This is a genomic window from Paenibacillus sp. J22FR5 (genome assembly GCF_059691975.1).
The window spans coordinates 1-57,671 of record NZ_JCAUAN010000026.1 but is presented as its reverse complement, the minus strand read 5'-3'; the positions used below and the strand labels follow the sequence as shown (position 1 = coordinate 57,671).

49 protein-coding genes and 1 riboswitch (1 of these 50 running past the window's edge) are annotated in these 57,671 nt (G+C 48.3%); of the genes, 3 read left to right on the top strand and 46 right to left on the bottom strand.

The features are described from left to right. A protein-coding gene (locus tag AC58P7_RS25450) for a DODA-type extradiol aromatic ring-opening family dioxygenase (RefSeq protein WP_497347943.1) crosses the window boundary here: on the bottom strand, window positions 1-411 show its 5' portion. Its footprint begins 387 nt before the window's first position; only the first 411 of its 798 coding nucleotides appear in the window; it begins with the start codon at window positions 409-411; the stop codon falls past the left edge of the window. Between the two features lie 117 nt (window positions 412-528). Then, window positions 529-1,461: an N-acetylmuramoyl-L-alanine amidase family protein gene (locus tag AC58P7_RS25445; protein ID WP_497347941.1), complete on the bottom strand. Its 933-nt coding sequence runs from the start codon at window positions 1,459-1,461 to the stop codon at window positions 529-531. An 82-nt stretch (window positions 1,462-1,543) separates the two neighbouring features. Between AC58P7_RS25445 and AC58P7_RS25440 the strand changes: the two genes are divergently transcribed. Continuing rightward, entirely contained in the window at window positions 1,544-1,675 is a 132-nt protein-coding gene (locus tag AC58P7_RS25440; RefSeq protein ID WP_497347939.1) for a hypothetical protein, read from the top strand. An 18-nt stretch (window positions 1,676-1,693) separates the two neighbouring features. Here the strand turns inward: AC58P7_RS25440 and AC58P7_RS25435 are convergent, their stop codons facing one another. From AC58P7_RS25435 to AC58P7_RS25355, 17 genes are all read right to left on the bottom strand, one after another. Continuing rightward, the gene (locus tag AC58P7_RS25435) at window positions 1,694-3,742 is read right to left on the bottom strand and encodes a methyl-accepting chemotaxis protein (protein WP_497347937.1); all 2,049 of its coding nucleotides are present in this window, start codon (window positions 3,740-3,742) and stop codon (window positions 1,694-1,696) included. A gap of 203 nt (window positions 3,743-3,945) precedes the next feature. Further along, the gene (purD, locus tag AC58P7_RS25430) at window positions 3,946-5,208 is read right to left on the bottom strand and encodes a phosphoribosylamine--glycine ligase (protein WP_497347935.1); all 1,263 of its coding nucleotides are present in this window, start codon (window positions 5,206-5,208) and stop codon (window positions 3,946-3,948) included. Between the two features lie 68 nt (window positions 5,209-5,276). Beyond that, window positions 5,277-6,824 carry a bifunctional phosphoribosylaminoimidazolecarboxamide formyltransferase/IMP cyclohydrolase gene (purH, locus tag AC58P7_RS25425; RefSeq protein WP_497347933.1) on the bottom strand — a complete coding sequence of 516 codons (1,548 nt, stop codon included), beginning with the start codon at window positions 6,822-6,824 and terminating at the stop codon, window positions 5,277-5,279. A 278-nt stretch (window positions 6,825-7,102) separates the two neighbouring features. After that, window positions 7,103-7,714, bottom strand: coding sequence for a phosphoribosylglycinamide formyltransferase (gene purN, locus AC58P7_RS25420; RefSeq protein ID WP_497347931.1), 612 nt, complete (start codon window positions 7,712-7,714; stop codon window positions 7,103-7,105). Then, window positions 7,714-8,754, bottom strand: coding sequence for a phosphoribosylformylglycinamidine cyclo-ligase (gene purM, locus AC58P7_RS25415; RefSeq protein ID WP_497347929.1), 1,041 nt, complete (start codon window positions 8,752-8,754; stop codon window positions 7,714-7,716). The genes purN and purM overlap by 1 nt, the downstream gene beginning before the upstream one ends. Before the next feature lie 104 nt (window positions 8,755-8,858). Further along, entirely contained in the window at window positions 8,859-10,391 is a 1,533-nt protein-coding gene (gene purF, locus AC58P7_RS25410) for an amidophosphoribosyltransferase (protein WP_497347927.1), read from the bottom strand. Next, on the bottom strand, window positions 10,376-12,619 hold the full coding sequence (purL, locus tag AC58P7_RS25405; RefSeq protein WP_497347925.1) for a phosphoribosylformylglycinamidine synthase subunit PurL: 2,244 nt from the start codon (window positions 12,617-12,619) through the stop codon (window positions 10,376-10,378). The genes purF and purL overlap by 16 nt, the downstream gene beginning before the upstream one ends. Further along, window positions 12,597-13,292 carry a phosphoribosylformylglycinamidine synthase subunit PurQ gene (gene purQ / locus AC58P7_RS25400; RefSeq protein ID WP_497347923.1) on the bottom strand — a complete coding sequence of 232 codons (696 nt, stop codon included), beginning with the start codon at window positions 13,290-13,292 and terminating at the stop codon, window positions 12,597-12,599. Before purQ ends, purL begins: the two co-directional genes overlap by 23 nt. 74 nt (window positions 13,293-13,366) lie before the next feature. After that, on the bottom strand, window positions 13,367-13,606 hold the full coding sequence (gene purS / locus AC58P7_RS25395; protein ID WP_028556672.1) for a phosphoribosylformylglycinamidine synthase subunit PurS: 240 nt from the start codon (window positions 13,604-13,606) through the stop codon (window positions 13,367-13,369). A gap of 25 nt (window positions 13,607-13,631) precedes the next feature. Further along, on the bottom strand, window positions 13,632-14,513 hold the full coding sequence (locus AC58P7_RS25390; RefSeq protein ID WP_497348009.1) for a phosphoribosylaminoimidazolesuccinocarboxamide synthase: 882 nt from the start codon (window positions 14,511-14,513) through the stop codon (window positions 13,632-13,634). 43 nt (window positions 14,514-14,556) lie between these two features. Next, the gene (gene purB, locus AC58P7_RS25385; protein ID WP_497246377.1) at window positions 14,557-15,852 is read right to left on the bottom strand and encodes an adenylosuccinate lyase; all 1,296 of its coding nucleotides are present in this window, start codon (window positions 15,850-15,852) and stop codon (window positions 14,557-14,559) included. Window positions 15,853-15,878: 26 nt separating this feature from the next. Next, complete coding sequence (gene purK, locus AC58P7_RS25380) at window positions 15,879-17,063, bottom strand: 5-(carboxyamino)imidazole ribonucleotide synthase (protein ID WP_497347921.1); 1,185 nt, start codon at window positions 17,061-17,063, stop codon at window positions 15,879-15,881. Further along, entirely contained in the window at window positions 17,060-17,545 is a 486-nt protein-coding gene (gene purE / locus AC58P7_RS25375) for a 5-(carboxyamino)imidazole ribonucleotide mutase (protein ID WP_497347919.1), read from the bottom strand. Before purE ends, purK begins: the two co-directional genes overlap by 4 nt. A 135-nt stretch (window positions 17,546-17,680) precedes the next feature. After that, window positions 17,681-17,782, bottom strand: a riboswitch (purine riboswitch). A gap of 306 nt (window positions 17,783-18,088) precedes the next feature. After that, the gene (locus AC58P7_RS25370) at window positions 18,089-19,375 is read right to left on the bottom strand and encodes a dicarboxylate/amino acid:cation symporter (RefSeq protein WP_497347917.1); all 1,287 of its coding nucleotides are present in this window, start codon (window positions 19,373-19,375) and stop codon (window positions 18,089-18,091) included. Between the two features lie 28 nt (window positions 19,376-19,403). Continuing rightward, a complete protein-coding gene (locus AC58P7_RS25365) occupies window positions 19,404-20,828 on the bottom strand; it encodes an NAD-dependent malic enzyme (RefSeq protein WP_497348008.1) in 1,425 nt (474 codons plus the stop codon). A gap of 127 nt (window positions 20,829-20,955) precedes the next feature. After that, a complete protein-coding gene (locus AC58P7_RS25360; protein WP_497347915.1) occupies window positions 20,956-21,669 on the bottom strand; it encodes a response regulator in 714 nt (237 codons plus the stop codon). Continuing rightward, window positions 21,647-23,245 carry an ATP-binding protein gene (locus AC58P7_RS25355; protein ID WP_497347913.1) on the bottom strand — a complete coding sequence of 533 codons (1,599 nt, stop codon included), beginning with the start codon at window positions 23,243-23,245 and terminating at the stop codon, window positions 21,647-21,649. The genes AC58P7_RS25360 and AC58P7_RS25355 overlap by 23 nt, the downstream gene beginning before the upstream one ends. 115 nt (window positions 23,246-23,360) lie before the next feature. Here AC58P7_RS25355 and AC58P7_RS25350 point away from each other — a divergent pair, with 115 nt between their 5' ends. Beyond that, window positions 23,361-24,437 carry a DctP family TRAP transporter solute-binding subunit gene (locus AC58P7_RS25350; RefSeq protein ID WP_497347911.1) on the top strand — a complete coding sequence of 359 codons (1,077 nt, stop codon included), beginning with the start codon at window positions 23,361-23,363 and terminating at the stop codon, window positions 24,435-24,437. Window positions 24,438-24,512: 75 nt separating this feature from the next. Here the strand turns inward: AC58P7_RS25350 and AC58P7_RS25345 are convergent, their stop codons facing one another. The 14 genes from AC58P7_RS25345 to AC58P7_RS25280 all read right to left on the bottom strand — a co-directional run bounded on the left by AC58P7_RS25345 (window position 24,513) and on the right by AC58P7_RS25280 (window position 41,201). Beyond that, window positions 24,513-24,785 (bottom strand): transcriptional repressor, encoded by a 273-nt coding sequence (locus tag AC58P7_RS25345; protein WP_497347909.1) that lies wholly within the window; start codon window positions 24,783-24,785, stop codon window positions 24,513-24,515. 50 nt (window positions 24,786-24,835) lie between these two features. Further along, complete coding sequence (locus tag AC58P7_RS25340) at window positions 24,836-26,299, bottom strand: catalase (RefSeq protein WP_497347907.1); 1,464 nt, start codon at window positions 26,297-26,299, stop codon at window positions 24,836-24,838. Between the two features lie 200 nt (window positions 26,300-26,499). Continuing rightward, on the bottom strand, window positions 26,500-27,456 hold the full coding sequence (locus AC58P7_RS25335) for a pectinesterase family protein (protein WP_497347905.1): 957 nt from the start codon (window positions 27,454-27,456) through the stop codon (window positions 26,500-26,502). Then, the gene (locus tag AC58P7_RS25330) at window positions 27,453-29,063 is read right to left on the bottom strand and encodes an ABC transporter substrate-binding protein (RefSeq protein WP_497347904.1); all 1,611 of its coding nucleotides are present in this window, start codon (window positions 29,061-29,063) and stop codon (window positions 27,453-27,455) included. The genes AC58P7_RS25335 and AC58P7_RS25330 overlap by 4 nt, the downstream gene beginning before the upstream one ends. Window positions 29,064-29,080: 17 nt before the next feature. Continuing rightward, window positions 29,081-30,706, bottom strand: coding sequence for an extracellular solute-binding protein (locus AC58P7_RS25325; protein ID WP_497347903.1), 1,626 nt, complete (start codon window positions 30,704-30,706; stop codon window positions 29,081-29,083). 56 nt (window positions 30,707-30,762) lie between these two features. Then, entirely contained in the window at window positions 30,763-31,644 is an 882-nt protein-coding gene (locus tag AC58P7_RS25320) for a carbohydrate ABC transporter permease (protein WP_497347901.1), read from the bottom strand. Window positions 31,645-31,669: 25 nt separating this feature from the next. Next, window positions 31,670-32,587: an ABC transporter permease gene (locus AC58P7_RS25315; RefSeq protein ID WP_497347899.1), complete on the bottom strand. Its 918-nt coding sequence runs from the start codon at window positions 32,585-32,587 to the stop codon at window positions 31,670-31,672. A 15-nt stretch (window positions 32,588-32,602) separates the two neighbouring features. Beyond that, window positions 32,603-32,734: a hypothetical protein gene (locus tag AC58P7_RS25310; protein ID WP_497347897.1), complete on the bottom strand. Its 132-nt coding sequence runs from the start codon at window positions 32,732-32,734 to the stop codon at window positions 32,603-32,605. A gap of 69 nt (window positions 32,735-32,803) precedes the next feature. Continuing rightward, the gene (locus AC58P7_RS25305; protein ID WP_497347895.1) at window positions 32,804-34,543 is read right to left on the bottom strand and encodes a sensor histidine kinase; all 1,740 of its coding nucleotides are present in this window, start codon (window positions 34,541-34,543) and stop codon (window positions 32,804-32,806) included. Window position 34,544: 1 nt separating this feature from the next. After that, window positions 34,545-36,041: a response regulator transcription factor gene (locus AC58P7_RS25300; protein WP_497347893.1), complete on the bottom strand. Its 1,497-nt coding sequence runs from the start codon at window positions 36,039-36,041 to the stop codon at window positions 34,545-34,547. Next, on the bottom strand, window positions 36,019-37,149 hold the full coding sequence (locus AC58P7_RS25295; RefSeq protein WP_497347891.1) for a glycoside hydrolase family 88/105 protein: 1,131 nt from the start codon (window positions 37,147-37,149) through the stop codon (window positions 36,019-36,021). The genes AC58P7_RS25300 and AC58P7_RS25295 overlap by 23 nt, the downstream gene beginning before the upstream one ends. 162 nt (window positions 37,150-37,311) lie before the next feature. After that, window positions 37,312-38,250 carry a polyprenyl synthetase family protein gene (locus tag AC58P7_RS25290; protein WP_497347889.1) on the bottom strand — a complete coding sequence of 313 codons (939 nt, stop codon included), beginning with the start codon at window positions 38,248-38,250 and terminating at the stop codon, window positions 37,312-37,314. A 15-nt stretch (window positions 38,251-38,265) separates the two neighbouring features. Continuing rightward, window positions 38,266-38,898 carry a response regulator gene (locus AC58P7_RS25285; RefSeq protein WP_497347887.1) on the bottom strand — a complete coding sequence of 211 codons (633 nt, stop codon included), beginning with the start codon at window positions 38,896-38,898 and terminating at the stop codon, window positions 38,266-38,268. Then, on the bottom strand, window positions 38,895-41,201 hold the full coding sequence (locus tag AC58P7_RS25280; RefSeq protein ID WP_497347885.1) for a sensor histidine kinase: 2,307 nt from the start codon (window positions 41,199-41,201) through the stop codon (window positions 38,895-38,897). The genes AC58P7_RS25285 and AC58P7_RS25280 overlap by 4 nt, the downstream gene beginning before the upstream one ends. A 76-nt stretch (window positions 41,202-41,277) precedes the next feature. Between AC58P7_RS25280 and AC58P7_RS25275 the strand changes: the two genes are divergently transcribed. After that, window positions 41,278-41,478 (top strand): hypothetical protein, encoded by a 201-nt coding sequence (locus AC58P7_RS25275; RefSeq protein WP_497347883.1) that lies wholly within the window; start codon window positions 41,278-41,280, stop codon window positions 41,476-41,478. A gap of 243 nt (window positions 41,479-41,721) precedes the next feature. Here AC58P7_RS25275 and AC58P7_RS25270 read toward each other — a convergent pair whose 3' ends face one another. The 13 genes from AC58P7_RS25270 to pucL form a co-directional block, all read right to left on the bottom strand. After that, complete coding sequence (locus AC58P7_RS25270) at window positions 41,722-42,699, bottom strand: aromatic ring-hydroxylating dioxygenase subunit alpha (RefSeq protein WP_497347882.1); 978 nt, start codon at window positions 42,697-42,699, stop codon at window positions 41,722-41,724. 22 nt (window positions 42,700-42,721) lie between these two features. Continuing rightward, window positions 42,722-43,852, bottom strand: a complete 1,131-nt coding sequence (locus AC58P7_RS25265; protein ID WP_497347880.1) for a BMP family ABC transporter substrate-binding protein — start codon at window positions 43,850-43,852, stop codon at window positions 42,722-42,724. Window positions 43,853-43,859: 7 nt separating this feature from the next. Further along, window positions 43,860-44,345, bottom strand: a complete 486-nt coding sequence (locus AC58P7_RS25260) for a (2Fe-2S)-binding protein (protein WP_497347878.1) — start codon at window positions 44,343-44,345, stop codon at window positions 43,860-43,862. Further along, window positions 44,338-46,623: a xanthine dehydrogenase subunit D gene (pucD, locus tag AC58P7_RS25255; RefSeq protein WP_497347876.1), complete on the bottom strand. Its 2,286-nt coding sequence runs from the start codon at window positions 46,621-46,623 to the stop codon at window positions 44,338-44,340. Before pucD ends, AC58P7_RS25260 begins: the two co-directional genes overlap by 8 nt. Next, on the bottom strand, window positions 46,607-47,557 hold the full coding sequence (locus AC58P7_RS25250) for an FAD binding domain-containing protein (protein WP_497347874.1): 951 nt from the start codon (window positions 47,555-47,557) through the stop codon (window positions 46,607-46,609). Before AC58P7_RS25250 ends, pucD begins: the two co-directional genes overlap by 17 nt. Window positions 47,558-47,911: 354 nt before the next feature. Continuing rightward, complete coding sequence (locus AC58P7_RS25245) at window positions 47,912-48,550, bottom strand: nucleotidyltransferase family protein (protein WP_497347872.1); 639 nt, start codon at window positions 48,548-48,550, stop codon at window positions 47,912-47,914. Window positions 48,551-48,555: 5 nt separating this feature from the next. Further along, complete coding sequence (locus AC58P7_RS25240; RefSeq protein ID WP_497347870.1) at window positions 48,556-49,572, bottom strand: XdhC family protein; 1,017 nt, start codon at window positions 49,570-49,572, stop codon at window positions 48,556-48,558. Window positions 49,573-49,650: 78 nt separating this feature from the next. Then, window positions 49,651-51,246 carry a gamma-glutamyltransferase gene (ggt, locus tag AC58P7_RS25235; protein WP_497347868.1) on the bottom strand — a complete coding sequence of 532 codons (1,596 nt, stop codon included), beginning with the start codon at window positions 51,244-51,246 and terminating at the stop codon, window positions 49,651-49,653. A 2-nt stretch (window positions 51,247-51,248) separates the two neighbouring features. Further along, window positions 51,249-52,484 (bottom strand): pyridoxal-phosphate-dependent aminotransferase family protein, encoded by a 1,236-nt coding sequence (locus tag AC58P7_RS25230; protein WP_497347866.1) that lies wholly within the window; start codon window positions 52,482-52,484, stop codon window positions 51,249-51,251. Then, window positions 52,471-53,760: a Zn-dependent hydrolase gene (locus AC58P7_RS25225; RefSeq protein ID WP_497347864.1), complete on the bottom strand. Its 1,290-nt coding sequence runs from the start codon at window positions 53,758-53,760 to the stop codon at window positions 52,471-52,473. The genes AC58P7_RS25230 and AC58P7_RS25225 overlap by 14 nt, the downstream gene beginning before the upstream one ends. Continuing rightward, on the bottom strand, window positions 53,753-55,144 hold the full coding sequence (locus AC58P7_RS25220; protein ID WP_497347862.1) for an allantoinase: 1,392 nt from the start codon (window positions 55,142-55,144) through the stop codon (window positions 53,753-53,755). The genes AC58P7_RS25225 and AC58P7_RS25220 overlap by 8 nt, the downstream gene beginning before the upstream one ends. Before the next feature lie 57 nt (window positions 55,145-55,201). Further along, window positions 55,202-55,558, bottom strand: a complete 357-nt coding sequence (gene uraH / locus AC58P7_RS25215) for a hydroxyisourate hydrolase (RefSeq protein WP_497347860.1) — start codon at window positions 55,556-55,558, stop codon at window positions 55,202-55,204. After that, the gene (pucL, locus tag AC58P7_RS25210) at window positions 55,555-57,024 is read right to left on the bottom strand and encodes a factor-independent urate hydroxylase (protein WP_497347859.1); all 1,470 of its coding nucleotides are present in this window, start codon (window positions 57,022-57,024) and stop codon (window positions 55,555-55,557) included. The genes uraH and pucL overlap by 4 nt, the downstream gene beginning before the upstream one ends. Between the last annotated feature and the right edge of the window lie 647 nt (window positions 57,025-57,671).

Here is a 57,671-nt window from a genome sequence, read left to right as displayed (position 1 = left end):
TGGTGTTAGCCTCGGATTAACCGACATCGTCACCACTGGGATCTGCGCATCCGGATACATAATGGAGAGCGGCGCCCAAGCCCCGTGATCCAAGCCACGCTTGTCATTGAGCTCACAGCGTATGCCCTCTTGCTGAAATAGCTGCTGGATATGGAGACTAAGCGTGAGATCCCCTTTGGCCGGATAGTTAATGTCATAAAGTTCATCTGGAAAACCCGAGAAATCATAGATCATCTCCGGCTCGACCGCCGAACTGATCTTCTGCACCGAGCTTTCCCAATGCGCAGTGAACAAGACGATAGCTTTGGGAGTTGGAATCGACATCGCTAGCCTTTGCAGAAATTCCGTGTATGCATGCTGCTCAATTGCCAAGTTCGGTGATCCATGCGCAATAAAAAATGCCGGTAACATCACAGTTCCCCCTCCCCACTCCGCAAATCAATGCCAATTATCTACATTATTCTCGAATCTGTGAAAATAAAACCATGCTGTTCTCGCTCCGGATGAATGTCCAGTGCTATGTACTTATCACTTACCGTTCAAAAATTGCTCAATCCCATCCGCTATGCCTATCGCTAGCTTCTGTTGATACGCCGCCTCCGACATAAGCTCGTCCTCCTCAGGATTCGTCATGAACCCGATCTCCACGAGTGCGACGGGAACCTTCGACCAGTTGAAGCCGCTCAGGTCGTCGCGTGCCGACAGGCCGCGTCCTTTTTGGCCTGTCGCTTGCTGCAAGCCTGAGATAAGATACCCAGCAGCTTGCTTGCTTTCTGCGGCGATGGGCTTAACAGCCGATTGTGCAGCTGACGGGTACAGCACGGAAAACCCTTTCGTACTCGCGGAGCTATCGCCATCGGCATGAATACGAACAGCAAGTGCCGCACCCGCCTCGTTCGCCATATCCGCGCGCTGCTTGTTGCTGATATCCACGTCATGCGTCTCGCGTGTCATTGCAACATTGATGCCTCGCCGAACCAGCTCGTCCTTGATCAAAAGTGAAACTTCCAGGTTGAGCACATATTCTGGCTTTTTCGTTCGAACACCGACTGTGCCTGAGCTAACCTTTGGCTTTGTTTCCCGCGAATCGGGGCTGATCTCCTCGAGGGCATTATTGCCGTAACGCTGATGACCGGGGTCCAGCATGACGAGATTTCCCTTGTGAGGCGCAGCCGTGGTTTTAGGAGAAGCAAGCTCTGGTGTAGCGCTTTGTAGTGGTTGCTTGGTGGTTGGACTTTCCTCTATGATCGGCTGTGCGGCTGGCGTGCTAGTGACTGGTCTCGCATCCATAGCTGTCGGCTGATCGTCCTTGGTCGACGCCGGAGTTTCTATGGCGCTCATCGGTAACTCCGGCGGCTTATTACCCACAAAATAATAACCAGCCGCGGCCAGCATGCAGACCAGCCCAACACTCATGCTGATAATCACCCGCCGCTGCTTCCAATTATTTAGTATTTTCACACGAATCTCCCCTCAATGCATGAAAAAAACATCCCCTGCCAAAACTACCCTTAAGAGAAACAAAATAGAAGGAGGTACTCACATGAATACGCTCTGGAACTATCTTTCTCACCATTGGTTATCGGTTGCTTTAATCGTAGGTGTACTCGTTGCCCTATGGTACGTTTACAAGAATAAAGATAAGTATATCAGGGGCACCAATGACGAGTCGTAAGATCAGCTCGAAACGGGCCTATACCTTAAATACGTTAACAACCTCTTGAAGTTCGTCCGCCATCTTGGATAGCGATTGGGAAGCTGCGCTAACTTCTTCCATGGAAGCAAGCTGCTGCTCAGCAGCCGCGGCGATGCTGTGTGTGCTCTCCAGCGATTTACTGGAAATGGCACATATGTGCTCGACAACCTCAACCATATGTTTTGAGTCGGTCCGAATGAGGACAGCGGATTGAGATACTTCTTTCACATGCCCGAAAACATCCTCCACCGCTTGGAGAATGGCCAGAAATGCCGCCTTCGCGCTTTCGCTCATTAAGGTTCCATCATTGACCGCTTGGGTGCCCTTATTCATGGAATCTACTGCACTATTGATCTCCGATTGGATATCACCTATTAAACTGCGAATACGATCCGCCGCTTGTGCGGATTGTTCAGCCAGCTTGCGAACTTCGGTCGCAACTACCGCGAAGCCCTTGCCATGCTCGCCAGCTCGAGCTGCTTCAATCGAAGCGTTCAGCGCCAACAAGTTCGTCTGGCTGGATAACGATGTGATCAAGGTAATCATTTCACCGATTTGAACCGATTTCCCGCACAGCTCATCTACAATCATCGACGAGTGTTCCATATTGCGATGAATGAGCCTCATTTGTTCCGTTACCTCGCCTACCGCTCTGTTCCCTTTTTCGGCGGTCTCAGCCGTTTTCTCGGTCGAATCATTCACCTTCTGGACACCGTTCACAATCGATTCAAGCTGCTTTGCGATCTCCGTAACCGTCTTTTTCGAGATATCATTCATATTACTTTGTTCATCGGCGCTTGAGGCCACTTGCTGGATCGAATCTGCAATTTGCTCGGTCGCTCTCGAAGTCTCCTCTGCGCTTGCCGATAGCTGTTCGGACATAGCCGCAACTGTATGCGTGTGCATCGAAATAGATCCAAGCATCGTACGAAGCCTGTCCATCATTTCATTAAAGGAATGCCCCATTTGTCCGAGCTCATCCCTCGTTTTTACTTCCATATGATGCGTAAGATCACCTTCCGCAATGCGACCCGCCATGACATTGGTTCTGCGTATTTGGCCAACCAGGTATCGACTGAACAAAATAATCACAAGCACCATAATCAAAATAGCGATCAGACCGCCTGCCCCCAAAGATATAACAAGCCTATGTACAGGATCTTCCAGCTCTTTCTCTGGCATAACCAGTGCGAGCGTCCAGCCGGTTTCCGGTACTTTTTGATAATAGATGCGGCTAGTTCCCTTGTCATCTGTGATGGTGGACTCGCCCTTTTGCTGTGAAAGAAGGGTTTGCGCTAGCGCGCTTAAAGAGGAGTTCGGGTCCTTTTCCATACTGACCTTCATCACCTTGGATTTATCCGGCATAGCTAGATAGTTCCCTTTGGAATCAACCAAGAACGCCCATCCGGTGCGACCTACTTTCGTTTCATCAATAAGCTTTTGCAATCTAGCCAAGTTAAAGTCCGAAGTAATCAGAGCAAGAAATTGCTTCTGCTGATCAAAAACAGGAATACTCGTCGTCACCATCGTGACCTTGGTCGTATCGTCAAAGTAAGGATCAGTATATGTATACGATTGTTTCGTGTTCTGACCCGCTTTATACCAATCCCAGTGCGGATAATCGTAATCGGCAGCGTTATAGTCCTGCGTTAAGCTGATTTTGTCCCCTTCTCGGAACGCGTACGTCGAAAAATACTTCGTTTTCGTATTATACTTGAACGGTTCAAAGAAAATACCGAGACCGAATGTGTCTTCACTCGTGGTCAAATCATTGCTCATCATTTTATTATAATTATCTAAATTCAGTTGGGTAGGTGCGAACTCAACCGTCCTTGCCAGCACTTCGCCCACTTTTCGATGCGCAACAAGCTTCCCATTCATCGTACTGGTCACACTTTCAAGCTGCTGATGCATTTTGAGCCCAATCTCGTTATTAATCAATCCTTTGCTATAAACGTATGCGAAAACAACGATAGCAAACAGTGTAACAACAATGAGGGGAACAAGCAAAAGCATAAATTTACTTTGAATACTTCTTAGCTTCATTATGTTCATCTCCTCTACCTATCTCTAACATTTTAAATCTATTATTCATTTCACATTCGACAAATACCTCTTAATTTCGACATTATTTGTGTAAATGTTTCATTAAGGTCTTTCCATGATCATCGACCAAAATAAAAAAACACAGCCTTTTTAAATGCAAAAGGCTGTGTTTCTGACTTAAGAAGATTTAAGACGAGTTCAAACTATTTCAAAGCTTTCATCGCGATATCAGTTCGGTAATGCTTCCCGTCAAAATGGATACGATCCGCATCCGCATAAGCCTTCTGACGAGCTTCGATGATATCCTTGCCGAGGCCAGTAATACCGAGCACGCGTCCACCGTTGGTGACGATTTGCCCGTTTTGGGCTGCGGTACCCGCGTGGAACACGAGTGAATCCTGCACTTGGTCAAGACCCGTAATCGGCAATCCTTTCGGATATGGACCTGGATAGCCTGGCGAAGCAACGATCACGCATACTGCGGCTTGTTCGCTCCACTCAATCGGCTGCTCAGCCAACGTTCCGTTGTTGATCGCTAGGAAAATATCGAGCAAATCCGTTTTCAATCGCGGCAAAATCACCTGCGTCTCCGGATCGCCGAAGCGCGCATTGAACTCAATCGTTTTCACACCGTTCGGGGTCAAAATCAGACCCGCATACAGCACGCCTTTGAACGGACGGCCTTCTGCCACCATCGCATCTGCGGTTGGTTGGACGATGTTCACAAGTGCTTCCTGCACGATGGACGCTGGAATATGTGGAAGTGGGGAGTATGTCCCCATCCCGCCTGTATTCGGCCCTTTATCGTTATCAAAAACAGGCTTATGATCCTGCGAAGGTACCATCAAACGCACGGTTGAACCATCAACGAAGGCCAACAACGACATTTCTTGTCCTGTTAGGAACTCCTCGATCACGACGCTTGCGCCAGCGGATTTACCAAACACTTGATCCACCATGATGTCTTTCAGCGCTGCTTCCGCTTCTTCCATGGTTTGGGCAACCGTAACACCTTTACCAGCGGCTAAGCCGTCTGCTTTGATCACGATAGGCGCTGTTTGCGAGCGCAAGTAAGCAAGTGCCGGCTCATACGCGTCAAAAGACTCATAAGCAGCGGTAGGAATGCTGTATTTTTTGAGCAGCTGCTTCATAAATACCTTGCTGCCTTCAATGATCGCAGCGTTGGCGCGAGGGCCGAATGCCTCGATGCCTTTCGACTCCAAATGATCGACCAAACCTGCCGCTAACGGATCATCAGGCGCGACCATAACCAAGTCAATCGCCTGCTCCTTCGCAAAAGTACTGATCTCTTCGAATTGAAGCTCCGTGATCGGCACGCATTCCGCTAAGCCGGCAATTCCGCCGTTTCCTGGTGCGCAGAACAGCTTGCTGATTTTTGGGCTTTTGCTCAGTGCCCATACAATCGCATGCTCACGTCCGCCACGTCCAATAACTAATACACGCATTTGTTGGAATCCCCTCTCATGGGGAATGCCCACGGTCCACTTACGAATCGTGAGCATTCTCAATTGTTTTAGTGTTTAAAGTGACGAACGCCTGTCATGACCATCGCAATGCCATTTTCGTTCGCAACGCGAATGGATTCTTCGTCTTTGATGGAGCCGCCTGGCTGAATCACTGCTGTGATGCCTGCTTTTGCTGCCATTTCGAGCGTATCGCCCATTGGGAAGAATGCATCGGACGAAAGGACAGAGCCTTTCGCTTTGTCGCCTGCTTGCTCGATCGCGATTTTCGCTGCGCCGACACGGTTCATTTGACCAGCGCCTACGCCAACTGTCATATCGTCAGCCACAAGTACGATTGCATTAGATTTAACGTGCTTAACGACTTTCCATGCGAAAAGCAATTGCTTCATCTCTTCCGCTGTCGGTTGACGTTCGGAAACGACTTTCAAGTCGGCTTCTGTCAGTTGGTAAGCGTCGCTAGCTTGTACCAACATGCCGCCTTCAACAGTTGTAATGACTGGCGAGGATGTGCGGCCAGCAATTGTATCCAAACCGGCTACTTTGAGTAGGCGGATGTTTTTCTTTTTAGCCAGAATCTTAAGCGCTTCTGGTGTAAAATCTGGCGCGATGACGATTTCCAAGAAAATCTCATGCAGCAATTGCGCTGTCGCTTCGTCGATCGCACGGTTCGCAGCAACGATTCCCCCGAAGATGGACGTTGGGTCTGCATTGTACGCTTTCGTGTAAGCTTCCAGTACGTTCGTACCGATACCCACGCCGCAAGGGTTCATATGCTTAACGGCAACAACCGCAGGCTCGCTGAACTCTTTTACGATCTGTAGTGCTGTGTTCGCGTCATTAATATTGTTGTACGATAATTCCTTACCGTGTAATTGTTCTGCCGTTGTGATGTTGCCAGCAGTTGCATTCGGCTTGCGGTAGAACGCTGCGCTTTGGTGCGGGTTTTCGCCGTAGCGAAGCTCTTGCATTTTCTCGTATGTTACGGTGTAACGCTCTGGGTAAGGCTCGCCCTGAAGGCCAGTCAAATAGTCACCAATCAAAGCATCGTAAGCACCTGTGTGACGGAACACTTTCGCCGCTAGACGTTTACGTGTTGCCAGCGTCGTATCACCAGTCTCTTGTACTTCTTCCAACACTTTCGCATAGTCAGTCGTGTCTACGATAACGGAAACGAACGCATGGTTTTTCGCTGCGGAACGAAGCATTGTCGGCCCACCGATATCGATGTTCTCGATCGCATCTTCGTACGTCACATCAGGCTTCGCAATCGTTTCTGCAAAAGGATACAAATTCACGACAACTAGATCAATGTACTGGAGGCCAAGCTCTTTCATGCTTGCTTGGTGCTCTTCGTTGTCACGAACTGCCAGAAGTCCGCCATGCACGTTCGGGTGAAGTGTCTTCACGCGGCCATCCATGATTTCTGGGAACCCTGTAACCTCGGAAATACCGATAACCGGTACCCCTTTATCCTTCAACAAACTAAGCGTACCGCCTGTGGAAATGATCTCAACGCCCAGCTTCGACAGCTCGCTCGCGAATTCAACGATGCCCGTTTTATCGAAAACGCTGATCAGTGCTCTTTTGATTGCCACTATGCTTCCTCCTTAGGGAATGGAATTGTATGTGAATGGGTAAATGCATGGATAAGAATGAAAAGATGAATGCAAAGATGAGTTCAAAATTGAATCCTCAGTGAGAGAATTCAGGTTACTCAGCTACTCCAAGTTCCTTGACGAACAACGTTTATCCTAATGAGCACAGTTGAAGGAACGCTACAAATTGAAACAGTCGGGGATTCAACCATCCCTCGCGATCGGTTCAGCTCTTCACGACGCTGTAAGCGTGTTTTCCACCGTTACAGCGTAAACCCCTACAGCCGCACGCTAACCCTGCGGCCGTCCAAGCTCACGCGGCCCTCGCGCAGCCACCGCACAACCTGCGGCAGCAGCACGTGCTCAGCCGCATGGATTCGCTCCGTGAGCGAATCAGCCGTCTCGTGCTCGTGGATTTCCACGGCACGCTGAGCGATAATCGGGCCGGAGTCCAGCCCGCCATCGACGAAATGCACCGTGACGCCTGTCTGCTTCACGCCATACTCGACGGCTTGCTCCACAGCGCGCACGCCGGGGAAAGAAGGCAGCAGCGATGGATGAATGTTAATCATGCGCCCGAAGAACGGCTCAACCAACACATTCGTAATGATCCGCATGTAGCCTGCCATCACAACCAGATCGATCTGGCGATCCTGCAGCTCTTTCAGCACAAGCGTCTCATACGCCTCACGGCTTTCGTATTCCTTCGGGTTGAAGGCAAACACAGGCACCTTCGCTTCCTTGGCACGCTCAACAACGAACGCCTGTGGGCGATCACAGACAAGAAGCTCGATGCTAACATCAAGCTTCCCCTTCTGTACTTGATCTACGATGGCCTGGAAATTCGAGCCGCTGCCCGAAGCCATAACCGCAATGCGATAAGGCTGCATTACACGTCAGCTCCTTGGAACGTAACCACGCTCTCACCTTGTGTTACAACGCCCAAACGATATGCTTTTTCGCCTTGTGCTTCTGCTGCAGCAATGGCTTTTTCTGCATCGTCAGCTGCCACGATCACAACCATCCCGATTCCCATGTTGAAGGTACGGAACATATCATTGTTCGTGATATTACCTACACGCTGCATCAAGGAGAAAATCGGCAGGATCGGCCATGATCCATATTGGATCTCGACGTTCACGCCATCCGGCAGAACGCGCGGAATATTTTCGATGAAACCGCCGCCTGTAATGTGCGCCATGCCTTTGATCGCAACATCTTCCAGCATCGCAAGAACTGGCTTCACATATAGCTTCGTTGGCTCCAGCAGCACGTTACCAAGCTTATCGCCAAGCTCTTCCACATGCCCTTGAAGGGTATACCCGTTATCTTCTAGCAAAAGCTTGCGCACAAGCGAGAACCCGTTACTATGCACACCGCTTGAAGCTAGTCCTAGCACGACATCTCCAGGACGGATCGTTGTACCATCGATGATCTTTTTCTTGTCGACGATTCCAACCGTAAAGCCGGCAATATCATACTCCCCTTGTGCATACATGCCGGGCATTTCCGCCGTTTCACCACCGATTAGTGAGCAACCAGATTGCGCACAACCGTCGGCGATCCCTTTAATAATCGCTTCAATTTTCTCTGGAATGACTTTGTCACAAGCGAGATAGTCAAGGAAGAAAAGCGGCTCCGCGCCTTGAACGATAATATCATTCACGCACATCGCTACAGCGTCGATCCCAATCGTATCATGCTTATCCATGGCAAAAGCGATCTTCAGCTTCGTGCCCACGCCGTCCGTACCCGATACGAGTACAGGCTCCTCATACTTGTCTTTGTTCAAGCTGAACAGCCCGCCGAAGCCTCCGAGATCCGTTAACACTTCAGGACGGAATGTCCGTTTCACGTGCTTTTTCATACGTTCTACTGCTTCGTTCCCCGCCGCGATATCGACGCCAGCCTTTTTGTAAGCATCCGACACTGACCAACACTCCTTAGTTTATCTATGTATGGGGAGGTCGCTAGACCCCCTCTTTCTCCCTAATCACATGAATCCGTGTATCAAAGCTATCACGGATTCAGCTATTAATCACAAGCACAGCCAACCTTCGTCACATCAACGATTTCGGTTGGATAGCTGTTATCGAAGCAAGCTGTACAATATCCGCTCTCTTTGCCAGCGGAACCTTGACCAATTGAATCTAACAGTCCATCCTTCGTCAGAAAATGAAGTGAGTCCGCATTGATGGCCTTGCGAATTTCTTCAATCGAATTCATTGCAGCGATAAGCTCTTTGCGGTCCGGTGTATCAATCCCGTAGTAACATGGGTTCATGAATGGCGGTGAAGAAATCCGTACATGAACTTCCGTTGCCCCTGCTTCACGAAGCAGGTTGACGATGCGTAAGGATGTGGTCCCACGAACGATGGAGTCATCGATCATCACGACACGCTTGCCTTCGACCACTTTGCGAACGGCGCTCAGCTTCATTTTGACCCCTTGCTCACGAAGCTCTTGGCTTGGAATGATGAACGTACGGCCCGTGTAGCGGTTCTTGATCAGACCCAGCTCATAAGGAATCCCCGTTTGTTCAGCGAAGCCAATTGCCGCCGAAATACTTGAATCCGGCACACCCGTTACCACATCCGCATCCACGAAAGCTTCCATCGCCAGACGTTTACCCATCCGTTTACGAGCGGAATGAATATTCACCGTGTCGATGTCGCTGTCAGGACGAGCAAAGTAGATATATTCCATGGCACAAATCGCGCGCTTACTGCCCTCTGCGAACTGCTCTGAACGGAAGCCATCACGATCAATCACAATGATCTCACCCGGTTGTACATCACGGAAATAGGTTGCCCCCACAGCATCGAACGCACAGCTCTCTGACGCGAACAGGTAGGCATCACCGAGACGGCCGATCATGAAAGGACGCAAGCCGTTCGGGTCAAGCGCTGCAATCAACTTATCCTTCGTCGTAATGAGGAAAGCGAAGCCGCCGATGACTTGTTTCATCGCATCCTTAACCGCTTCAACGATATCATCATGCTCTGAACGAGCAATCAGATGCGCCATAACCTCGGTATCACTCGTCGTTTGGAAAATGGAGCCCTTACGCTCCAACTCACGCTTGATAATATTAGCATTATCCAGGTTTCCATTCGTCGCAATGGCGAGATCTCCCTCACGGTATTTGAAAACGAGCGGCTGTGCATTCGCCAGCTTGCTCTCACCTGCTGTTGAATAACGAACATGAGCGACAGCCGTTGACCCCGTAAGAGGATGCAAATTATCATTCGTAAATACTTCTTTAGCAAGTCCCATACCACGATAATAATTAAACTTGCCTTCATCGACCGTACAAATGCCGGCACTTTCCTGTCCACGATGCTGAAGGGCATGCAGCCCGTAATAGCACAGTGAGGACGCGTCGGGATGACCATACACCCCGAACACCCCGCACTCCTCATTCAGCTTGTCGAACAATCCGCCTTGGCCGCCAATACCTTCGTTGTAATATTCTCCTGTCCAAAGCTCATGCTGACCTTCTCCAAGCTTAACAAGTGGAGCTGCAGGAAGCTTTAGGGCCTTGGATTGTTTCACGCCATTAGACATGGAATCGCATCCTTCCAGACTTTCGCCAGCTCACTTACCGGAGACTGGAGACGCTGTTCGTCATTGATTTTGACAGTAAGGTAAGAACCTGTTACTTTTCCGATTTCTTGATAGGGTACGCCTTGGGAAGCGATCCAATGCTTAAGGGCATCCGCTTTCGCTGGCGTAGCACTCAGCACGATACGGGATTGGGATTCACTGAACAATGCGAAATCAGGACGTAGATCAGAAGCTACGTTAACCTCTGCGCCTACGTTTCCGCTGATACAGCTTTCTGCCAGCGCTACAGCCAATCCGCCTTCAGACAAGTCATGCGCAGAAGCAACAAGACCTTCTTGAATTGCTTTTAAAACCGCGTTTTGCAGGCGTTTCTCTGTTGCCAAGTCCAACTCAGGTGGACGGCCTTCGGTTACACCGTGAATCACATATTGGAATTCACTGCCGCCGAGCTCAGCTTTCGTCTCGCCTAGCAGGATAATGATGTCGCCTTCGTTTTTGAAGCCTTGTGTCGTGATATGATCGATATCATGGATAAGACCAACCATCCCGATAACTGGCGTAGGGTAGATCGCGCCTTTGGCATTCTCGTTATAAAGCGAGACGTTTCCGCCGATAACCGGTGTATCCAAGAAGCGGCAAGCTTCTGCCATACCGTCTGTGGATTTTTCCAGCTGCCAGAAGATTTCCGGCTTGTCTGGGGAACCGAAGTTCAGGTTATCCGTCACAGCCAGTGGCTCAGCACCGGAACAAACAACGTTACGTGCAGCTTCCGAAACCGCGATACGTCCGCCCACTTCCGGATCCAGGTACACGTAGCGTCCGTTACAATCCGTTGTCATCGCAAGACCTTTGCGCGTACCACGGATCGTGACTACCGCTGCGTCGGAACCTGGACGCACAGCTGTTTCCGTACGAACCATGTAGTCATACTGGTTGTAAACCCACTCTTTGCTCGCTACCGTTGGGGACGCGAGGACGGATTTCAGCGCTTCCGTCAACTTCGTTACCTCTGGGTAACGTGTTGTATCGATCGCTGCGCTCTCTTCGTAATAAGCCGGCACTTTGCTTGGCTTATTGTAAACCGGGCACTCGTCAACGAGTGCGCCAACCGGCATGTTCCCCACGACTTCACCGTGGTGGATCAACTTCAGGTAACCATCGTCGGTTACCTTACCGACTTTCGCGCAGTGCAAGCCCCAGCGCTCGAAAATGCCCTTAGCTTGCGCCTCATGCTTCGGCTCAACGACGAAAAGCATACGCTCTTGGGACTCAGACAGCATCATTTCATAGGCTGTCATGCCTTCTTCACGTTGTGGTACTTCATCCAGGTACAGCTCCATACCGTTACCTGCTTTACTTGCCATCTCAGCGCTGGAACACGTAAGTCCCGCTGCGCCCATATCTTGAATTCCTAGCACGATGCCGGAATCGATTAACTCTAAGCAAGCTTCTAGAACTAGCTTCTCCATGAACGGATCGCCAACTTGAACAGCTGGGCGCTTCGCTTCGGATTCAGCAGTCAGCTCCTCGGATGCGAATGTCGCACCGTGGATACCGTCGCGGCCTGTTGCTGGGCCTACGTAGAAGACTGGGTTGCCAACACCTTTGGCAACACCGCGTTGAATCATGTCATGGTCGATGAGACCCACGCACATTGCGTTAACGAGCGGGTTCCCCTCGTAGCTCTCGTCGAACATCACTTCGCCGCCAACGGTCGGAATCCCGATACAGTTACCGTATCCAGCGATACCGGAGACAACGTGCTCGAACAAGTACTTCACGCGGTCATTTTCCAATTTACCGAAACGCAAGGAATTCAGCAGCGCCACTGGGCGTGCGCCCATGGAGAAAATATCACGAATAATACCGCCCACACCTGTCGCCGCGCCTTGGTAAGGCTCGATAGCGGAAGGGTGGTTATGACTTTCAATTTTGAAAACAACCGCTTGGTTGTCCCCGATATCTACAATCCCTGCACCTTCACCAGGTCCCATTAGAACGCGAGGTCCAGTGACTGGGAATTTGCGAAGTACAGGTTTGGAATTTTTGTAAGAGCAATGCTCGGACCACATTACGCTGAATACGCCGATCTCTACGTAGTTCGGAGTACGTCCAAGGAAGCCGCAAATCTTAGCAAACTCTTCGTCGGTTACACCCATTTGCTTGTAAATCTTCTGTTCCGCGATTTGTTCCGGAGATGGTTCCTTAGCGGATAGCTGCTGCGTCATGTTTTTCCCTCCAAGCACTTAGAATTGATGTAAACATTTTCTTGCCGTCTGCAGAGCCTAGAATCTCATGAATGGCACGCTCTGGATGGGGCATCATACCCACTACATTCCCTGCTTTATTGCTGATTCCCGCGATATCATCAAGTGATCCGTTCGGGTTGTTACCCGCTTCATATCGGAACACGATTTGGTTGTTTTCTTGCAATTCTTTCAGTGTTGCTTCATCACAGTAGTAGTTACCTTCACCGTGCGCAATCGGAATGTTGATCAATTCACCTTCAGCATAGTCACGTGTGAACGCCGTTGTGTTGTTCTCAACCTTCAGAAGCGCTTGGTGACAGCGGAATTTCATGCTGTTATTGCGCAGCAAAGCGCCTGGCAGCAAACGAGCTTCTGTCAACACTTGGAATCCGTTACAAATACCTAGAATGTATTTGCCTTCCTCCGCAGCCTTCACAACAGCCTTCATCACGTTCGTAAACTGAGCAATCGCTCCGCAACGCAGGTAATCCCCATAAGAGAATCCTCCTGGCACTAGGATACAATCGTATTTGGACAAATCGCCGTCCGTATGCCATACATAGTCAACTGGTTGACCAATCGTGTCTTCAATCGCTTTGTACAAGTCGATATCGCAATTCGATCCCGGGAACACAAGAACCGCAAAATTCATGACGTTTTCCTCCTTAAAGTCTTGCTTTAGCAAGACTATCTTCGTAAGCATTTGCTTTGATTTACTTGTGTCTATTACACCAATTCGTAACGGTAGTCTTCGATAACAGTGTTTGCAAGCAGCTTCTCGCACATTGCTTTAACGCGTGCTTCCGCTTCTGCTCTGTCAGTTGTACCTAACTCAAGCTCCAAATACTTACCGATGCGCACTTTGCCAACTTCTTCGAAGCCCATGGAGTGAAGTGCTCCTTGTACTGCTGTTCCTTGCACGTCTAATACGTTTTGTTTAATCGTTACATAGACCGTTGCTTTCATTTGATATCTCTCCTCAGCGTTATTATTAATCAACCAAGCGGTGCAAAATTTCTTTATATCGGTTCGAAGTCTCTTCCACAACTGCTGCTGGAAGCTCATCCGGTTCACTATTTTTATCCCAACCTGATCCCGCTAAGTACGTGCGAACAGGCTCTTTGTCCATGGAATCGATCTCGATATCCAGGGCGTATTTATCTTCAGACCAGTATCGGGAAGAATCCGGTGTAAAAATCTCATCAATAATAATAAGTTCGCCCGCATAAAAACCGAATTCAAACTTCGTATCTGCTAAAATGATGCCCTTTTGCTCGCAAATGCTATGCGCCAGCGTGTACAGCATGATGCTGCGCTCTTGCAATGTGTAAGTCAGCTCTTCGCCGACAAGCTCGATCATTTGTTCAATGGAGATGTCCTCATCGTGACCAACATCATTTTTCGCTGCAGGTGTGAAAATCGGATCGTTCAAACGCTCGTTTTTACGCAAGCCTTCGGGCAATTTACGGCCGTTAATCTCGCCGGTTTTCTCGTACTGTCTCCAGCCATTCCCTGTGATGTAGCCACGAACCACGCACTCGATGGAGATGCGCTCTGCTTTTTTCGCTACAATAATTCGTTCCTTCAGCAGTTCGCGATCTTCAGCACTTGGAATAATCGCTTGAAGCTTCTCAACGTCCGTATGGATGATGTGATTATTCATATAACCGCTAGTAATCCCGAACCAGTACTTACTCAAAGCATTTAGTACATACCCTTTATCCGGAACACCCGGCTTCAGGATGTAATCAAACGCCGAAATCCGATCTGTTACCACGATCAAAAAGCTATCGCCCAGATCATACAGTTCACGCACTTTGCCTTTGTGCACTAGAGGCGCATTAATCATTTCTTCTGCTGTATCCACAATCACGTTTGACACGAACCACACACCCCTTCTTGCTCGAATGGACCTTCTATTTCAAACCTAAACGGTCAAATATCGTGCTTACATGCTTCAAATGCCAGCTTGGATCGAAGCAATCTGCGATTTCTTCTGGGCTTAATACCTCAGTGATCACCGATGTGTTCTCTACGATGTCACGGAAGGAACGTTGCTCTTCCCATGCTTGCATCGCTCTCGGCTGTACCGTATCGTACGCTTGCTCACGCGCAAAGCCTTTGTCGATCAGCTTCGTCATGACGCGGCCGGAGAAAGGAACATCATACGTGCTGCGCATGTTGCGTTTCATGTTCTCAGGGAACACCGTAAGGTTCTTGATGATGTTACCAAGGCGGTTCAACATGTAGTTCAACAATTGCGTTGCATCTGGCAAAATAATACGCTCAACGGAGGAGTGCGAAATGTCGCGCTCATGCCAAAGTGTTACGTTCTCGTAAGCGGACACCATGTGTCCACGAATTACACGGGATAGACCGGAAATGCTCTCGCAACCGATTGGGTTACGTTTATGCGGCATTGCAGAGGAGCCTTTTTGACCTTTTGCAAACGGCTCTTCGACTTCGCGGAACTCACTCTTTTGAAGGGCGCGAATTTCCGTTGCAAATTTGTCTAGGGATGTTGCTACCAATGCTAATGTAGCCATGTATTCTGCGTGACGGTCACGTTGCAATGTTTGTGTGGAGATTGGCGCTGCTTTCGTGCCAAGCTTGCCGCACACATATTCTTCAACGAACGGATCGATGTTCGCGTACGTACCAACTGCTCCAGAGATTTTACCGAATTGCACACCATCAGCGGCAAAGCGGAAACGCTCCAGGTTACGCTTCATTTCCTCGTACCATAGCGCCATTTTCAAACCAAACGTCGTTGGCTCTGCGTGAACACCATGCGTTCTGCCCATCATCGCTGTATCTCTATGTTCAATCGCTTTATTGCGAAGGATTTCGATGAAGTTCTGAATGTCTTTGTCCAAAATTTCGTTCGCTTGGCGAAGCAAGTAACCAAGTGCTGTATCGACAACGTCTGTGGACGTTAAGCCGTAATGAACCCATTTGCGCTCAGGTCCTAGCGTCTCGGAAACCGCTCTTGTGAAGGCGATCACGTCATGGCGCGTCTCTTGCTCGATTTCATAAATACGGTCGATGTTGAAGCTTGCTTTCTCGCGCAATACTTTCACATCTTCTTTCGGGATCACACCAAGCTCTGACCAAGCTTCGCAAGAAAGAATTTCAACTTCCAGCCAAGCGTTAAACTTGTTTTCTTCTGTCCAAATGCGTGCCATCTCCGGGCGTGTATAACGTTCAATCATAATTCCGTTCCTCCAATAAGTTTCATTTACTTACTTTCCCAAATGCCTGTCTGTTCTATCCAAGTCAGTGCTTTCGCAACATCGTTTGTTAAAAGATTGATGTGACCCATTTTGCGTTTTTCTTTCGCTTCCTTTTTGCCGTACAAGTGAACCTTTGCGGAGACGCCTAGCTCTTCATTTTCTAAAAAGCCCGGTTGATCTAGTTGATCATGCAAAGGCGCAATGTGCTCACCCAGCAGATTAACCATCACAACTGGTGTCAACAATTCGGTCGAACCCAGCGGCAGATTGCAAATCGCGCGAACGTGCTGCTCGAACTGTGAAGTCCGGCAAGCTTCCATCGTGTAATGCCCGGAATTGTGCGGGCGTGGCGCAAGCTCATTGACGTATAGCTGACCATCCTTGGTTAGGAATAGCTCAACCGCGATGAGCCCGATCACACCGAGAGACTCAGCAATACGAATCGCCAGTTCTTCGGCTGCCTTCTGCACGGGCACTGGAATACGTGCCGGCACGATGGATTCGTGCAGAATATTATGTACATGTATATTTTCAGCAGCAGGAAATGCTTTGACCTCGCCGCGTGGACTTCTAGCTGCAATAACGGATAATTCCTTGTCAAAATGAATGAATTGTTCGAGAACCAGCTCAGTTTTGGCACGACTTAAGGTTTCATAGGCTTCTGCCACTTCGTCTAACGAATGAAGCACCCACTGCCCTTTGCCGTCATAACCGCCAGTCGCGGTTTTGAGTACGCATGGCGTACCGAAGCGCTCTGCCGCTTCTCTTAGGTCCGCCTCGCTAGTGATTTCCGCATACGGTGCTACGGGAACGCCTGCCGCTTCAATCGCTCTCTTCTCACGAAGACGGTGCTGTGTCGTGTATAAAAGATGACTGCCCTGTGGAACATAGGACTCTTCCATTAAGATGTTCGTCACGTTCGCGTCGACGTTTTCGAATTCGTACGTGATCACGTCCGATAGCGCGGCAAGCTTTCTAGCTGCCTCAACGTCGTCGAAATCCGCTTGAATTTGCTCGTCAGCGACTTGACCGCATGGCGCATCGTCCGTTGGGTCAAGCGTTACGAAGCGATATCCCATGTTGCGTCCGGCTAGCGTGAGCATTCGTCCTAATTGCCCACCGCCAAGGATGCCAATCGTGCCTCCTGGCTGGATGACCTTATCGCTGGATACGGATGACGCTTCGCTCATAGGAGGTCACTGCTTTCTAGTACCGTTTGTGTGATACGCGCCCTGCGTGCCTTCACTTTCGCTTGGATCTCGGGATCAAAAGCGCCCAGAATTTGCGCAGCGAGCAAGCCTGCATTCGTTGCACCTGCATGGCCAATCGCAACCGTTGCAACCGGAATGCCACCCGGCATTTGAACAATAGAGAGCAAAGAGTCCATCCCGTTCAACGTAGACGTTTTGATTGGAACACCAATAACCGGAAGCTCTGTTTTGGCCGCTACCATTCCTGGTAAATGCGCCGCCCCACCTGCTCCGGCAATAATGACTTGTAGGCCTCGTTCGATGGCCGATGCTGCATAGTCGAACATCAGATCCGGCGTTCTATGCGCGGAAACGACCTTCTTCTCATACGAAACGCCCAGTTCGTCCAACATATCACAAGCGTGCTTCATCGTTTCCCAATCCGACTGGCTTCCCATAATTACACCAACACGTACCGTCATCACAAACCTCTTTCTAAAAGCCGATTTATAAAAACTTCCTGCTATAAATAAAATATGCCCAGAGCTAGAATTCACGATTCTATTCACTGGACAGCAAAAGAACCGAATGCAAAAAGACCATCATCTTCCTATGGTTCCCCTCATTCGCTTCCTCGTAGTCCAAAAATTCATGGTTTTTGGGTAGAAACTTTCAGGCCTTATCCCTGATTTTATACGAGTTGATTCGACATTTTCAATTAGTGCGGCTTCATTTCCCGCTTCCCTAGTTTACTACCAACTAACGTGCGATGTCAATTTCAAAAAACGAACAATTTTCCGCTAATTCTTTTGGATAGTTCGCTTTTTGGTGCAATTTCTGTCTCTTAAACGGTTTGCGACCTAAGATGAGATTCTCATCTTCTTCTGAGACCCGATCTGTCTGTAGTACGCTGTTCACAAGCTGACTTGCATTGTCCTAATATTTTTCGACAAAACCTCATTTTTCCCAGTTTATGAAAAAGAGGGTACCCCATTAAATGGAATACCCTCTTTAACCAATTCACATTAGACAACAGACACTTCTTTCACAGATCCCGTTTGCAGAGACATATCTGATTCTTCTGGATTTGGATTAAACTGATTTTCACTTTTCGCAATGACAATTGTCGCTACGCTATTACCAATGATGTTCGTAATCGCTCTCGCTTCCGACATGAATCGGTCTACCCCAATCAGAAGCGCCATGCCTTCAATTGGAATGACATTGTTCGGAATTGCGACCAGTGTAGCCGCCAGTGTAACGAAGCCTGATCCGGTAACGCCCGCAGCACCTTTCGAAGTTAGCATCAGTACGCCCATGAAGGTCAGTACCTGTATCAAGCTTAGTTCTACACCATAGGCTTGTGCAATGAATAACCCTGCCATAGATAGGTAAATCGATGTACCATCAAGGTTGAACGAATAACCAGTGGGAACGACAAGGCCTACGACGGATTTGGATGCACCGAACTTTTCCAACTTTTCCATAACACGCGGCAAAGCAGATTCGGATGATGATGTCCCTAGTACAAGCAGCAGCTCTTCTTTAATGAATCGCAAGAGCTTAATTAGGCTAAACCCATACATTCTACAAATGGATCCGAGCACAATGAAGATAAACAGTGCCATGGTTATATAGACGGACCCCATCATTTTACCGAGAGAAAACAATGAATGAACGCCGAATTTGCCGATCGTATATGACATTGCACCAAAAGCAGCAATTGGAGAGAACTTCATGATGATTCCTACAATTCGGAAGAAAACATCATTTATTTTCTCTAAGAGATTCGAAACAGGTTTAGCGCTTTCGCCAAGACCAGCCAAAGCCAAGCCGAACAAGACTGAGAAGAAAAGAACTGGCAGCATATCACCTTTGGCGAATGCAGCCATCACATTATCCGGCACAATACCTGTGATGAAATCAATGAAGCCGTGACTGGCTGCTGCCGCGTCTTTCGTATACTTCGCAACATCTGCGGCTTTCACACCAGCCGTACTCATTCCTGCGCCAGGGCGAATGATGTACATGACAGCTACCCCGATCACCATTGCAAACGTAGTAATAATTTCAAAGTACAGCAGCGCCTTGCCACCGATTCGCCCTACTTTTTTCATATCCCCCATACCAGAGATCCCGATTACAATCGTAAAGAACACAATGGGAGCAATCACCATCTTGATCATTTTCACGAACACATCGGAAAGTACTTTTAAGCTTTCAGCCTGATGAGGGAAAAACTGACCGACCGCAATCCCGAGCACAATCGCTATCAATACCTGTAGAGTTAAGTTTTTTCTGAGCTTCATCATCTTACATCCTCCTTCATCTCTACCTAAGCTAGGCTTGGACTTTCTCTTTGCGTCTTCTTGCGACCCCGTCTTCATAAGCCGCTTCTATAACCGCATCTCTCACTCGTTCCGCGACTGATTGATTAAACACACTTGGAATAATGTAATACTCATTCAACTCATCCTCTTGAACAACCGACGCGATCGCCTTGGCTGCGGCAAGCTTCATATTCTCAGTCACTCTGGATGCCCTGCAATCCAGCAGCCCCCGGAACAAGCCTGGGAAGCACAGCACATTGTTGATTTGGTTCGGGTAGTCCGAACGGCCGGTTGCCATAACCCGCACATAAGGCTCTGCCTCTTCGGGGAGAATTTCCGGCGTTGGGTTTGCCATCGCAAAGACAATAGGATCTTTCGCCATTTTGGCGACGTCTTCTCTTTTAAGTACACCGGGACCCGATACGCCGATAAATATATCAGCTCCTTCAATAACTTCTGACAGCGATCCTTGAATCTGCTGCGGATTCGTATGTTCCGCATACCATTGCCAAAACGGATTGTCATAAACGCCTTCACGCGTGATAGCACCCTGTCGATCGACACCAATAATATTTCGAACACCTGCTGCCATCAGCATTTTGGTGCAAGCCGTTCCAGCCGCGCCAACGCCGCAAAGCACAACTTTGCAATCCTCAAGCTTCTTGCCCACGATTTTAACGGCATTCAACAATCCCGCCAAAAGCACTACAGCTGTACCATGCTGATCATCATGAAAAACGGGAATATCCAGTTCCTCGATAAGACGCTGTTCAATCTCAAAGCATCTAGGTGCAGATATATCCTCTAGATTGATTCCGCCAAACGTCGGCGATAGCGCTTTCACGATACTTACAATTTCATCTGTGTCTTGTGTAGCCAGACATATGGGGAAAGCATCGACGCCTGCTAACTGCTTAAACAGCATCGCTTTCCCTTCCATTACAGGCATTGCTGCTTCAGGTCCAATATTACCCAGACCAAGGACGGCAGTTCCATCCGATATGACAGCGACGGTATTGCGTTTGATGGTGAGTGTATGAGCAAGCGACGGCTTTTCATGGATCGCCATGCACACCTTGGCAACACCCGGTGTATACACCCTGGAGAGGTCATCCCGATTTTTAATGGGATACTTGGGACTCATTTCAATTTTCCCGCCCAAGTGAAGCAGGAACGTTTGGTCCGAAACATGAACGATTTTCACTCCTGCCAATGTGCGGATGGCCGCGGCAATCAGCTCGGTATGCTTGTTATCGTATACATTGATCGTAATATCCCGAACCGTGATGTTTTTGTCCGTTCTGACGACGTCAATAGCTATAATATCTCCACCTGCATCACTAATGGCCGTCGCAACTCTGCCGAACGACGCTTTATCCTTATCCAATTCCAGTCTCAAAATAATACTTGTATTAACTCCTGATGGGATTGACACGTTCTTCACCTCAACCGATATCATTCTTAGTTACTTGTATTTCTGTTTTCATGATATCGCTTTCAAAAGAAGACGTGAAGAATTTGACCATATTGGTACTTATGGTCTTTTTGGTCTTCACTTTGACTTATGATCTTTTGTTCTCTTTCGTCCACACATACCTATTGATCGGGCGCCCAATCCCGCCATATTCAAGGTCAAGCTTGACCTGCTTGTTCTTCTCCAAAAACTCCAGATACCTGCGTGCCGTAACCCTTGCCAATCCTACGCCCTCGGCTACTTCTTCGGCAGATAAGGATTTGTGTTGCTGCATCAGAAACAGCATAACCTGCTGCATCGTCAGTGCTTGCAGTCCTTTAGGCAAATCCATTTGCATGCGAACAGAAGGTGCTTTAGAAATCGGTTCGACTTCGTTTCCGCGCAAAAGTTGATCCAGTTCAACCTGTGTCAACGTCGATTCCTTCCCTAATCTGCTCTTCATCGTCCGATAATTTTCCAGCGCATCTTGAACCCGTTCAAACTTAAAAGGCTTCATGATGTAGTCCACTGCGCCTTGATGAAGCATCCGCTGGATCGTTGGAATATCATTAGCGGCTGTAATCACAATGGCATCCGTATTCAGCTGTTCATTTCGAATCTGCTGCAGCACATCGGTTCCGTTTTGACCCGGCATATAAATATCAAGAATCACGAGGTCTGGCTTCAAATGACGAACTTTCTCGATACCCTCTATGCCATTGGAGGATGTCCCTACAATTTCAAAGCCGGGAACTCTCTCAACAAATTGCCTGTTCACTTCAAGAACCATCGGATCGTCCTCAATCAGTACGACTCTGTACATGAACCTCTCCCTCTCCTGTATGCATCTGGAATGTAAGAATAAAGCTTGTTCCCACTCCAAGTGTGGACTCCACTTCCAGATGAGCACCGCATTTGTTCACAATATTGTGGATTAAATACAAACCAATGCCTCTGCCGGCGCCTGAATTTGTGGAGAAGCCTCGCTCGAAAAGGCGTTGTTTGGTCTCCTCATTCATGCCTTTCCCATTATCCTCGACCAAAATGGATAATATGTCATCATCCTGTTCGATACTGATAAAAATCTCTTTCTTACCTTCCTTCTCCTTCAGTGCATCAAAAGCATTCTCAATCAGATTCCCCAAAATGACTACCATGTCGTGTTGATCCAAATTTTCCGGAAAACGCGCCATCCTGCTTGCCCGATCCAAACGAACGTCGACACCCAACTCTCTGCCGCGGCTGATTTTCCCCAAGAGTAAACCGGCCGCGCTCTCATTCGCGATCTTACTTGAGACAAAGCTGCTAAGCTCGGATTGCGCCTCTACCGTCTCGAACAAATAGTCCAGCGCCTTCTGCTTATGATCAAGTTGGATCAAACCGCCGATGGTATGCAGCTTATTCATATATTCATGATTCTGCACACGAAGTGCGTCAACAAAAGCTCTTACGCCGGTCAACTCTTCAGCGATTTTCGTTACCTCCGAGCGATCTTGAAAAATAGCTACTGCGCCAACCGTTTGATGGCCTACTTTAATCGGAACCCGATTACTCAAAATTTGAGCAGGACCAACATGTATCTCTTGGTTATAAATCGCATGGTTAAGCTGCAAAATTTCCGGAAGTCTCGTATCCGGCAGCACTTCCCGAATAGGGCGACCCAATACGTCCCCTTCGATTTGCAGCATTTTCTTGGCTTTATCGTTAAATACCGTTATGTATTCACGGCTGTCTATGGCAATAACGCCTTCATGCATCGCATTGAAGGTAGCCGTCCGCTCAACGAGAAGCTGCGCAATCTCAGCAGGCTCTAAACGAAACATTTGCTCCTTAATATGTCTGGAGAGCATCCACGAGCCCCATATCCCGAACACCAATGATAAGAAAACCGTCACATAAATTTGCCCCCGCATAGCGAGAATGATCCCGGATAGTCCCGGCACCAGCTTCCCTACCAAAACGACACCAATTTGTTCGTGCTCCTCATTCATGACAGGAACGAAGGCTCTTAGCACCGCCCCTTGTTCTCCTTTTGCCTTGGAAAGATACGTATGCTCCGCAAATGCCGCATGCTCGTCCTCTCCCTGTGAATGCTCCCCAATCCGGGAGGATGAAGGATGAGACCAGCGAATACCGTTCATATCCATGACAACGATATAGTCAACGTCATTAACAATCCGAAGACGTTCAGTAATCGGATTAATTTCCTGCCTTTGGCTCTGTTCCGATAGCCCGCTAATAATGGAAGGCAATTGGGTAACCGTGCGCGCTGTTACAAGTAATCTCTGTCCAAGCTCTTGTTCTTGAAGGTGAATGACACGGCCTATTAAAATGATACCGCCGATACATATCGCAAATAATACGATGCCGAACGACAGAATCGTAATTTTCCAATTCATGCGAAGACCCTTGATCTTCAAAACTGATCACCTCTTTCAAGCTTACCGTTTATTTCTAAGATCATCCTACATTATGTTACACTGAATTTACGATATAAAACAGCTGGGGGTCCGTATGAAAACGTTCTTCGGTATCATGATGTTTATTGTAATCGGTCTCCTGACAGCGGTGGGATTCGGTTTTTCATGGCAATTGGGTAACGGTCCGCTTGTCAATGATGATGAACAGATCGGACTCGGCCAACAAACGATCATTCGATTCAGCTTTGTCGTGGCGGAAAATACACCCAAAGGATTAGCGGCTCAGAAATTCGCCCAATTAGTCAAAACAAAGACCAACGACACCATTAAGGTAGAATTATTCCCCAATGGTACTCTATACAACGAAACCGATGAAGTTGGCGCTTTGCAGAGCGGCAGCATTCAAATGATCGCGCCGAGCTTCTCTAATATATCCGAAGTCGTTCCGGATTGGATGGCTATGGATCTTCCCTTCGTTTTTCAAAATGAAGAGGATGTCACAAAAGCTTTTCAAGGCAAAATCGGGAACATGCTGATGCGCAAATTAGAGCCGAAGGGCATCGTTGGTCTCGGTTTTTGGGCCAACGGTTTTCAGCAAATGACGTCAAACCGCGGTACGCTTGCTCATCCGGAGGATTTTCGAGATTTGAAATTTCGGATTCTTCCAAGCAAAATCATCGAATCTCAATTTCGGCAGCTGAATGCGAAGACGGTCCCTATTCCTTTTAACCTCGTATACCGCAGCATGGAATCCGGTCAGGTAGACGGTGGAGAGAATACGATTTCGAATATTTACTCTAAAAAGCTGTATCAGGTCCAAAAATATATGACCATCAGCAATCATGCCTATCTCGGTTATGGTGTGCTAGTGAATAAAGTATTTTGGGAGAAGTTAACCGCCGAACAGCAAAAAACGATCAATGAGGCCATGCAGGAAGCGACGATTTGGGCTAATCAAAATGCAATTGCCATCAACCTCAAACAATGGAACGAGCTGCAGAAGATGGGTCAAATGAACATTCACATCCTAACCAACGAAGAACGGGATGAATGGCAGCATGCGCTTGAGCCAGTCTATGATGAAGCTGGATCCTATATAGGCAAAGAGCTTATGGATGCCGTGAGCGAACTTAGACGGGAAAGCACAAAAAAACCATCGGGGTTAAACTAAAAAAAGGCGCTGCAGGGTGCGAAGAGGCGAAATTACCTCTTGGCACCCTGCAGCGCCTTACCTATGATCAACCATTTAAGAGCAAATTGCCGCTTCATATCGCAAGGAGGCACCGCTAACAGCCAATTCATTCACCAAACCAAGCTGTTTAAATACGTGCAAACTGCTGTTAACCGTCATCGCATTGATGTGGGGATACTTATCGATCAACGCCTCACAAATGTCCTTGACCGTTGTGTCACTAACCTGTGCATAAAGAAACGTAAGTAATGCATAACGCTGCGGGGTTAAAGGTATATTTTTGGCGCGCATCCGCTGCAGAGCTAGATTCAGATCATGTTTCACCATCATGGAAACCTCCTCTGCGATGTAATTGATTGTATTCGTTATGAAGACCATTAACGGTTCAAATGCTGTAAGTACCCCGAAATATCCACATTCAAGCCAGCAGCCAGACTTTCTCCCAACTTCGCATCTGCTCTGTAGAAATTACAGATCGCCATGAGCTTCGATTTTTCGTGAACCGAGGAAAGGTCGCCAACCAGATTGGAGATAAAGTTCGCTTGCTCCTGCTCGGTGAAGCTTCGGAACGTGTCACCCGCTTGTGCGAAATCATTCGTTTTTGCGATTTTCTCCCTAACGACGGATCCTTGCAGCGGAACAGTGCTATCTCGATATTCAGGCACTTCCTTCGGCTCATCGGCATGACGAGTTGGCTCATAGTTCACACTACCGGCCTGCGGCTTCATTTGCATGGCGCCATCGCGTTGATTGTTGTGCACCGTCGCATACGGACAGTTCACCGGAATTTGCAGATAGTTGGCACCTAGACGGTGCCGCTGCGTATCGGGATAGGAGAACAATCGTCCTTGCAGCAGCTTATCTTCCGAAGGCTCGATCCCGGCCACCAGCACACTTGGCGCAAATGCTGCCTGCTCCACATCAGCGAAAAAGTTCTGTGGATTGCGGTTTAACGTCATCGTCCCTACCTTATATAAAGGGATGAGATCTTCCGGCCATAGCTTCGTTGGATCCAGCGGATCAAAATCATAGGCATCCACATCTTCGGGCTGCAACAGCTGCACATACAGATCCCATTTCGGGAAATCTCCGCTAGCGATGTGGTCGTATAAGTCTCTTGTCGCATGGGAGAAATCTTCGCCCTGTACCACTGAAGCTTCCGCTTTACTCAAATTGCGTACGCCTTGATGCGGCTTCCAATGGTATTTCACATACACATAGTTCCCTACGGCGTTGATCCATTTGAACGCATGGACGCCGAAGCCATTCATTTCACGGTAATTCGCGGGTGTGCCATAATCCGAGAACACCCAAGTCAACATATGGGTGGATTCCGGTGTCAGGGACATGAAATCCCAGTAACGATCCGGTGTCTGCACATTCGTGTCCGGCGCTGGCTTCAAGGAGTGAACCATATCTGGGAATTTCATCGCGTCACGAATAAAGAAAACGGGAAGATGATTGCCGACTAGATCGTAATTGCCTTCTTCTGTATAAAATTTCACCGCAAAGCCGCGCGGATCGCGTGCTGTTTCGGGTGACCCTTGCCCGTGAATGACCGTGGAAAAGCGTACAAATACCGGTGTCTCTTTGCCGACCTCTCCAAGAAAGCCCGCTTTCGTGTAACGTTTCATTGCATTTTCAACCGTAAACGTTCCGAAAGCCCCCGCTCCGCGCGCATGAACGACACGCTCCGGAATACGCTCCCGATCGAAATGAGCGATCTTCTCTAATAAATGATAATCCTCCAGCAAAGTCGGACCGTTCTGACCTGCTGTCCTTGAGTTCTGGTTGTCACCTACGGGTGCACCCTGATTCGTTGTTAAATGGTTATGTGTCATTTGCATTCTCCTTCTTAAGTAAATGGTGGTTTGAACGCACTTCTTATTTAGAATAATTATAATATAGTATTTATTATAGTTTTATTGAGAATCGTTGTCAATAAGCTTTCCTACAACAAAGAAAAACCGCCAGGAAGAATCCTCCTGACGGGCAAACGCAAGCTAATCTTGCTTATTTATTCTGTTTACCTTTCGTTATCTTATTGTCCCGGATCCCAGCCATCATCGCCGGCAAGTATATACCGCGCCGTCCACTCCTCCGATTCCATCGCGTTCATTTCTGTCGCCCATTCAGTGCGCCCGCTGCTCACAGCGCCAGGCCCCACACTTCCAAGCTCCATGTACCTAACCTCCGTTACGCTTTCCTGCTCATTCCAACGATCCCAGCCCGCAGCCTTAATATGTGGCCCTAGCCAACAATCAAGAAAAGCGACCTTCGCATAATTCCGCCAAGGTCTTCCCAAGCCAACGGATTGTTCAGGTGCCTCGCCAGTAAGCTTACATCCCAGAAATACATAGCCGAATTGGACATCCTCTGGGGTCGAAGCTGCTGTGATCCATCCGCTGCCTAAGGAGCAGATCTCACAATCCTGAAAGACAGCCGTCGCTGAACCGAAAATAAAATCGACATCCCCCTCCAGATAGCAACGCTCATAATATTGACGAACAGGGCGTCTTGAGGCATCGTCCCTTGGACCGCCGAAGCTGGCGCGGTCCCGCGGTTTCGGTGGCAGCGGCCCTGTAAACAGCGTGTCCTGATGGCCCAGGAATCTGCAATCGCGAAAGGCAACGCAGTCTCCGTCCACGTAGGCCGCTAGCGCCTGCCCAACGAGCTCGCCTTTGCCCGCCGTGTTCTCGAACGTGATCCCTTCCGCCGTGAAATGGTCTCCACCGATATAAGCTGTATAGGAATGAAACGTATAGTAAGGCTCTCCACTTGGAAACAACTTTTTGGCGTAATCATCATACGTTATGATCGTCGTAGCTGCTCCTTCACCTTTTAAGTGAATCCACGGCTTATTAATATACAGCTTTTCTTTATAAACACCACTGTGGATATAAATAATTGTCGGCACTGTCTGTCCCTCGGGAATATGATCGACGGCCTCTTGGATCCGAATAAAGTCCCCGCTTCCATCTGCGGCAACGGTTATCATGGTTTCTCACCCTTTCGGCTTGCACGGTACGCATCAAATTGATGTTGAATTTCAGTGATCACATGATTCATCCCCGCGTCCTTTAATTTGGCTCTAAAGCTTGCCATCGTCGTTGTCCAATCCACCTTCGCATCGTACAAGATCGGTAAATACTCCGTAATGATGACATTCAGCTGGGCAATTTCCGATTTAATCGGAGCCAGATCAGGTACAAAGCCCAGCGTTGGTGAAACGATCGCTTCCTTATCCCAATTTCGCAGCTGCTTACTATACGCAGGGGAAATGTAGGTGCTGAATCGTGCAAACCGAATGTCGTTCCAGGTCCAGCTAATAGGGTTATATTGATGCTGGGGTTCGATCCCTTCATACACAATGGCTTCGTCCTTCAGCCTATAATTCACATCCTTGATTCCATAGGTAAAGAGGTCATAGTTCTCCTGACTACTCCTCAGCCAATTGAGAAAAGCAACGGACTCATTCACATGCTGACTGGTCGAAAAGACAGAAAGAATATTGTCAGCACCGGTGTATAAATACTTCGGCTTTTCGGGATGCAAATACACATTTTCCAGCTCTCCCTCTGGCAACATTGCTTTGAAGGCATCAATTCGCTCGGTTTGCTTCATGACAACGCTCCATGTAGCAGCGACTTTACCTGAGTTAAAAGCAAGCTCTGGATCTGGATACTTCGAAGTGTCCGATGGACCATAGGGAATATAGCCTTTCTCTTGCCATTCGTGCATCTTCTCCATGATATGAAGGAAGAAATCCGATTCATACGTATCTCTAACCTTCAGCTGTGGATCCGCCGGATCGATATAGACAGGAGCATTCAGATAGCCGCCAGCAAAAAAGGCCACATCGCCATACTCTCTAAGCAAGAAACGACCCGTATCGTAAAAATAAGGCGTAATCGTCGGTTCATTTTGATGAATCGTCTCCAAATACTTATCCATGTCGGCTACCGTCTTAATTTCAGGCAGGCCGTATTTCTTTCTCAGATCGCCTCGAATCTGAACGAAGCTTTGAAACTCCGCAATCGGCATCACCCGAGGTATCCCATAAATATGTCCATTAATGGTGACGCCTTGGAAAGCGTAATCCGGCGTACTAGCCACAATCGCTTGACCGTAATCGCGAAGCGCATCATCTAGCGGAGCTAAGACTTTCTTGGAGACTAAATCCGCTATATTCGAAAATGCGGACAGTGCAATATCGTAGGGCTCACCGCTTGCGGCATTCAGCCACAGCTTATTCCAATATTGATCGTATGGGATATACGTAAATTCGAGCTTGATGGGCAAACCGTCCTTAGCTAGCTTAGCCTCAACAGCTTGTATGACTTCGTCTTGGGCAGCAGGCTTCTCCAAGGGAAACAACAAGTGCAGCGTGGTTGGCTGTATACTCTGCTTGGACTTCACGGGCGAAGCTGTCGATGAAGGCCCAAGATCTCCCCCCCTGCCATATTTCATGGCCACAACAATCCATGCAGAAGTCATTATGATAAGCAGGATATAGCTGGATCTTTTCATCACGGAAACCGCCTTTATTCGCCGCAACAAACGGATAAACACAGCAGCCGATTCCACGGCTGCTGTGCTTTTCACAGAACGACGATCCTTATTTATTTCTTACTGGCTGCTAAGTAGCGGTCATATTGGGTCTGTCTGCCTTTGATAACATCCTCGACACCCATGCTCTTCAAGGACTTGATGTAGCTATCAAATTTATCCAAGCTTTCCTTGCCGGTAATAAACTTAATATTCATTTCATTGACATACGTTGTGATATCCGGCATGACCGTGTTCTCCTTGTCAGCCTCAGCTTTCAGCGCATACACGAATGGGAACGGCGCTTTAATATATTTTTCCATCTCTTTATCAATTTTAGCATGCCATGGGGCTACCAGTACATCCGTTGCCTCAACGGACTGCTCAATCGGCAAATTAGTTGGATTGATACCAAATTTCTGGATGAAGTCATTGTCTTTGCCTTTCTCCGTAAATTGTTTCTTACCGTCAACCACATCGTACGTTTGCCCCTTCAGACCCCATACATACATCTCTTTGGACTCTTCGCTGCTCGCATAATCTAAGAATTTGAACGCTAGCTCTGGATCCTTCGCATTCTTAGAAATGCCGAATATACCTGTGATCGGGTTTCGTCCTGTATAGTATTGATCACCATGCGGCCCTTTGAATGGGGCAATCCCTTTAATCAGCGGCTTCGTAGGGTCGTAATCTTTATATAGCTTGCTGTACACCATGGAGGTATACCAACTGAAATTAAACGTTGCACCCGTTATATTTTGCGAAAACTTCGATGTAATTTGATCCGCTGTGACGCTGGCGAAATCCGACTCCAACAATCCCTCTTTGTATAGACCATTTAAGTAGGTTAAATATTCCTTATAATTTGGCTCATAGTAGGAATAATGCACTTTGCCGTCTTTGTCTGCATAGAAATTATTGGCTAAATCCAAACCAAATACAGGGCCAAACGCATTCGCCAGTTGATTAGGTGCAACGGTGAATGGGATCTCATCCTGCTTGCCATTGCCATTCGGATCATTCGTTTTGAACTTGCGAAGCATATCTGTAAATTCATCCAGCGTAGTCGGGTCCTTCAAGCCTAGCTTCTCCAACCATCTCACGTTAACCATAAAGGTAGGCATATAGTTCTTGGTCACAGCCAACTGCGGAAGATAGTAAATCTTACCGTCCGGTGTCGTTAAGCTTGCTTTCAACGCTGGATATTTCTCGAACAGCTTCTTGATGTTCACACCGTACTTATCGATGTAATCGTTAAGCGGTTTGAACAAGCCACCCTGGATATTCTTCATCGTCTGGTCCTGATCTAACTGATAGATCACATCTGGAAGATCGGCGCCCGCAGCAAGCCGTGGGCTAATCGCATCCTGATAGGTGGATGGCGGAAGCAATTCCCAATTCACCGTAATACCTGCTCGTTTACTCAGCTCTTGCACGATAGGGGCTTGGTTCAGATCGACATTGTTCGTCCAAGCGTTCGTTGCTAGAATTTTGAGCGAGCCCGCTTTATCGGTAATAGGCCCAGTTCCTGTGTAAGTGAACCCCGCAGGTGCAGCAGTAGCACTCGCATCAGGTTTCTTCGTTGCGGTATCTGTGCTGGCCGTAGGTGCCGTGGTCCCTTCACTTGTACAGCCTGCTACTATAGCGAATAAAGCCGTAATCAAAGACAAACTTGCTGTGGTTTTAAGTGTTTTTTTCATTTTCATAACCCTCCCTAAATGTATAAATCTCACTTATTTATCCAGCAAGGGTATCGCTACCCTTTGACTGCGCCGAGTGTGATGCCACGCACGAAATATTTTTGGATGAACGGATAGATCGTAATAATCGGTATAATACTGACGACAATCGAAACGTAGCGTACCTGCAGCGTTGAAACAGCAAGCGCCTTAGCGGCCGTTTCGCCTCCCATTTTCTGCATAATTTCAGGCGAGGCCATAATGAGTACTCTTCTGAGGAAAATCTGCAACGGTTGCAGCTCTGCCTTCCCTAAGTACAGAAGTGCATTGAAGAAGTCGTTCCAGTGCGCGACGGCATAATAGAGGGTAAGTACCGCTAGAGTCGGCTTTGTAAGCGGTATCGCAATGCGGAACAACAAGGTAAAATCTTTGGCTCCATCCATGTTTGCGCTCTCAAATATTTCGTTCGGAATATTCTCAAAGGCTGATCGCAAGATCATGACGTTAAAGGTACTTACAAGCACAGGCAGAATCATGGCCCACCTTGTGTTGTAGAGCCCCAATTCCGTGATCACCATGTAGAGCGGAATCAACCCGCCAGAGAAATACATCGTGAACGCGATGTAGAAATTGAGCTTTCTTCTCAGGAAGAACGTCTTTCTCGAAAGCGGATAAGCAGCCAAGCACGTGGCCACCAGATTAAAAATCGTCCCCACGACGGTATACCAAATCGTGTTGTAATACGATTTCCATAATTCCGAATAGCCCAACACCATTTTGTACCCATCGAAATTCAGATCAACGGGTAAGAAGGTGACTAGCTTATTGTCTATGGCTTGCACGGAGCTCATCGAGATGCTCACGACATAGATAAAAGGGTACAAGGTGACCAGGATTGCCAGAACGACAATGCTGTACACGATTACATAAAAACTCCGGTCCGTCCATGATTTAACCATGAAGGCCTCCTTTCTTGAGGCGCTGCTACCACAGAGACATATCGTTCACACGACGACTCGCCTGGTTGGCCGCATACACTAAGATGAAACTAATTATCGAATTGAATAGCCCTACTGCTGTGGCGAAGCCAAAGTTCTGCGACTCAATCCCTTGTCTGTACACATAAGTCGAGATGACATCCGCTGTTTCGTAAGTTGCCCCATTGTAAAGCAGATACACCTTTTCAAAATTCACACTCATAATGCCCCCGATGGAGAGCAACAGCAGGATCACAATTGTTGGCTTCAAGCTTGGCAGTGTCAGATGCCACACCTCTTGGAATTTATTAACGCCATCAATCTTTCCGGAATCATACATTTCCTGATCGATCCCCATAATAGCCGCTATGTAGATAATGGAGCTGAAGCCGAAGCTTTGCCATACACCTGACACCGTAAAGATCGAACGGAACCATTCAGGGGCCATCATGAAATTAATTTTGGCCATGCCGAGCGAGGCAAGCATCGTATTCACGATACCGTCAGTCGGAGACAGGAAGTTAATAATCATCCCCGCGATCACAACGGTCGAGATAAAATGCGGCAAGTACGTCACCGTTTGGGCAAAACGCTTGAAGAGTCCGTTCTTGATTTCAACGACGCATATCGCGAACAAGATGGGGATCGAGAATCCGATGACAAGCGGATAGAACGCCAGTAAAAAGGTATTCCGCAACAGTCGCCAGAAATAGCGAGAGTGGACGAACTGGTTCAACCATTTGAGACCTACCCAGTCGCCTCCGAACACCCCATGACCTGGCGTGAAATTTTTGAAGGCAATGAGGATCCCCGGCATGGGTAAATAACAAAAAATGAGATAGTACAGAAATACCGGTAAAAACATCAGCAGAAGCAGTTTATCTCTGCGAATCAGCTTGATAAGCAGCGGCTTCTTTTCCCCCAATATGTCCAGCTCCTTTCAATCAGCAATCCTATAAGTAAATTCTAGCGCAGGACTGTCTTTGCAAATATCCAACATTCTTGCGATATGTGACACTTTTTTACGGATGTTGCTGATACGGAATACGATCGTATGGATATCGATGCACATACAAAAAAACACCTGCTCAGTCAGGCCGCTGCCTCGCCTACTAAACAGGTGTTATATATGTTCTTATGGTTAATCTCCACTGGAAAGGCCCTCCGCCGTATAGGCGGGGAAATTCAGAAATACACGGGTGCCCTGCCCCAATTCACTTTCAATACGTAAGCCATAGCTTTGACCAAAGCGAATCTGGATGCGATCATGCACATTTTTCAGCCCATATCCGACTGAATTCAGTTGAATGACCTCTTCCGCCAGTTCCTTACTCATCCCCGGTCCGTTGTCCTCGATACAGAACTCCAAGTCATCTCCCGACCTATAGCCTCGAAGTAGGATACGTCCTCGCTCGCTCCCCTTACGCAGCTTATCAATTCCGTGCTCTAAGGCATTTTCTAAGATGGGTTGAAAAATAAGATTAATCATGTCATATCGCAGCAATTCGTCATCAACCTCGCATATGAAATCAAAGCGATAATTGTGCATAATGCTTTGAATATGCATATAATCCTTGGCATTCTCTAGCTCATACCGAACAGGGATGAAATTCCTCCCTTTATTGAGCACCGTTCGGTAAAACCGCGAAACGGTATTCGTAATTTGACTGATCTCCATAGCGTCAATTTCTAGCGCCTTCCAATTAATGATCGACAAGGTGTTATAGAGAAAGTGCGGATTAATCTGCGTTTGCAGCGCCTTGAGTTCGGCTTCTTTTTGCGTAATTTTACTCTGATACACTTCTTCGATCAGCGTGTTAATGTTGGTGAGCATATTGCCGAAGCGATTCGTTAGCTGGCCGATTTCATCCCTTGACTGACTCGTCACGTCAATCTTCAGATTCCCGTTTTCGACGATCATCATGTTCTTATTGAGCTTAATAATACGTTTGACGAAGGTGTTCGAGAACATCCATATAATGAGCAGCAATCCAGCCAAACATATCAGGGTAATCAGCGCTGTTGCGCTAACAATACTCCGTGCATCCACTGAAATGCCGTTCTTAGGTGTAAAATAGACCAGCTTCCAACCGGGCTCCGACATGTCCTCCGTGATGTACATATAATCGGTTGCATTCATGGTGAAGGAGCCGATTCGCTCCGTCAACTGGGAGGACTGCAGCGATGCTACAGGGAGGTCCGCACTCATATGCATGTTTTTGGATAGAATCTGGTTGCCCTCTTTATCTAAAATCAAGATCCCATAAGCCTTCGTTTTGATATCATCCAAGCCTTGAAACAAGCTATCCGCATCGATGCTCAGGAATAACACGGCAGATGACTTCCCCAGCGGTACTTCTTCGTTACTTAGGAACGGGCGGGTTGCGAAGAGCTTGCCATTCTTAATCCTCCATTGTGTTTCTTTCGAAGGGGTCCGCCCATTCGCCCATGGGAGATCGCTAGTCAAGCTGAGCGGGAGAATATACTCGCCACGGAGAATAGCCCGATTCTCTGTAAACACCGATATTTGCAAGATATCGCTATTGAAATCAAGAATATTACTAAAAAACGGATCCACATAATCGCGATACAACACGGGAAAATCGCCATCATTGCTAATAAAGATACGCTTAAACACAACATTTTGCGTTATGGAATTAATAATCGCCTCATGCTGCTTCGCACGATAGTTAATCGTCTCTGCAATTTGACTTACAGCGCCGTCCAAATTCTGTTTGGCCTGCTGCAGCAGAAAAGAGCTCGCTTGGTGATAGGAGAACAAACCCAATACGACGACGGGAATAAAGGATACGATGATATACGAGATAAAGAGTTTCTGCTTAAATCTTAAATTTTGAAAATACGCTAGAAATATGCTCATATTAGCCTGTTCTCTCACGGAATTTGGCCGGACTTTGCCCATGATATTGCTTGAAGGTTTTACAGAAATACGACGTATTCATAAATCCGACTTGCCCACTAATGTCCGCGATCGTTAGATTCGTCCCTTGAAGAAGCTCCTCCGCTTTATGCATACGTATGCTCGTCATGTATTTCACAAGGGTTTGACCTACTTCCTTCTTGAACAGATAACTCACGTAAGTCTGCGTAAGGAACACCTTATCTGCAATCCATTGTAAGCTGATATCAGACATATAATTATCTTCAATGAGCTTGCGGATATCCTTGATCACTTTCTTACTAAATTCCGGATTATGTACATCCGTATCGCTGCTTAGCAAGCCAAGAACCAATTGAATTTGTGCCTTCAGTTCCGTTAAGGACTTACAGCCAAATATAGCTTCGACGATGGGTTTAAACGCATAACTATCCTGATTTCCGGCCGTTTCCCAAATTTTCTTAGCCAGCTCGATACACATGTACTTCACATAAATAGCTGAATGCTGCCCGCTTCCGTCTATTGTTTTAAAAAACAGCTCTACACCCTTACGGAGGCCAAATTCATCCTTCATGTCCAGATGCCAATAGACCGTTTCCATCAATTTCGGAATGGTGCTGGAGATGTCCTCTTTCCCCTGGCTTTCATCCGTATAAAGGACGATGCTTTCCTGAAAGAAAAATTTGTAATCCAGCATGTTTTCCATCAGCTTGAACTCCGTGGCCAGATCATTGCCCGCGCTTAACCGCTTCGAAATGACGACTGTGAAGATTTCGTCGTAGGCGGTCGCCATACTTACTTTGAGTCTGCTTCCTAACGATAGAAGCACTTCCTCACTACCCTCTTGATCCCAATGCACAAAAAGTAAGCTCTGACTTTCATTCAAATTGACATAATCAAAAGGCACAGGAATCACTTCCTGCAACCTGTCAGGAAGCTGATCATGCTCGACATCAAATACGGATGAGGCGTAGTCGATCAAGATCATTTGAACCGACATCTGACTAAAATCCATCCCTAAGGCAGCTAACTTGCTAGACAGCGCCGAAGCAGCCTGTGTAGGATGGATGATTTCCAAAAGCAGCGCTTCCTTCTCCTGCTCTTGATCTTTTTGGCAAAGTGCAATGACCTCCGTAAAAGCCCTTTGGAAATCATTCACATCGATGGGCTTTAGCAGATACGAGAAGATGTGGTAATGAATCGCTCTCTGCGCGTATTCGAACTCTCCGTATGCGCTGAAAATCATAATTTTCAGCTCTGGGAATTGTGCCCTGGCCCTCTCGCATAAAGCAAGACCATCCATAAAGGGCATCTTGATATCTGTTAATAAAATATCGATCGGATGAGACACCAAGATGTCCAGAGCCTCTTCACCATTCTCTGCTTCTAGCACGACTAAGGGCAGCTTATATTTGTGGATTAATCGCCTAATCCCTTCTCTTTCGATGTGCTCGTCATCAACAATGAGAATCTGAAACAAGGGCTTCCTCCATTTCCAAGCACGCCATGATGAACGGAGCAAATCCTTTCGGATCATCTCTGCGCACAGGCTCGCTCATATAATAGGCGTAAGATCCGTCCCGGTAAGGATTTCCCCCTAATCCCGCGACGCTGCAAATTTGATTCACATGCAGGCTGCCGTCCGCATCTTGCTCCACACAATGCGCCAGCAAGCCTCGGAATCCTTTGCCCGCTGCTTGGAAGGAAGCATCACTGAGATATCCCATTCTTGCTCCCTTAGCCAGCGCATACACGAACATACTTGAGCCGGAGGCTTCCAAATAATTACCAGCCTCCTCAGCTTTATCCAGCACCTGATACCACAGGCCCGTTTCGGCATCTTGAACCCGGGTAATCGCTTCTGCCAGTCGATAGAAAAGCCCAATCACGAGGCCTCTTTTGGCGTGATCCTTCGGCAAATAGTCCAGCACATCAACAATGGCCATCATATACCAGCCGAGTCCCCGTCCCCAGAAGTGAGGCGAGCATCCAGACGTATTGTCCGCCCAGCGCTGCTCCCTGCTTTCATCCCATCCATGGTACAGTAGACCGGTCTTCGGATCTCGTGCCTTGGCTTCCATGAGTAGAATCTCATGGGTAACATCATCGAACCATTCTGACGCTCCGAAGGTTTGGGCATACCGCGCAAGCAAGGGAGCTGTCATATACACGCCGTCAAGCCACATCTGGTAGGGATATATTTTCTTATGCCACAGTCCACCTTCCGAGGTGCGAGGATGACTCTTCATTTGTGTAACTAGCAGCTCTAACGCTTTCCTATAGCGCTCATCACCTGTCTTCTCCAAAAGAAGGAACAGAGACTTGCCTTGATTAATTTGATCTACGTTATATTCTTCAAGACGGTACGTAGCGATACGCCCATCCGGCTCAATAAATAAATCCATATTTCTTTGGATATAGTCCAAATAACGAGGATCCCCTGTCTGCTGCCACATGCGTTCAAATGCGCTCAGGATGCATCCATTCTCATAATTCCAGCTTCTTGCTCGCTGAAAAGGCATATCGGACACGATCGGATATTGCTTCATGAATGATTCAGACATTTGTACAGACCATTTCGTAGTCATGATTAACTCCTCCTAGGTGATACCGACTCCATCTAAATTTTATCAGACCCCGCTTCAGATTGAAATTCAACATTTTTGCGTTCCGTGTGACTTTTTTATCTTTTTTATGGTTTACAGGAAGATTGGCACTATGGAAAAAGCGTAACAAAAAAGAACAGGCATCTATGCCTGCTCCACTTCAGCACCCAGCTTTATGAAATCGCCCAACGTGAGCGTTAGAAACTCTTCCTTCCATGGCGACAACGCCTGCATCTCTCCACATATCTCCTCACCCTTCTGAATACATACCGATTGCACAATACGTGCATATTCCATGCAGCCAGAGTCATGGATCAGCTCTTTTACCCTATCTTGATTCTTCGTCATAAATTCAGCTGTGACCGCCCCTTCATAATAGGCTTTCACCGATGAAAAAGATTCGTCTTCGATGGAGAGTAAATACAAGATTGGCAGCGTCCGTTTCTTCGCCATCAAATCGCTTTTCTCATCATAGCGAACGAGATCTCGCACATCATTTTGAATCTGGTGGAGAAGTCCTACGCAATCAGCCATCTGATGCAGCTGTTCTATCGTTTCTTCCGTACAAGCAGTATCGGAATACCCCATGAAGCAAGCGAGTCGGAATAAAGAACCCGATTTTTCTTGGGTCATCCATAAGTATTCATCCACGGTCGAAACCGCATTGGTTACATCTTTGTGCTGGCCGTTAATCGATCTTGCGATGATTTTGCTGATTTCAATCAGATTAGGTCCGCTGGCATTCAGCCTTCCCAATTCGCCCACCATGCCCATGATAAGCGCCAATACTGCATTTAATGCACTCGCCGGTTCAACTCGCATCCAAGGTTTAGTCTCATTATCCTGATCCTGCAGATCATCGACGATATCCAAGATGAGAACCACCAGCTCCGTCAATGCCGCTCGGCGATGGATGTCAGGTGAGGTTCCGCCCAGCATGGCGTGCGTGCACAGCGTGATTTTGGACCAGGAAAGACTCGCGGTCTCATTATCAGACATGCAGGATCTCAGCAGTGTTTTCAAATTCTCATCAAACATATAATTATCCATCATCTGAGCCATAAGAAGCTGAATATCCTGCATGCACAGCGCCTACTTTCAGGTGTAGTATTTACTTTTAATAAACTTCTCCAAAGCCTCAGTCCTTGATTTCGCGCCCCACTTGTCATAGATCTTACGCAAATAATTATCAACCGTACGCTTACTCATGAAGATACGCTCCGCAATTTGTTCGTGTGTAGCCCCTTTTACCAGCATGTTCATCATGAGAACTTCTTCCTCTTGCAGCTCACACTCTTCCTGCGCATCCGCTTCGTTTAGTTGCATCTGGTTGAAGAAGGAAAGAGGAATCATCGTGTACCCATCTAAAATGCAATACACCATATTCTTGATTGTACGCTCACTCGACTCTTTAGAGAGCACACCGCTAACTTTCATTTCAATCAGTTTATTATAGATCCCCGCCAGTTCGATACCTGTGAAAATGACAATATGGATGTGCGGATATAACTGCTTCAACTGTGCGGCAACCTCGGTTCCCGTCTGATCGGGAAGCTGATAATCCAGAAAAACGAGCCCGGGCTGATGCAACTTTACATGCTCCAAGCATTCCTTCGCATTACTGACCACCCCGACAACCTCAATACGATCTATTTCATCTAATAACGACTTCGTTGCCCGCGCAAATAAGGGATGGTCATCGACCACTAATGTTTTGACGATCTCACTCATGCTGACATCACTTCCTCAATCGGTATTGTGATAAAGATATGGGTCCCTGATCCCTCTTCAGTCTCCAATTCAAAACTTCCGCCTATATGAAGCACTCGGCTTCTCATATAGGCAAGTCCCATTCCCGATGCTGCGATCTCAACGGCAACCTCTTCCTTCACGCGAAAGCCTACGCCATCATCTCGATAGCTTAAGTAAAAGAACAGCCCTTCTTCCCACATGTGAAAGCTAACATTAGCTGCCTGTGAATGTTTCTTAGCATTGTTAAGTAATTCTTGCACGATCCGGAAAATTTGCCGTTTGGCCGATAAATCCTTGCCTTCAATATCGGAAATATGCTCTGCTCGGAAGGAAACCTCGAATGGCGTTGTATAGGATTCCTTCTCCACGTACATCTTCAAGGTTTGCATCAAACCTACTTCTTTCAACAAGTGAGGATTTAACTCAAAGCAACTTTGGCGCAAGCTGGCATTGATCATTTCCACGAAATTGTTCATGCTGTTTAACTGTTCACGATCCTCTTGGCGCATCGACGGTTTCTCTGCCAGTGAGGTTAATCTTCGTTTGAGAAAAAATAAATCCTGCATCGTTGTATCATGAAGATCGGTCGCAATTCGAATCCGTTCCTCCTCCTGGAGCTCGAACATGACCTTCCGCAACCAGAGATGTTCTTCCTCCGGTAGATGGGAAACCATTTGTTGGAGCCTGCCTGTCAGCTTGCGAATCAGATACACATTTTCCATCCCTACTTCCAAATAGGAGGTAATCAGCTGCAGCCATTGCCATTCTTCCTTTGCAATCCGCGTGTTCGTCTTCTTCCGTGTTACGATGAGATAGCTCGTGTACTCCTCATGGCAGTTCATTTCCATAAATGTATAGTATGGATGATCAAGCATCGCGGATGAATGAACCAAACGTTGAAGTTCTGCCGTATCTACTTCACCTTCGCAAATGATTTCGATATCGTTTTTATGCCGAAAAACAATGGCACCACCCGTCACTTGCAGCGTATTGACGATATCCACAAGGATAATATCCTTCAAATCACGAAAACTGGAAATAGTCCCTAGATTTTTAGAAATCTTTTTCAATGCAGACTTCAATATATACTTTCTCGGGAACAAATAGGGCTCTAATCGTGTCGTCCAATATTCGGCTGCATACAACATGGATGAGACAAGGAAGATCGCACTGATGAATAGGAATAAAATTTGCTTGCCATTGGTTTCCCCATGAAAGATAATCGCAAACGCTCCTGTAAACAAGCTAACCGGTATCGCTGCCATGAGACAGGCAAACACCACGCGCCGCACGACTAGGCCGATATCGTATAACTGATCCGAAGCTATTAAATAGGAGAACGTAATTGGGAATATTAATAGCAGCCAACTCGTATAAATAGGGTCAAATATCCAATCTCCGATAATGAGTTGTGGTAGAAAAGAGAGACAGATAATAGGAAGAAAAGAAATAAGCAGGGAGTAAAATACGCTTTTGATAATACCAGCTAGCGGCGTCTGTGCTTTCCTGACCTTCACAAACAACGTTGCTAATAGAGAAATATTTAATGAAATCACAATAATGAAGAATCCCATCGTGACGGAGCCGTCATAGCCATACACGAAAGCCATTGAAGGAAAGAAGTATAGACTTCTTAACCCAAAAGCTAGCAGGGCAATCCCGTATAAATATTTAAAGAGCCTTTTGGGCAGCTCCATGTCTCCCTTTTCTTTGAAGAACACCACGAGAAAATGTAAAAAGACAATAGGTAACACCATCATCGAGCTAGCAATCATCATCTTGCCTATGAGATCTCCTCGCATCGATGCGCCTAAACTCATAAAGATAAGGGCCGCGCTAAGAAAGGAGAAAGCTAGTAAACGTGCGGAAGGCGAACGACTTTCCCTTAAGAATAATAATACGCACATGAATAAGCATACAAATTCCTCAACGAGTGAAATGATATCGAATAAGGCTGGTTGATTCGTTCTTAAATTGATGGATTCTACGTTCCCTTCTCTCCAAACCACAACCGTGTTTGCCTTCTCAACCACATTCCATCGTTTTACGGTTGACCATTCCCCCGGTGGTTTCCCATCAATGGCAATGACTTTATCACCGATATGAATGTTATCATTCGTACTATTAGCCTCAAGTTTACTGACTATCCATTCATCTGTACGAGCAGCGTCCAAATAGATGCCGTTATACGGAAAATGGAAGGTAACAAAGGAACACCATATTTGCAATGCAATGAAGAGTACCATACAAAAACTCACAAAAACTTTTGCTAATATTTTCAATTAACTCTCCCCTAAATTCCAATATTTTGCTATAATCACTCTTGTACACTACTATTAAAAAGAGGGAGCTAAGACGATGGCGATTATTCAATTAAACCCAGAGCTGCAACGTTCCGTACACGCAGTAAAGCGCGCAGAACTGCGCAAACAAGCAGATTCCTTTATGGTGGCTCAACCTCTATCTGCTGAAGAAACAGCTGCACTTATCAAAACTTTCACGACACCTTCGCACATAAGACAACAAGATGCTAACGAGCCTTCTAACTACTGGTGGTAGTCTAGTAGTCTTATTTTACCAAATATGATAATAAACTTCTATCGAAGTCATTCGAGGATGAACGACCGCGGTTAGCGGTTGTTTTTATGTCCAATAAGAATTGGTTCTTCCGAGTACCGGAAATTTATACATTCTTATGTAAAAAAAAAGGATTGCATATTAGCCTAAGCTAATTATACAATCCTTTTTTTATTTCGTATGCATGTCGTTCGCCCTACTCTTTCTCAGTTCCAACCAAGCTCGCTACGCCGTTCCGAAAGTGACGCCTAGCTCACGAAGCCGCTTGCGGTACGCAATGCTCAATCGGTCGCACTTCAAATGCAGCTCTGCCTGCAAATCTAGCGGCAGCAGCTCTGGCTTTTGGTTTTCAACCATGATCCGATCCTGCTCGATGAGCCTGTCTTGGAATTGGATGAAAACCTCGTCAAGCTCGTCATATGCATAGTTTCTTTGCTTCAGCATGTAAGCCACGCTAGTCTGCTCCGTAACCGGCAGCACCATCAGAAATAGACGGAATATATGGTCGGACACGTCATCTCTTTTCGTAAATGCTACGCATAAAGGACCGAATACCTCATACACGTATCGGCTATGTACCCCGCGCCCCGTCCCATCGGCATCCGGTTGATACACGATAATTTCTTCGGAACGAAGTACCCCATCCTCTTCCAACACGTGATAATCATTGATTTCAGCGAAATCACTATCGCCCAGGAGACCCTCATGCACGAACATGAGGTGGGATACATCGAGGAAGTTTTCTATAATCCGCGGACCCGCTGCTTGCAGGGCGTAAGGCCCCATGAACACTTCCTTGAAGCCCTCAGGCACATAAGCACTCACTTTAGGCAGCGGCCCAGCAGGTGTCCCTAAGCACACCCAGATCAGGCCATGGGCTTCCACGCAAGCATAGACGAATGCTTTTGCCTTCGATGGAATGGCCTGGTCCTTCGGTAAAGAGGGAATCTTGGTACATGTGCCGCAGCCATTATAAGACCAGCCATGATAAGCACACACAAGCTCATCACCGCTTACTTTCCCCAATGATAAGGGCACACCGCGATGAATACATAAGTCTTTAAATGCGTGGACGCCTTGCGTGGTGCGGAATACAGCTACTTTTTCCCCTAGTACAATCACTGCCTCCGGCTTATCCGTGAGTGCTGACGACAACAACACCGGGTGCCACTCATGAATTAATGCGATATCTTGTATTGTCATCGCCCCTCACATCCTTCGTGCTTTATTTCGGAATGACACCTTTAATGCCCTTAACAAACCAAGTCGTACCGAGAATTTCCTCGTCTGTCATCTTTTTGCCTGCCTCAAAACGTGTCTTACCGTCTTGATCCACGATAGGTCCTGTGAACACATCAAAGGTGCCGTTCAAAATCTCTTGTTTTTTCTTCTCAACTAAATCTTTCACATCAGCTGGTACATTTTTGCCAAGAGGCGCAATGTCCGTGATGCCTTCTTTCATACTGCCGAAGTATGCCTCGGATTTCCACGTGCCGTCCATGATGCTTTTCACTGTTTTCACGTAGTACGGGCCCCAGTTCCATTTCGGGTTCGATATGTACGTCTCTGGTGCGAATCTGCCCATATCGGAATCGTTCCCGATGCCCCATACTTTACGCTCAGCAGCCGCTTGTATACTTGCCGGTGAATCTTGATATGCCGCCAATACATCTACGCCTTTATCCAGTAGGGAAATCGCAGCTTGCTTCTCGGTTGCAGGATCGAACCATGTATTACTCCAAACTACGGAAACATCGATATTTGGATTCACGCTTTGAGCACCAAGTGTAAAAGCATTAATGGTATAAATGACTTCTGGGATCGGGAACGCACCAACATAGCCCAGATGATTGTTTTTGGTCATTTTCCCTGCAGCCATACCGACGAGGTAAGCACTTTGGTATTCACGTCCCATGTAAGTTCCTAGGTTTGGCGCTGTTTTGTAACCAGTGGAGTGCAGGAATTTCACATTCGGATGCTTCTGAGCTACCGCAACCATCGAGTCCATATAACCGAAGGAGGTTCCGAAAATAATATCATTTTTCTGAGCCAGCTCTTCGAATACACGCTCAGCGTCCGGGCCTTCGGGGATATTTTCGACAGTCGTCGCTTTAATACCCAACTCTTTCTCCATCATGAGACGGCCTTGATCGTGCTCATATGTCCAGCCGCCATCCCCTGGAACGCCGATGTAGACAAAGGCAACTCTAGGCAGCTTTTTCTCTGTAGTCGCTGCCGTAGAAGCCGCTGGGGTTGATGCTGGAGCCGTACTTGATTCTGTTGTAGAACTCGTAGTGGAGCAGGCGCTTAAAATAACTAACATAATGGCAGTTAAAGACAGCAATAATTTTCGCATATGGCTTCTACCCCTCTCTTTTTATGAACAATCCGCATTTCTCTACTGCTCTGAAAATCCCCTCATACCCTGTGCACCGGCAAATGTTTCCGCATAATGCTTTCTCGGCCTCACTTCGCGTAGGGGAAGGATTCGTTTCCCATAACGCGGTTAAGGTCACCACCATGCCGGCTGTACAGTAGCCGCACTGCAATCCCCCCTCCTCTAACATCGCTTGCTGAATCGGATGCAGTTCTTCGCCTGCCGATATCCCCTCAATGGTCGTAATCTCCTTGCCCGACGCTTGATACGCCATCAGCAGACAGGAGTTCACGGGTTGGCCATCGAGCAGAATCATGCAAGCGCCGCAGCGCCCAATCTCACAAGAAACCTTGGTACCGGTCATGAGCAGGTCATCCCGCAAAATCGCTGACATCCGTTTGGATGCTGGAACAGGGATCGACATGGCCTTCCCGTTTATGGAACAATCTAACACAAAAGATGTATTAATCACTGGCCTCCACCCCTTCTAACCAATCGATGGATTGCACGATGTCTTCTGGTGATATGGGCAACTGATTCACCCAAATGCCTGTCGCTTGCCGAACCGCTGCCGTAATCGCAGGGGCCAAACCGACGGAGCCGATTTCTCCAACGCCACGAGGTCCAAATGTATCCCCCTCAGGCAGCTCTTCAATCGCTTCAACTTGAATACGGAGCGGGCTATCGCTGAAGGTAGGAACCAAGTACGTATCCAAGTTATGACGCAAATACTTGCTATCCTTCATCACGGCATCCTCGGTTAACGTATAGCCCAAAGCCATCACACTGCCGCCCTCGATTTGCCCAAGAAAGCCCATCGGATTAATCACAGGACCTGCAGCAATGACGTGATCGGTTTGCAGCACCTTGACCCTTCCGGTCAGCATGTTGACTTCAACCTCGACGATCGCTGCTGCGTAGGAGTACAGATAGTGCGCACCGACCCGCCCTTCGGGCGTGGTCGGGTAGTCGAACTCCGTATGCGCGATGATCGGCGAAGCTAGCGCCGCAGCGGCCTCCGCATACGTGACAACCGGCTCCCCGAATTCATCACCCTTGTGATGAATCCCGCCTGCGCCGGTTGCGAGCTCTGCGGCTGGAACGCCGCAGAGCTGCGAAGCCTGCTCCAGCAGCGCCAGCACGAAGGCTGGCTTCAGCCGCTGGAGCGCGCGCCACATCATCGTGGTGGCGCGTGAGGCCGTGCTTGAACCGCTGCTCGGCACGCGGTCCGTATCGCCGATGACGATGCGAATGTCATCGGCGGCGCAGCCGAAGCAGTCCTGCAGCATCAACGTGAGTGCTGCATAGAGACCTTGGCCAAACTCCTCGAAGCCGAAGGAGGCTTGGATCTTGCCCTCCGGCGTCAGCTCGATGCGGCCGCCGGAATGATCGGGGATGCCGAGACCGAGACCGGCACCGTGCATCACCAGCGCAGCGCCGACGCCTCGGCGCAGCCACGGCTCTTGCGCAGCCGCTGGCGGGCGGGCGCGCTTCGCCCAGAGCGGCGACTCCTGCGCCTTCGCCCACACCTGGGCGGCGCCTTCGGTGGCCACGATCTGCTGGCCCATCGGGCCCGGATCGTTGGGAGTGCGCAGGTTAAGCTTGCGCAGCTCCCAAGCATCCATGCCGATCTTCTCGGCTAAGCGTTCGATCTGGCTCTCCACCGCGAAAATCACCTGATTGCCGCCGAATCCCCGAAACTCGCCGGATACGCCGTTATTCGTGTAGACACTCTTTCCTTCCACATCGACATGCGGGATCGTGTAAGGACCAATCGCATGCTCGGTTGCAAAATTCAACACCTCGCAACCTAATGTCGCGTAAGCTCCCGTATCTGCGAGGATGCGAACTTGATGCGCCATCAGTCTTCCTTCCGCATCCGTTCCCGTTTTCATCGTAATCCGCATCGGATGACGTTTGATGCCGGAGATGACGGATTCACGACGGGAATTATGCATTTTGATTGGCATGGTTGTTCTTAGCGCTAACAATGCGCCGAAGGGCTGCACATTGAGCTCATCCTTACCGCCAAACGAACCGCCGATAGGGCTGGATACAACTCTTATCTGCTCCTCGGCTACCCCGAGAATCCGTGCAAGCTGGAAACGATCTTTGTAACCGTGCTGAGTTGGTGAGTAAACGGTAAGCCTACCGTTCGTCTCTGGAATAAAGAGTCCACCTTCGGTTTCCATATATGTGTGCATCTGACGTGGCGTTAGATACGTTTCTTCAACGACGTATGAACATGTTTCAAATACGTCGTTAATGTCTGTGTCCCCGTGCTGCAAAGTCGTTTGATGCAGTAGATTCCCTTCGGGGTGAAGCAGGATCGTTCCCGCTTCCAGCGCGGTTTCTGGATTATTTACAAGAGGCAGCTGCTCATACACAACCTTGATGAGGCTTAACGCGTATTCTGCAATCTCCTCGGTATCGGCAGCCACACAAGCTATCGCATCACCAATGTAACGAACGCGATCATGGCAAAACACTGGCTGATGAGGAAAAGCAATACCGAATAAGTTCAGCCCTGGCACGTCGTCAGCCGTCAAGACTGCGCGCACGCCAGGTAGTTGTTTGGCTTTACTTGTATCGATGGAAAGAATCCAAGCATGCGGATATTGACTCCGCAGTACCTTGCCGTGCAGCATGCCAGGGGCGGTTAAATCAGTGAGATACCGCAGCTCCCCTGTTACTTTCTCTTTCCCGTCAGGTCTTATGATCCATTTCTTCGCATTACGATTTAGGAGCATAGGCTCCGCCCCCTTTGCGCCAAGCTTTGTAACACTCCGATATGATCAGATTCGCTGCTGTTTGTTTCCGATACGTCACGCCGGCATAATCATCAGCCACAGCGTTGAAATCGGCCATCACTCCCTTATGGAGAGTCTGTAAAACGGCCTTCGATAACGGCTTCCCGACCATTTCAGCTTCCAATGCTGGAAACCTCATAGGAATCGCGGTGCCTCCACCTGCCGCTAGTGCAATGCTGGCAATCGTCCCATCCGATTGTAGTGAAATTCTACCCGCAACCGTGACAACCGAAGGTGTAAAAGCCTCTCTTCGTCCTACCTTCAGGTAGAACTCATGGATGTGCCCCGCTTCAGCTACTGTATCTAATTGTGTCTCTGTGCTCTCGGTTTTCTCGTTCTCTGTCTGTATGATAATACTCGTCATCATCTCATCTGGAGCTCCTTGCGAAGCAGCCAGCCAATCCTTCAGAATAACCGTTCGTTCATTCTGTCCATCTGTGCACCTGATCTGCGCATTCATTACGAGCAATGCGGGAATGAGATCACCAGTACGCGTCATGACATTGCCTCCAATGGAAGCTAGATTCCGAATCGACGGCGCCGCGATTTCCGCACATGCCTGCACGAGAAGTGCGCATTTCCGCCCAACCAGCTCGTTTTTCATCAAATCTGCTATGCTAAGGGCAGGGCCTATATGAACTTGACCTTGGGAATTAACCGTTAATCCCGAGAGTACAAGAATGCGTCCAAGACTAATTAAATGCTGCGGCAAGTGTGCGAGACCATTTTCCCATCGTGTACGGAGCCAAGTGCCTCCAGCCACAATTACGGCGTTATCGCCCCATTTGTGCTTCAATTGGATCGCTTCCTCCACACTTGTCGGCTGCCATACGGAAGGCTGCTGCTCTGGCAGCTGATGTATCGGAACTGACATATTCAACCCTCCTCAGAGTTTCTGTGATTAAACTTGCCAAGTATGCGTTCTGAGTTTACCGCGAGAAGGCGGCTTGCTGCGTGTAAATGGTTACTTGGAATCTACTTCACCTGACCATTCGACGGGAGACATGGCGCGTTCGCACTCTCACTTATGGAACGCCGTTCCGTTTCGCGGGCAACTTGCCCGCTATGCACCTATTACCTTCTTCAATCGCTCTGATAAATTAGATCTACTATAAACAATATCCGAAATTAACGTCAACTAACTTAACATTATTTTGTTTTTTTATATAAAAAAGTAGCGCATCATTCGTATCAATGCACTCATAGCTTAATTTCATGTTATTTAATTTCACATAAATCGGTGTTTGAAGATTTCCACTGCCTCTTCGTACCTCTCAATTGTATCGATATCCATAAATTTCAGTGTTTCCGCTTCCTCGATGATCTGCCCACGGAATGCAGGTAAGTGAAAGAGAGATCGTGCACCTGCATCTCCCTCCAATGCAGTAACGGCTGGCCACATCCCGCTTCCTAAAATAACAGGCGGCTTTGGGGTTCCCTGGTCACCACTAGCGACATAGTCATAGCCCTCTCCCGCCTTGAAGGCATTCAGCACACCATCAAGCATTGTGCCATCAATGAAAGGCTGGTCGGCAAGCATAACCAGCACACCATCCGCCTGCATAGCTTTAGCTTCTTGAATACCTGTGCGGAGTGAGTGTGCCATTCCCAATCCAGCCTCTTTACACACTGCAATTCGGCATCTATCACGCGCAAGTGGAGCAAGCGCCTCTGCCGGCAGCCATGCCAGCGAATCCCCTTCGCGCACGATGATCACGACCTGCTCTAGCGCCGAGCAACGGAGCGCATGCAGTAGGGCAATCCCACCGAGGGGGATGCCATCGGCCAGCTCAAGGGACTGCTTCGCAGTCCCTATTCGTCGGCTGCTTCCTGCCGCCAAGTAGATCCCGACAACCTTCTTCTTCATAGGTTTCACCATGAGCAGAAGCTTTGAACATCCCGTCCATGAGCTAAGGGGGATTTCCATAGACCCGCTCCGTGCTTACCGCGCTTGATCGCAATCAACTCAGCCACAATGCTGACCGCATTCTCGAACGCGCCTTCGGAGCCAATGTTTACACCGATTGGCGCATGCAACCATTCAGGGCGCTCGAAACCCTCCAGCATTTTTGATGTCCGTTCCTTGGAACCCATAATGCCAAGATAATGGAGTTCGAACGCCATAATGCCACGCAAGAAGGTGGTATCCTTTTCGAACTGGTGACTCATGATCACAACATAGTCGCTCTCATTCAGTCCAAGATTTTCGACTAATGTCTCTGGAAAAGCAACCATCGTTTCTACCCCAGGAAACCGCTCTGCGTTGCAGAACGCTTCACGCCAATCCGCCACAACGACACGAAAACCGCTGCTCACCGCCATTTGTACTAGCGGAATCGCATCCGGATTCGCACCGAACACGATGACTCTTGGCTTTGGCATGAAAAGTGTGCTTGTCACGAAACTAAAGGGCTCCCTATCCGGTGACAGAGCAGGATATACCTGCTCCACTACACGCGGATCACGCAGCGCGTACGTAATATCCGAATACCCATCGGTGTAGGTGCGAATGAGCTCCACAGCTTTACCGCGATCTAGATTGCCTTTCAACACTAGCAGGTTCACCAACAGCTCCCCAGAGAGAGGTTCAAGAAGAATGCGAATCAACCCACCGCACCCAATTGTCTCCCCCCAACCGAAGTCATCGGCTGGCCTCATGTCGTATTCCACCATTTGCGCCTTTTGTGATTCCCACACAATTGGCACGTAAGCAGCGAGATCGCCCTCCAAGCAGCCTGGCGAAATACTTCCCACTGTGCTCCCATCTGCCATTAACAGCATGACGGCTCCTTGCTTACGATAAGCGTGGCCTTCCACATGAATCACTGTCGCCAATACACGCGCCTCCGTATTACTCTCCACAGCTAGCAAAATGTCATAGGCCTCCATCGCTCATCGCTCCTTTCTCATTCATCTCACGTACGCATTGCTTTGCTGATCTCCCAGCACTTCTCATTGCCGTATCGCCTACCAACCAATCGCCAACCCATCGCCACGCGGATCAGCCGCACCACTCATAAAACCTTGCTCATCAATGACAATGCCCTGCGCCTGCCCCATAATGCCATCCCAAGATTTTACTGGCTCCACGCGATGTCCCCATTGCTTCAATCGTGTATATACTTCAGGTTCAAGCCGATGCTCTAGCTTCAGCGCGTCGCCATCTTCCCCCCAAGTACGGCCGTATACCCAACGCGGAAGTGAAATGGCTTCCTGAATGGATAGACCATAATCCAATACCCCCGTAAGTATCGAAAGCTGCGTCTGCGGCTGACCTTCTCCTCCTTGCGTGCCGAAAAGCATATAAGGCTTTCCTGCCTTACTTACCATGGCTGGCATCAAGGTATGGAACGATCTTTTTCGTGGTTCCAACACGTTCGCGCACTTAGAATCGAGCGAGAAGAAGGAACCCCGATTTTGCATAATAATCCCTGTATCCCCAGGTACGTAAGCTGCTCCGAAATCGAAATATAAGCTTTGGATAAAAGAAACGGAATTCCCGTCTTCATCTACTACTGCCGCATAAGCTGTGTCCTGACCGATTGCTGGCGACAAATGCTCACTAACCTTGAATGGATTCGCCTGAACCTCATTCCAAAGCTCCTGTGCATATGATTTGGACAGCAGTCTCTCGAGCGGGATGTCCCTGAAATGCGGGTCGGTTAAATAGCGATCGCGATCTTTGAACGCCTTTTTGATCACTTCCGACATCAGATGATAGAAATTGGCCGATGCTCTGGGAACAGCCCCAACATCAATATGTTCTAACATATTCATCATCATGAGCGCAGTGAACCCTTGCGAGTTCGGCGGCATTTGATAAATCTCATATCCACGATACGTCGTCGAGAGCAGCTCCACCCATTCTCCAGCAAAGTTGCGGAAATCATCTTCCTCCAGCAAACCGCCATCTTGCTTAACGCTATTAATAATTGACTGCATCAGCGAGCCGGCGTAGAATACATCTCTGCCTTCTTGTTGAATCAGACGCAGTGTACTAGCCATTTCGGACTGAACAAGACGATCGCCTTCCTTCAAAAGCTCACCATCCCGCATATACAAGCTACTAAGCTGCGCGGAAGCACGAATGAATGGCTCATCCTTGCGTATCCAGAACAGTAAGTTGCGCGATATCGGAAAACCCTTTTCCGCATAAGCAATCGCCGGATCCAGCAGCTTCGCCCACGGAAGCTTGCCGTACTTTTCCCACACCTGCCACCAAGCATCCACCATACCCGGCACCGTAATCGCGCTTAAAATGCCGCGTTGCGGAATCTTCTCCATCCCTTGCTCTGTATAAAAATCAGGCGTCGCCTTCGCCGCTGACTTGCCGCTTCCATTGAAACCGGTATAAGCGCCTGTTGCCGCATCATGCATAAGGAAAAAAGCATCTCCGCCGAGCCCCGTCATATGCGGGTAAACGACACCCAGGGTCGCACTAATGGCAATTGCCGCATCAAAGGCATTGCCGCCTTGCTGTAAAATCGCGCTTCCCACTGAACTAGCCAAATAATGCGGCGTAGCAATCATGGCTCGCTCTGCTCGTGGCATGATGTTTAACATGATTATTCCTCCCGTTTATGAGCATATACCGCTAGCGCAGCTTGCAGCGCCTTCCCTACAGAGATATCTACACCATGCCAATGTAGCGTTGCTTCCAGCGCTCCTAGCACATGAAGCACATTCTTTTGATTACAACTGAAACCCATCGTACCTATTCGCCATATCTGTCCCTTCAGCGGACCAAAGGAGGAGGCGATTTCGATGCCGAAGCTGTTCAGCAGCATCGATCGCACCGCTTCACCGTCTACACCTCCAGGAATGCGTATACAGGTGACAACCGGCAGCTTACAATCTGGCTCTCCATAAAGCGTCAATCCCATGGCTTGCAGTCCAGCAACCAAAGCTTCTTCGTGACGTTTATGCCGATCGAATCGCTCTTCCAGTCCCTCCTGCAGCACGATGCGCAAACCTTCACGCAGTGCATATAGCATTGTCGTTGCCTCTGTATGATGATTCAACCGCTTAGGACTCCAATAGTCCTGCAGCTGTCCGAGATCGAAATAGTTACTCGCCACGGCTTTAACTGTTGAAACAGGGGAACCTTTCTCCCGCAGTCCCCGTTCGATCGTTTTGCGGCGAAGCACCTTCGCTTCCACTCGATCATTGTACGTAATCGGTGACATGCCTGATGGAACGGATAAACATTTTTGCGTTCCCCCAATCACCGCATCCAACTGCCATTCATCCGTCTTCACAGGAACACCACCAATTGTCGCTACTGCATCAACGACCAACAGGGCATCCACTCGACGACAAGCGGCTCCGATCCCATCGAACGGCTGGATACAACCTGTCGACGTTTCTCCGTGAACCATGGCTACAATGGTAGGCTTCTCTCGATTTATCTCTGTAATAATCTCCTCGGGGTCAAACACAGATCCCCATTCTTTTTCAATGATGATCACTTCTGCGCCACAGCGCTCTGCAATTTCTACCAGTAAATTACCAAATCGTCCGTAAATCGGAACGAGCACTTTATCCCCTGGTTCGATGATGCTAACGAGCACAGCTTCAATTCCTGAACGAGATGTGCCATCTATTGGGAAAGCCCATTGATTGCTTGTTTGAAAAACTTCGCGAAGCATTTCCATCGTTTCATTCATTAACTCGGTGAATTCAGGATCAAACTGGCCCAGAATGGGATAGGACATCGCGCGCAGCACCCTTGGGTCCACCTCGACGGGTCCAGGTGTCATGATCGTTCGAAGCGAGGGTGATAAATCTTTATAGGTTTTCATCTGCTTTTCCCCCGTAGCCATATTGATATAACACATGAACGAGTGTTTGAAAGCCGACAATTAAATCATCAGGCTTTGTAAACTCTTTGGGACTGTGGCTGATGCCAGCCCGACTTGGAACGAAAATCATGGCCGACGGACAGATCGGCCCAAACAACTGAGCATCATGCCCAGCCCCGCTTGGCATGCGGATATGCTCAAAACCATAGAAGTCACAGGCAGCCTCAATTTCTGCCGATATCCCGCTATCCATGGCTACTGGTAACGCATTTAAATGTTCAACTGTCTCTATATGAAGATCTCTTCGTACCGCGATTTCCATGAACCTCGCCAGCAATTCCGCACGAAAAGCCTCTATTTTCCGCTCGTCAGTATGTCTAATATCTAACGTGAATTCGACTTCGCCTGGTACCACATTCGATGTGCCACGCTTCACTTCTAAGCGTCCTACGGTAGCTACCAAAGGCTCACCTTCCGCAAGTGCCATCTGCTCTGTTAACGCGACCATCTCGGCAACGGCAGCCAATGCATCTTTGCGCATCGTCATCGGGGTTGTTCCTGCATGATTAGGTGTGCCAGTGACAACGACTGTCATTCGGATTTGACCGACTATAGCCGTCACGACACCAATCTGCTTCTCTTTAAACTCAAGGACTGCGCCTTGCTCGATATGAATTTCAATATAGGCCCCAATATCATCGCGTTTGGCTGGATTAGGCCCGCCCTGTGAAGTTTCGAAGCCAGCTTTCTCCATCGCTTCAAGCAACGTTACGCCCTCTGGGTCGGTAAGTCCGACGCCTTCCGCTAACGATAGAACGCCTGTCACATGGCCGGATCCCCAGTACGCCAATGGGAAGCGACTTCCCTCCTCCTCGCAAAAGGAGACCATTTCCAATGTCCGTTTCGGTGTTCCGTATACGGCCTTCAAATAGCCAAGTGCCATCATGGAGGCGATGACGCCGTAGGCACCATCGTATTTCCCTCCGTTTTTGACGGTATCGATGTGTGAACCTGTAAGAATCGGCTTTAACGAAGGGTCCGACCCTTGTAATTTGCCGTATACATTGCCGATTTCATCAAAATCTGCCTTGAGCCCCATGCTCTGCATGTTGTCGATCAGAGCTAATTGCGCCTGAAGCCAAGGCTCCGCATATAAGAGGCGAGTCACGCCGCCTTCTGGATCGGCGCCGAAGGTTGCTAGCCAATCTAAGGCACGCAACATACGATTCCCGTATTGAGCTAGCATGTCTTCCTGGTAACCTTTCATTTTAGCCATCTAGCCCGCCTCCGATCGATGCACGATGACGCAACCAAGCTCCATCTAATGCTGCTCCAACTCCCATGCCTCGTTCATACACCTTAGTGCCCCTTAGGAAAGTTGCCCGCACACTGCAGCCGAAGGTTTTCCCCACATAGGGACTTTGCTTATGGCGATACAGCAAGTCGCTCTCTTGCAAGTTGTAGCTCGCTGCCAAATCTACCAAAGCTAGATCCGCGTCAGCACCAAGGGCTATTTCCCCTTTGCGGGGATATAATCCGAAGCGCTTTGCTGGCTCTAGCGCTAGCATACGCGCGATCTCCGTTAGAGGAATCTCTCTGCGGAGATGGCCTTCGTGCAACATGAGCTCAAGCGAGCTTTGCGCTCCTGAAATGCCGCCCCAAGCTGCGAAGAAGTCACCCTGCTTCATGTGTTTCGGCGAAGGCGAGTGATCAGAGGCAATGATGTCGAACCGCCCTGCCGCCAGCTCTTCCCACAAACGAGTTTGATCTTCCGCCGTGCGTATCGGTGGCGCACATTTGGCAACGGGTCCGAGGCGTTCAACCTCCACATCCGTTAGCGCCAAATAATGCGGGCACGTTTCCACAGTAACGTCGAATCCGTTGGCTTTCGCCTCCGTAATCACCTGAACCGCTTCTGCGGAGGAGATATGCACGAAATGCAGCTTACAGCCTGTCTGCTTCGCATAGCCCAATGCGCGGTTTACAGCTTCCAATTCGGCAGCGATCGGCCGTGTAGCGATGAAGTCCAATGCACTGCGTTTGCCTGCTTGCACAGCCTCTGCAGCCAGCTTGGAGACGATCTCCTCGCTCTCCGCATGAAGCGCCAACACCAGCCCTAAGCGAGCAATTTCTTTCATGCCTTCGAAGAGCGTCTCATCATCCACTTCCGTGAATATATCTTCTCCCTCACCACCCGGGCAGGACATGAAGGCTTTGAAGCCTATCACGCCAGCTTGAGCAAGCTCCTCTAGCTCGCCGATATTGCCAGGGACAAGTCCGCCCCACAGCGCGTAATCTACGTAGGATTGTCCTTCCGCCGCTTCCAGCTTCAGCTCCAACGCAGAGAGCCGAACCGTAGGGGGAACGCCATTGAGCGGCATATCGATATACGTTGTGCATCCGCCAGCAGCCAAGGAGGCAGAGCCTGTAACGAAGCCTTCCCAGTGGCCTAGTGCTGGTTCATTGAAATGAACATGGGCGTCGATCATACCTGGGAGGATCGTTAAACCTTCTGCGTCATAAACAGGAGTCTGCTTCGAGAACACAAGGTTTTCGCCTAGTGCTGCAATTTTGCCGTCCCGTATCCCGATGTCTAACTGTCGACACTCATCTTGCAGGACCACGGTCCCTTTGCGAACGATAAGATCAAATCGATTCATCCTACGAAACCCTCCCTCGAAGCTCTCTATCTGTTATCTGGCCGCTAACTACTCGAACTAGCTCCCGCGATAGGTGTTGTATCCCCATGGTGCAATTAATAAAGGAACGTGATAATGCATCGTGCTATTGGCAACACCAAAACGAATCGGCACCTGATCTAGAAAGGCTGGCTCCGGAAGCTCCACGCCCTTCTCTCTGAAGTAATCCCCCACATGGAAGAGCAATTCATACGTTCCTCCTCTAAAATCTTCCCCACTAAGCATCGGCCCTGGCAGTCTGCCATCTGAATTCGTAACGTCTGAGCGAAGCAGCTCTGCCACGCCTCCTTGGAGCCTGAACAAATCGATCCTCACACCAACTGCGGGTCGGCCGCTGCTAATATCCAGAACATGCGATGTGATCCCTACGCTCATAGGCCCTCCAGATCACGCTTTGTCATCGAAAATCCTTGAAAACCATACGGAGGTCGAGGCTCTGTAAAAACCTTGCCCTCACCTACGGAAACTTCCTCAAGAATCGTTTCCCACGTCCGGTTATTCGACTCAAAGCGGATTTCTTTGAGCTGCGGGAAGCGCAGTAATGCACGTTGTCCAATGCGATAGATGAGGTTTTGGATCGACGGTGAATGCTGCTCATGGAATACGGTATGCGCAATGTCACGGATTTGCTCAGCCGCTACGTAGCGTCCAAGATCCGCATCGAAGGCATCCTCGCCAGATTCATAGCTCCAGGCTATGTCTAGGAATATAAAGAGAGGTCGATCCGACGATTCCGGAAGCGTCGTGTATTCATCACGGACGAAACCGGCGAAGGAGCTTCCTTTGACTTTGATTAGTTTGAGATCTGCTATTCCAGCAGAGTGGTCTGCGACAACGACTTGATCCTCTATGCGAACGAGTTCGACAGAAGCGGTTGGTTGTTCATTTTGCGAATAGCGATACACAAGATCCCCTGCTTGGAAGCCTGCTGGACCTGGTACCTGCAGCGTTTCGAATGCCACTTGATCTGCACTCATTTTGATCCCTGTCATCCAAGGATACTTCTCCAAAAAGAGGCGGCTCGCGAATTCCAAGAACCCTTCTGCTGTAGATCCTTCATATTCGCCTGCTTTGCGAAGGATGAAATTTTTCATCGAATCTGTGGCAACAACGTAGGTGTTATCTCCCTCGCTAAACGACGTGAACAACTTCTCGCCGCTCACCGCTACTTTGATGTTCATACCGAACAACACATTATCTCGACCCGTGAACCCAGATTCCGGAATCAGCGTAATATTCGTGAGCGGCTTGGCGTAGGAACGATAGACCCAGACATCACCTTTCCCGTAATACATGATTCTCTCTGCGCCTTTTGCTTGTTCCATCGCTTTCTCCTCCGTTTCATTCATCACGATATCTGCCAGGCGAAAGCGCCCAATCTTACAAACCTCTTGCAACGCCGTACGCAGCTCCACTTCCGGTTCTCCCTCAATCCGCAGCCGTAACGCCTCGCGTATCGTGTCTTTGGTCTGTCCCTTTACCGCCATGATAAAAGGGAACTGGAACCGATCCGTGTACTGTTTATTTAAAGAAAGAAACTGTTCGTATTCTTCAGGGGTTAATTGGTTCAGACCGGCGCCTGACTGTTCCTGGACGGAATGGTCGGTCATCCGCACACGCGTGCCTAGATCGGGATGCGCCCTAAGCAGTGCCAGCTGCTCCTCGCGACTCGCTTCCGCGACTTCATGTTCAAGGGCACTAATCATACCCTTGATGTCGGCGAATGGCCGAGATCCTGCAGCCCGCTCTGCCACCCAAGGCGAGTGTTCAAATAGAGGACCAAACGCTAGAATGAACGCTTCTTGACTCATGTCATTGACTTGCTTCCGTGTGTGCTTCATAGCCTCGTCACCTCGATTTCCACCTTAAATTCCATGCATTCTTTACCAAGATTTGTTTCATTGTAAATGCGCCATCCCTATGGGTCAATTTATATGAAAGAAGTTTGTAAACTTTCATAACATCGTTAAGTTTTTTTGTATTTTTGCTAAATTAGGGGCGCATCAGCATCCATTCCTCCCCTATACGCCTGTCTCTCGCCTATCTATCGCCACCCGCACACAACTCCTCTACTCGCATCACTTTCCACTTTCCACTCTCCCTCCTTCACCCCCAGTACAGGCGGAGGGAACCAAGGTGCGCTATTTACAGCTAAACATGCAAAATAGTCATCGAAAGGGAACGTCAGTGCGCTACTTGTCCCCAAAACACTTAAAATCCACTAAAATTGAGCTAATAGCACATCCTAGTTCCTCTTGGCGCAATAAACAGTCGATTTCGGCAGATTAGTGCATCTACGTTCCCTTTCGAAGCCTCGACATGATCTTTAGTCAACTCTCCCCACACAAATAAAAAAGCCACTAGGACAACAAACATCTGAACTGTAACCCGAAAGATAGACACTTTGAAAAAAAGTGCCCGTCTTTCGGGTTTTTGTGTTTTAATCTAATAACAACTACGAATGAGGTCATATTCATCATGTCTATAC

Bases quoted from the DNA above. Each gene is read 5' to 3' on its own strand.
- AC58P7_RS25440 (WP_497347939.1), top strand. From the start codon at position 1,544: ATGAATACGCTCTGGAACTATCTTTCTCACCATTGGTTATCGGTTGCT.
- AC58P7_RS25435 (WP_497347937.1), bottom strand. From the start codon at position 3,742: ATGAAGCTAAGAAGTATTCAAAGTAAATTTATGCTTTTGCTTGTTCCC.
- purD (WP_497347935.1), bottom strand. From the start codon at position 5,208: ATGCGTGTATTAGTTATTGGACGTGGCGGACGTGAGCATGCGATTGTA.
- purN (WP_497347931.1), bottom strand. From the start codon at position 7,714: ATGCAGCCTTATCGCATTGCGGTTATGGCTTCGGGCAGCGGCTCGAAT.
- purF (WP_497347927.1), bottom strand. From the start codon at position 10,391: ATGTCTAATGGCGTGAAACAATCCAAGGCCCTAAAGCTTCCTGCAGCT.
- purL (WP_497347925.1), bottom strand. From the start codon at position 12,619: ATGACGCAGCAGCTATCCGCTAAGGAACCATCTCCGGAACAAATCGCG.
- purQ (WP_497347923.1), bottom strand. From the start codon at position 13,292: ATGAATTTTGCGGTTCTTGTGTTCCCGGGATCGAATTGCGATATCGAC.
- purS (WP_028556672.1), bottom strand. From the start codon at position 13,606: ATGAAAGCAACGGTCTATGTAACGATTAAACAAAACGTATTAGACGTG.
- purB (WP_497246377.1), bottom strand. From the start codon at position 15,852: ATGATTGAACGTTATACACGCCCGGAGATGGCACGCATTTGGACAGAA.
- purK (WP_497347921.1), bottom strand. From the start codon at position 17,063: ATGAGCGAAGCGTCATCCGTATCCAGCGATAAGGTCATCCAGCCAGGA.
- purE (WP_497347919.1), bottom strand. From the start codon at position 17,545: ATGACGGTACGTGTTGGTGTAATTATGGGAAGCCAGTCGGATTGGGAA.
- AC58P7_RS25370 (WP_497347917.1), bottom strand. From the start codon at position 19,375: ATGATGAAGCTCAGAAAAAACTTAACTCTACAGGTATTGATAGCGATT.
- AC58P7_RS25360 (WP_497347915.1), bottom strand. From the start codon at position 21,669: ATGTACAGAGTCGTACTGATTGAGGACGATCCGATGGTTCTTGAAGTG.
- AC58P7_RS25355 (WP_497347913.1), bottom strand. From the start codon at position 23,245: ATGAATTGGAAAATTACGATTCTGTCGTTCGGCATCGTATTATTTGCG.
- AC58P7_RS25350 (WP_497347911.1), top strand. From the start codon at position 23,361: ATGAAAACGTTCTTCGGTATCATGATGTTTATTGTAATCGGTCTCCTG.
- AC58P7_RS25345 (WP_497347909.1), bottom strand. From the start codon at position 24,785: ATGGTGAAACATGATCTGAATCTAGCTCTGCAGCGGATGCGCGCCAAA.
- AC58P7_RS25340 (WP_497347907.1), bottom strand. From the start codon at position 26,299: ATGACACATAACCATTTAACAACGAATCAGGGTGCACCCGTAGGTGAC.
- AC58P7_RS25335 (WP_497347905.1), bottom strand. From the start codon at position 27,456: ATGATAACCGTTGCCGCAGATGGAAGCGGGGACTTTATTCGGATCCAA.
- AC58P7_RS25325 (WP_497347903.1), bottom strand. From the start codon at position 30,706: ATGAAAAAAACACTTAAAACCACAGCAAGTTTGTCTTTGATTACGGCT.
- AC58P7_RS25320 (WP_497347901.1), bottom strand. From the start codon at position 31,644: ATGGTTAAATCATGGACGGACCGGAGTTTTTATGTAATCGTGTACAGC.
- AC58P7_RS25310 (WP_497347897.1), bottom strand. From the start codon at position 32,734: ATGTGCATCGATATCCATACGATCGTATTCCGTATCAGCAACATCCGT.
- AC58P7_RS25305 (WP_497347895.1), bottom strand. From the start codon at position 34,543: ATGAGCATATTTCTAGCGTATTTTCAAAATTTAAGATTTAAGCAGAAA.
- AC58P7_RS25295 (WP_497347891.1), bottom strand. From the start codon at position 37,149: ATGACTACGAAATGGTCTGTACAAATGTCTGAATCATTCATGAAGCAA.
- AC58P7_RS25290 (WP_497347889.1), bottom strand. From the start codon at position 38,250: ATGCAGGATATTCAGCTTCTTATGGCTCAGATGATGGATAATTATATG.
- AC58P7_RS25285 (WP_497347887.1), bottom strand. From the start codon at position 38,898: ATGAGTGAGATCGTCAAAACATTAGTGGTCGATGACCATCCCTTATTT.
- AC58P7_RS25275 (WP_497347883.1), top strand. From the start codon at position 41,278: ATGGCGATTATTCAATTAAACCCAGAGCTGCAACGTTCCGTACACGCA.
- AC58P7_RS25270 (WP_497347882.1), bottom strand. From the start codon at position 42,699: ATGACAATACAAGATATCGCATTAATTCATGAGTGGCACCCGGTGTTG.
- AC58P7_RS25265 (WP_497347880.1), bottom strand. From the start codon at position 43,852: ATGCGAAAATTATTGCTGTCTTTAACTGCCATTATGTTAGTTATTTTA.
- pucD (WP_497347876.1), bottom strand. From the start codon at position 46,623: ATGCTCCTAAATCGTAATGCGAAGAAATGGATCATAAGACCTGACGGG.
- AC58P7_RS25250 (WP_497347874.1), bottom strand. From the start codon at position 47,557: ATGTCAGTTCCGATACATCAGCTGCCAGAGCAGCAGCCTTCCGTATGG.
- AC58P7_RS25245 (WP_497347872.1), bottom strand. From the start codon at position 48,550: ATGAAGAAGAAGGTTGTCGGGATCTACTTGGCGGCAGGAAGCAGCCGA.
- AC58P7_RS25240 (WP_497347870.1), bottom strand. From the start codon at position 49,572: ATGGAGGCCTATGACATTTTGCTAGCTGTGGAGAGTAATACGGAGGCG.
- ggt (WP_497347868.1), bottom strand. From the start codon at position 51,246: ATGTTAAACATCATGCCACGAGCAGAGCGAGCCATGATTGCTACGCCG.
- AC58P7_RS25230 (WP_497347866.1), bottom strand. From the start codon at position 52,484: ATGAAAACCTATAAAGATTTATCACCCTCGCTTCGAACGATCATGACA.
- AC58P7_RS25225 (WP_497347864.1), bottom strand. From the start codon at position 53,760: ATGGCTAAAATGAAAGGTTACCAGGAAGACATGCTAGCTCAATACGGG.
- AC58P7_RS25220 (WP_497347862.1), bottom strand. From the start codon at position 55,144: ATGAATCGATTTGATCTTATCGTTCGCAAAGGGACCGTGGTCCTGCAA.
- uraH (WP_497347860.1), bottom strand. From the start codon at position 55,558: ATGAGCGTAGGGATCACATCGCATGTTCTGGATATTAGCAGCGGCCGA.
- pucL (WP_497347859.1), bottom strand. From the start codon at position 57,024: ATGAAGCACACACGGAAGCAAGTCAATGACATGAGTCAAGAAGCGTTC.